General features: G+C 42.5%; 52 protein-coding genes and 1 tRNA gene (1 of these 53 running past the window's edge). 17 read left to right on the top strand and 36 right to left on the bottom strand.

The features are described from left to right. The 3 genes in view from PTT44_RS08760 to coaE are tightly spaced (at most 6 nt apart) and all read left to right on the top strand, a layout consistent with a single transcriptional unit that may run on beyond the window. Positions 1-327, top strand: the 3' portion of a protein-coding gene (locus PTT44_RS08760; RefSeq protein WP_168159360.1) for a type II secretion system F family protein. The gene continues 900 nt to the left of window position 1, outside the view; only the last 327 of its 1,227 coding nucleotides appear in the window; its start codon lies off the left edge, out of view; the stop codon is at positions 325-327. Further along, positions 327-1,187, top strand: a complete 861-nt coding sequence (locus PTT44_RS08755; RefSeq protein WP_168159361.1) for a prepilin peptidase — start codon at positions 327-329, stop codon at positions 1,185-1,187. Before PTT44_RS08760 ends, PTT44_RS08755 begins: the two co-directional genes overlap by 1 nt. Positions 1,188-1,193: 6 nt before the next feature. Continuing rightward, the gene (gene coaE / locus PTT44_RS08750) at positions 1,194-1,793 is read left to right on the top strand and encodes a dephospho-CoA kinase (RefSeq protein ID WP_168159362.1); all 600 of its coding nucleotides are present in this window, start codon (positions 1,194-1,196) and stop codon (positions 1,791-1,793) included. A gap of 14 nt (positions 1,794-1,807) precedes the next feature. On the opposite strand, the gene PTT44_RS08745 is transcribed toward coaE, so the two are convergent. From PTT44_RS08745 to ppnP, 3 genes are all read right to left on the bottom strand, one after another. After that, entirely contained in the window at positions 1,808-2,725 is a 918-nt protein-coding gene (locus PTT44_RS08745; protein ID WP_168159363.1) for a DMT family transporter, read from the bottom strand. Positions 2,726-2,757: 32 nt separating this feature from the next. Further along, positions 2,758-3,507: a 23S rRNA (guanosine(2251)-2'-O)-methyltransferase RlmB gene (gene rlmB, locus PTT44_RS08740; protein WP_168159364.1), complete on the bottom strand. Its 750-nt coding sequence runs from the start codon at positions 3,505-3,507 to the stop codon at positions 2,758-2,760. A gap of 142 nt (positions 3,508-3,649) precedes the next feature. Then, entirely contained in the window at positions 3,650-3,973 is a 324-nt protein-coding gene (gene ppnP / locus PTT44_RS08735; RefSeq protein ID WP_004692718.1) for a pyrimidine/purine nucleoside phosphorylase, read from the bottom strand. Between the two features lie 391 nt (positions 3,974-4,364). On the opposite strand from ppnP, the gene recN reads away from it, so the two are divergent. The 3 genes from recN (at position 4,365) to ruvX (ending at position 7,129) form a co-directional block, all read left to right on the top strand. Further along, complete coding sequence (recN, locus tag PTT44_RS08730) at positions 4,365-6,026, top strand: DNA repair protein RecN (RefSeq protein ID WP_168159365.1); 1,662 nt, start codon at positions 4,365-4,367, stop codon at positions 6,024-6,026. A gap of 112 nt (positions 6,027-6,138) precedes the next feature. Beyond that, complete coding sequence (locus PTT44_RS08725; RefSeq protein ID WP_004692720.1) at positions 6,139-6,693, top strand: YqgE/AlgH family protein; 555 nt, start codon at positions 6,139-6,141, stop codon at positions 6,691-6,693. Further along, positions 6,686-7,129, top strand: coding sequence for a Holliday junction resolvase RuvX (gene ruvX, locus PTT44_RS08720; RefSeq protein WP_273795616.1), 444 nt, complete (start codon positions 6,686-6,688; stop codon positions 7,127-7,129). The genes PTT44_RS08725 and ruvX overlap by 8 nt, the downstream gene beginning before the upstream one ends. Positions 7,130-7,253: 124 nt before the next feature. Here the strand turns inward: ruvX and PTT44_RS08715 are convergent, their stop codons facing one another. The 3 genes from PTT44_RS08715 to PTT44_RS08705 are packed head-to-tail and all read right to left on the bottom strand — an operon-like array spanning position 7,254 to position 10,587. Beyond that, positions 7,254-8,261 (bottom strand): HlyD family secretion protein, encoded by a 1,008-nt coding sequence (locus PTT44_RS08715; RefSeq protein ID WP_168159366.1) that lies wholly within the window; start codon positions 8,259-8,261, stop codon positions 7,254-7,256. Positions 8,262-8,296: 35 nt separating this feature from the next. Further along, positions 8,297-8,503, bottom strand: a complete 207-nt coding sequence (locus PTT44_RS08710; protein WP_005400946.1) for a DUF1656 domain-containing protein — start codon at positions 8,501-8,503, stop codon at positions 8,297-8,299. A 2-nt stretch (positions 8,504-8,505) separates the two neighbouring features. Then, complete coding sequence (locus PTT44_RS08705; protein ID WP_168159420.1) at positions 8,506-10,587, bottom strand: FUSC family protein; 2,082 nt, start codon at positions 10,585-10,587, stop codon at positions 8,506-8,508. 448 nt (positions 10,588-11,035) lie between these two features. On the opposite strand from PTT44_RS08705, the gene PTT44_RS08700 reads away from it, so the two are divergent. Continuing rightward, positions 11,036-11,806 carry an IclR family transcriptional regulator gene (locus tag PTT44_RS08700; protein WP_004692725.1) on the top strand — a complete coding sequence of 257 codons (771 nt, stop codon included), beginning with the start codon at positions 11,036-11,038 and terminating at the stop codon, positions 11,804-11,806. Between the two features lie 6 nt (positions 11,807-11,812). Here PTT44_RS08700 and PTT44_RS08695 read toward each other — a convergent pair whose 3' ends face one another. Further along, on the bottom strand, positions 11,813-12,445 hold the full coding sequence (locus PTT44_RS08695; RefSeq protein WP_168159367.1) for an alpha-ketoglutarate-dependent dioxygenase AlkB family protein: 633 nt from the start codon (positions 12,443-12,445) through the stop codon (positions 11,813-11,815). A 128-nt stretch (positions 12,446-12,573) separates the two neighbouring features. Here PTT44_RS08695 and PTT44_RS08690 point away from each other — a divergent pair, with 128 nt between their 5' ends. Beyond that, positions 12,574-14,376 carry an ABC transporter ATP-binding protein gene (locus PTT44_RS08690; RefSeq protein ID WP_168159368.1) on the top strand — a complete coding sequence of 601 codons (1,803 nt, stop codon included), beginning with the start codon at positions 12,574-12,576 and terminating at the stop codon, positions 14,374-14,376. Positions 14,377-14,430: 54 nt separating this feature from the next. Here PTT44_RS08690 and pgsA read toward each other — a convergent pair whose 3' ends face one another. The 6 genes from pgsA to lpxO form a co-directional block, all read right to left on the bottom strand. Further along, positions 14,431-15,018, bottom strand: a complete 588-nt coding sequence (pgsA, locus tag PTT44_RS08685) for a CDP-diacylglycerol--glycerol-3-phosphate 3-phosphatidyltransferase (protein ID WP_004692729.1) — start codon at positions 15,016-15,018, stop codon at positions 14,431-14,433. A gap of 106 nt (positions 15,019-15,124) precedes the next feature. Then, complete coding sequence (locus tag PTT44_RS08680) at positions 15,125-15,919, bottom strand: thioesterase family protein (protein ID WP_168159369.1); 795 nt, start codon at positions 15,917-15,919, stop codon at positions 15,125-15,127. Between the two features lie 113 nt (positions 15,920-16,032). After that, the gene (gene uvrC, locus PTT44_RS08675) at positions 16,033-17,832 is read right to left on the bottom strand and encodes an excinuclease ABC subunit UvrC (protein ID WP_148826871.1); all 1,800 of its coding nucleotides are present in this window, start codon (positions 17,830-17,832) and stop codon (positions 16,033-16,035) included. A gap of 161 nt (positions 17,833-17,993) precedes the next feature. Further along, the gene (locus PTT44_RS08670) at positions 17,994-18,338 is read right to left on the bottom strand and encodes a DUF2185 domain-containing protein (RefSeq protein WP_168159370.1); all 345 of its coding nucleotides are present in this window, start codon (positions 18,336-18,338) and stop codon (positions 17,994-17,996) included. Between the two features lie 155 nt (positions 18,339-18,493). Continuing rightward, positions 18,494-18,901 (bottom strand): PH domain-containing protein, encoded by a 408-nt coding sequence (locus tag PTT44_RS08665; protein WP_010325754.1) that lies wholly within the window; start codon positions 18,899-18,901, stop codon positions 18,494-18,496. A 218-nt stretch (positions 18,902-19,119) separates the two neighbouring features. Further along, positions 19,120-20,034 carry a lipid A hydroxylase LpxO gene (gene lpxO / locus PTT44_RS08660; RefSeq protein ID WP_168159371.1) on the bottom strand — a complete coding sequence of 305 codons (915 nt, stop codon included), beginning with the start codon at positions 20,032-20,034 and terminating at the stop codon, positions 19,120-19,122. A gap of 479 nt (positions 20,035-20,513) precedes the next feature. On the opposite strand from lpxO, the gene fadB reads away from it, so the two are divergent. After that, complete coding sequence (gene fadB / locus PTT44_RS08655) at positions 20,514-22,667, top strand: fatty acid oxidation complex subunit alpha FadB (RefSeq protein ID WP_148826874.1); 2,154 nt, start codon at positions 20,514-20,516, stop codon at positions 22,665-22,667. Between the two features lie 12 nt (positions 22,668-22,679). Further along, positions 22,680-23,852 carry an acetyl-CoA C-acyltransferase FadA gene (fadA, locus tag PTT44_RS08650; protein WP_168159372.1) on the top strand — a complete coding sequence of 391 codons (1,173 nt, stop codon included), beginning with the start codon at positions 22,680-22,682 and terminating at the stop codon, positions 23,850-23,852. 52 nt (positions 23,853-23,904) lie between these two features. Here fadA and PTT44_RS08645 read toward each other — a convergent pair whose 3' ends face one another. Together PTT44_RS08645 and tehB are read right to left on the bottom strand one after the other, a co-directional pair. Next, positions 23,905-26,817, bottom strand: coding sequence for an HD domain-containing protein (locus PTT44_RS08645; RefSeq protein WP_168159373.1), 2,913 nt, complete (start codon positions 26,815-26,817; stop codon positions 23,905-23,907). 105 nt (positions 26,818-26,922) lie between these two features. Further along, on the bottom strand, positions 26,923-27,786 hold the full coding sequence (gene tehB, locus PTT44_RS08640; protein WP_168159421.1) for an SAM-dependent methyltransferase TehB: 864 nt from the start codon (positions 27,784-27,786) through the stop codon (positions 26,923-26,925). Positions 27,787-28,067: 281 nt separating this feature from the next. Here tehB and PTT44_RS08635 point away from each other — a divergent pair, with 281 nt between their 5' ends. Next, positions 28,068-28,766, top strand: coding sequence for a hypothetical protein (locus PTT44_RS08635; RefSeq protein WP_168159374.1), 699 nt, complete (start codon positions 28,068-28,070; stop codon positions 28,764-28,766). A gap of 57 nt (positions 28,767-28,823) precedes the next feature. Here the strand turns inward: PTT44_RS08635 and PTT44_RS08630 are convergent, their stop codons facing one another. The 3 genes from PTT44_RS08630 to PTT44_RS08620 form a co-directional block, all read right to left on the bottom strand. Beyond that, positions 28,824-29,096, bottom strand: a complete 273-nt coding sequence (locus tag PTT44_RS08630; RefSeq protein ID WP_004978704.1) for a hypothetical protein — start codon at positions 29,094-29,096, stop codon at positions 28,824-28,826. 112 nt (positions 29,097-29,208) lie between these two features. Then, positions 29,209-29,958 carry a hypothetical protein gene (locus PTT44_RS08625; protein WP_168159375.1) on the bottom strand — a complete coding sequence of 250 codons (750 nt, stop codon included), beginning with the start codon at positions 29,956-29,958 and terminating at the stop codon, positions 29,209-29,211. 146 nt (positions 29,959-30,104) lie between these two features. Then, positions 30,105-30,620 (bottom strand): hypothetical protein, encoded by a 516-nt coding sequence (locus PTT44_RS08620; protein ID WP_168159376.1) that lies wholly within the window; start codon positions 30,618-30,620, stop codon positions 30,105-30,107. 235 nt (positions 30,621-30,855) lie between these two features. Between PTT44_RS08620 and PTT44_RS08615 the strand changes: the two genes are divergently transcribed. Next, complete coding sequence (locus PTT44_RS08615) at positions 30,856-31,545, top strand: DsbA family oxidoreductase (protein WP_168159377.1); 690 nt, start codon at positions 30,856-30,858, stop codon at positions 31,543-31,545. 97 nt (positions 31,546-31,642) lie between these two features. On the opposite strand, the gene PTT44_RS08610 is transcribed toward PTT44_RS08615, so the two are convergent. After that, the gene (locus PTT44_RS08610) at positions 31,643-31,843 is read right to left on the bottom strand and encodes a dodecin family protein (RefSeq protein WP_168159378.1); all 201 of its coding nucleotides are present in this window, start codon (positions 31,841-31,843) and stop codon (positions 31,643-31,645) included. A gap of 460 nt (positions 31,844-32,303) precedes the next feature. Here PTT44_RS08610 and PTT44_RS08605 point away from each other — a divergent pair, with 460 nt between their 5' ends. The 4 genes from PTT44_RS08605 to PTT44_RS08590 all read left to right on the top strand — a co-directional run bounded on the left by PTT44_RS08605 (position 32,304) and on the right by PTT44_RS08590 (position 36,247). Continuing rightward, entirely contained in the window at positions 32,304-32,471 is a 168-nt protein-coding gene (locus PTT44_RS08605) for a hypothetical protein (protein WP_168159379.1), read from the top strand. A gap of 275 nt (positions 32,472-32,746) precedes the next feature. After that, complete coding sequence (locus PTT44_RS08600) at positions 32,747-32,926, top strand: hypothetical protein (RefSeq protein WP_168159380.1); 180 nt, start codon at positions 32,747-32,749, stop codon at positions 32,924-32,926. Positions 32,927-32,936: 10 nt separating this feature from the next. Next, a complete protein-coding gene (locus PTT44_RS08595) occupies positions 32,937-35,018 on the top strand; it encodes a hypothetical protein (protein ID WP_273795615.1) in 2,082 nt (693 codons plus the stop codon). Between the two features lie 77 nt (positions 35,019-35,095). Next, the gene (locus tag PTT44_RS08590) at positions 35,096-36,247 is read left to right on the top strand and encodes a hypothetical protein (protein WP_168159382.1); all 1,152 of its coding nucleotides are present in this window, start codon (positions 35,096-35,098) and stop codon (positions 36,245-36,247) included. A 180-nt stretch (positions 36,248-36,427) separates the two neighbouring features. On the opposite strand, the gene htpG is transcribed toward PTT44_RS08590, so the two are convergent. From htpG to PTT44_RS08565, 5 genes are all read right to left on the bottom strand, one after another. Then, on the bottom strand, positions 36,428-38,347 hold the full coding sequence (gene htpG / locus PTT44_RS08585; protein ID WP_168159383.1) for a molecular chaperone HtpG: 1,920 nt from the start codon (positions 38,345-38,347) through the stop codon (positions 36,428-36,430). Positions 38,348-38,446: 99 nt separating this feature from the next. Continuing rightward, complete coding sequence (locus PTT44_RS08580) at positions 38,447-38,791, bottom strand: lysozyme inhibitor LprI family protein (RefSeq protein WP_168159384.1); 345 nt, start codon at positions 38,789-38,791, stop codon at positions 38,447-38,449. Between the two features lie 160 nt (positions 38,792-38,951). Beyond that, positions 38,952-39,554, bottom strand: a complete 603-nt coding sequence (locus PTT44_RS08575) for an OmpW/AlkL family protein (protein WP_004978667.1) — start codon at positions 39,552-39,554, stop codon at positions 38,952-38,954. A gap of 315 nt (positions 39,555-39,869) precedes the next feature. After that, the gene (locus tag PTT44_RS08570) at positions 39,870-41,240 is read right to left on the bottom strand and encodes a Na+/H+ antiporter family protein (RefSeq protein WP_004978663.1); all 1,371 of its coding nucleotides are present in this window, start codon (positions 41,238-41,240) and stop codon (positions 39,870-39,872) included. A 101-nt stretch (positions 41,241-41,341) separates the two neighbouring features. Continuing rightward, a complete protein-coding gene (locus tag PTT44_RS08565; RefSeq protein ID WP_168159385.1) occupies positions 41,342-42,226 on the bottom strand; it encodes an alpha/beta fold hydrolase in 885 nt (294 codons plus the stop codon). 116 nt (positions 42,227-42,342) lie between these two features. Between PTT44_RS08565 and PTT44_RS08560 the strand changes: the two genes are divergently transcribed. Continuing rightward, positions 42,343-42,828 carry a DUF4442 domain-containing protein gene (locus PTT44_RS08560; RefSeq protein WP_273795614.1) on the top strand — a complete coding sequence of 162 codons (486 nt, stop codon included), beginning with the start codon at positions 42,343-42,345 and terminating at the stop codon, positions 42,826-42,828. Between the two features lie 50 nt (positions 42,829-42,878). Here the strand turns inward: PTT44_RS08560 and PTT44_RS08555 are convergent, their stop codons facing one another. The 12 genes from PTT44_RS08555 to tuf all read right to left on the bottom strand — a co-directional run bounded on the left by PTT44_RS08555 (position 42,879) and on the right by tuf (position 57,670). After that, entirely contained in the window at positions 42,879-43,235 is a 357-nt protein-coding gene (locus tag PTT44_RS08555) for a DNA transfer protein p32 (protein WP_168159387.1), read from the bottom strand. A gap of 148 nt (positions 43,236-43,383) precedes the next feature. After that, complete coding sequence (locus tag PTT44_RS08550) at positions 43,384-43,923, bottom strand: hypothetical protein (RefSeq protein WP_168159388.1); 540 nt, start codon at positions 43,921-43,923, stop codon at positions 43,384-43,386. A 168-nt stretch (positions 43,924-44,091) separates the two neighbouring features. Continuing rightward, positions 44,092-48,291 (bottom strand): DNA-directed RNA polymerase subunit beta', encoded by a 4,200-nt coding sequence (gene rpoC / locus PTT44_RS08545; RefSeq protein WP_010325734.1) that lies wholly within the window; start codon positions 48,289-48,291, stop codon positions 44,092-44,094. Positions 48,292-48,438: 147 nt separating this feature from the next. Continuing rightward, positions 48,439-52,527, bottom strand: coding sequence for a DNA-directed RNA polymerase subunit beta (gene rpoB / locus PTT44_RS08540; RefSeq protein ID WP_168159389.1), 4,089 nt, complete (start codon positions 52,525-52,527; stop codon positions 48,439-48,441). A 302-nt stretch (positions 52,528-52,829) separates the two neighbouring features. Beyond that, positions 52,830-53,195, bottom strand: a complete 366-nt coding sequence (gene rplL, locus PTT44_RS08535) for a 50S ribosomal protein L7/L12 (RefSeq protein WP_004692767.1) — start codon at positions 53,193-53,195, stop codon at positions 52,830-52,832. Positions 53,196-53,243: 48 nt separating this feature from the next. Next, on the bottom strand, positions 53,244-53,750 hold the full coding sequence (gene rplJ, locus PTT44_RS08530; protein WP_010325732.1) for a 50S ribosomal protein L10: 507 nt from the start codon (positions 53,748-53,750) through the stop codon (positions 53,244-53,246). A gap of 301 nt (positions 53,751-54,051) precedes the next feature. After that, positions 54,052-54,747, bottom strand: coding sequence for a 50S ribosomal protein L1 (rplA, locus tag PTT44_RS08525; protein ID WP_010325731.1), 696 nt, complete (start codon positions 54,745-54,747; stop codon positions 54,052-54,054). A gap of 3 nt (positions 54,748-54,750) precedes the next feature. After that, the gene (gene rplK, locus PTT44_RS08520; RefSeq protein WP_004668262.1) at positions 54,751-55,179 is read right to left on the bottom strand and encodes a 50S ribosomal protein L11; all 429 of its coding nucleotides are present in this window, start codon (positions 55,177-55,179) and stop codon (positions 54,751-54,753) included. A 118-nt stretch (positions 55,180-55,297) separates the two neighbouring features. Then, positions 55,298-55,831, bottom strand: coding sequence for a transcription termination/antitermination protein NusG (gene nusG / locus PTT44_RS08515; protein WP_004692772.1), 534 nt, complete (start codon positions 55,829-55,831; stop codon positions 55,298-55,300). A 7-nt stretch (positions 55,832-55,838) separates the two neighbouring features. Then, positions 55,839-56,279: a preprotein translocase subunit SecE gene (gene secE, locus PTT44_RS08510; protein ID WP_004692774.1), complete on the bottom strand. Its 441-nt coding sequence runs from the start codon at positions 56,277-56,279 to the stop codon at positions 55,839-55,841. Positions 56,280-56,355: 76 nt separating this feature from the next. Further along, positions 56,356-56,431 (bottom strand) — tRNA-Trp (locus PTT44_RS08505). Between the two features lie 48 nt (positions 56,432-56,479). Beyond that, positions 56,480-57,670, bottom strand: a complete 1,191-nt coding sequence (tuf, locus tag PTT44_RS08500) for an elongation factor Tu (RefSeq protein WP_010325730.1) — start codon at positions 57,668-57,670, stop codon at positions 56,480-56,482. Position 57,671: the final 1 nt, after the last annotated feature.

Genomic DNA, 57,671 nt, shown 5'->3' with positions numbered 1-57,671 from the left:
GGTGCAACCAACAATGTGGTCTATGAAGAAGCTGTGATGAAGATCCGTGAAGATGTCGCAACAGGGCAACAACTTCAATTCGCGATGCGTGCCACCAATAAATTTCCATCAATGGCAGTACAAATGGTAGCGATTGGTGAAGAATCTGGTGCGCTCGATGCTATGCTGGATAAAGTTGCAACCCACTATGAAAATGAAGTCGATAATGCTGTGGATGGCTTAACGGCAATGATGGAACCTCTGATCATGGCGGTCTTGGGTGTACTTGTGGGTGGCCTAGTGATTGCCATGTATCTACCAATCTTCCAAATGGGTTCAGTGGTTTAATGCAAGAAATAATTTCCTATCTTATCAATACTCCAATGGCGCTTTATTTCGCCGTTGGAGTTTTTAGTTTGTGCATCGGTAGTTTTCTAAATGTGGTGATCTATCGCACGCCAAAAATGATGGAACAAGAATGGCGCACCGACTGCCAACTTCTGCTTCATCCTGAACAGCCTATTATTGATGAAACGAAACTCTCGTTGAGCAAGCCTGCTTCGACCTGCCCCAAATGCAAAAGTGCCATACGCTGGTATCAAAATGTCCCTGTGATTAGCTGGTTACTGCTACGAGGAAAGTGTGGCACTTGTCATAACCCGATCAGCATTCGCTACCCTGCGATTGAACTCCTGACCGCCATTTGTGCATTGGTCGTGGTTGCAGTCTTTGGTCCAACAGTCCAAATGCTGTTCGGTCTCGTACTCACTTACATTTTAATCACCTTAACTTTTATTGATTTTGACACTCAACTTTTACCTGATCGCTATACCCTCACCCTTGCAGGTCTGGGTTTAGGGGTCAATAGTTATGCGATTTACACCACACCGACAGCGGCCATTTGGGGTTACATCATTGGTTTCTTATGCTTATGGATTGTCTACTTTCTGTTTAAGCTCATCACAGGCAAGGAAGGTATGGGTTATGGTGACTTTAAGTTACTTGCTGCTTTAGGCGCATGGATGGGTCCTTTGCTACTACCACTGATTGTGCTACTTTCTTCTTTCGTAGGCGCCATTATCGGCATCATCCTGCTCAAAGTCCGTAAAGAAAATCAGCCTTTTGCTTTTGGTCCGTATATTGCCATCGCAGGATGGATTGCCTTTTTGTGGGGTGAGCAAATTATGAAAATATACTTAGGCAATTAAAATAATATGTCATTTATTTTAGGTCTGACAGGCGGGATTGGCAGTGGAAAATCTGCCGCAAGCCACTGGTTTGAACAACAAGGCATACAGGTAGTTGATGCTGACGTGGTTGCTCGAGAGATTGTTGCTGTAGGGCAACCCGCACTTCAGCAAATTCGAAGCAGCTTCGGCGAGTGGGCCTTACTGGACAATGGCGAACTGAATCGACGCGCTTTACGTGAACACATTTTTCAGGACCCGTCTGCCCGTAAGCAATTGGAAAAGATCACCCACCCTGCAATTCGTCAGTCCATCATGCAACAATTAAAAGCTGCGACCAGCCCTTATGCGATTTTGGTTTCACCGCTACTTTTTGAAACCAATCAGCATGAACTAACACAACATACACTTCTGATCGATGCTTCAATTGATATCCAGATTCTTCGTGCTTCGCAGCGCGACCATCAAACCATTGAGCAAATTCAAACCATCATTAAAGCGCAAATGTCCCGTGAACAAAAACAAGCGTTGGCCGATGATATTGTGGTAAATGATGGACACTTGGAACACTTATACGCACAGCTCAGACCTTTGCATTTAAAGTATTTGGCCCATTCAGAAGTCTAAAAAAAAGCAGTCAATTATGACTGCTTTTTTTGTTGTGCGAGTTGGGCTTTCAAACTGTCCTGCCGTATCCAACGCCATGGCTGCAAGGCCCCGATCCCCATTCCCAGAAGACCACATAAAATCGCAACACTCAAAGGCTCATTGAGCAAAGGAACCGCAATAATCGCAGCAATAAAAGGCGCCAAAGTCACAATACTGCCTGTTTTAAATGCCCCCAAACGCTTAATCGCTTCCACATAAGTGAGGGTCGCCACGATGACTACGAACACGCCATGAAATACAACCTGAGCAATCAATTGCACAGGTTGCACATGCGCTAGGGTTTTGGGTAGAAATAAAATATAAATCGGCACAAAAATAATCGCAGCCCAAATCGCAACACCTGCCATGGAGTGCCATGCCGACAGTTTCCATTGTCTCAATAAAACGGTAAATATTCCCCACAGCACAGCACTGAGGAAAAACAAGCCATCACCTAAACTAAAAGCAACACCTGTTTCTTGATACATCAGCCCACTCATGGTCGTCAGTGCGAGCAACATAATACTGAGGCTGAGCCAAGTATGCCGGTCAAACGGTTGTCGAAATAGCAGATAAGCTGCAACAGCTGTACAAAGTGGAATGCAGCCATTAAGAAAGATCGCAGCATGTGCCGCAGGCACATAATGAAAAGCGCTATAAGCGGTGATGCAGTAACACACCCCTCCAATCATCGCCAAAATAAAAGGCTCTTTCTTCCACAAAAAGGCGGTATCTTTTTTATAGATCAAGATTGGCATTAAGATGCAAAACGCCAAGAGAAAACGTAAGGCGGTAATATCCCACGCACCAATACCCCAATTGGCACTGAGCCGCGCAGTTAAGGTAAATCCCCCCCAAATACACATGGTGATGGCAATAAATACATAGCCTTGTTTTTGAGGGGTCATCATTGTGTTTACATTGAATCAGGAATTAAAAAATCTTAGACATTACGTTGACGGCATGCTTCATACAAAGCCATACCCGTTGCTACACTGACATTCAAACTTTGTAGATTTCCTGCCATCGGAATATAAACCGTTTGATCGCATTGAGACTGGGTAATTGGACGCAGACCAGTATCTTCAGCACCCATCACCACACATACAGCCGTTCCAGTAAAATCGAACTGTTGTAGCGGCAAAGCTTTTTCATCCAACATGGTACCGACCACACGCACATTAAACTCATCTTTAATTTGCGCTAAAGTCCGAGCCAAATTGGTCACTTGGATAAATTTAACTTTTTCAGCACCACCTGCCGCGACTTTGCGCGCGGTCGGGGTCAAACTTGCAGAACGATCACGAGGCACGATTACAGCTTCGACACCCATTGCAGCCGCGGTACGGATACATGCGCCTAGGTTATGCGGATCGGTGACTTGATCTAAACCCAGCAATAAACAATTTGGCGATTGTTTCAGTAAGGCTTCTAAATCTTTTTCATTGAAAACTGGATTAGGACGGACCGCAGCCACAACCCCTTGGTGAAATGGCAAGCCCGCCATTTTTTCTAATCGATCACGGCCGGTTTTTTGTACGCTAATACCAAACGGTTCAGCCAACTCAAGTACACGCTTTAAACGCTGGTCGTCGCGCCCTTTTAAGGTAAAAAGCGTCAGTACGCGTTCAGGTTCAAGTTCCAACAATGACTCCACCGAATGAACGCCATAGAAATATTCAGGTTTAGCCATGTAGGACCTCTAAAAGATAAATGACCATCGACACGATGTACCAAAAATAAAAATCCTGTAAAGCTGACTTTACAGGATTGCTGTGCAACAGATAGTTTAACCGATTTCGCTTGAAATTACTTGGCGAGTATCAGTTGAAGGCTTAGCCTTCTAAATGGCACACGTAGTCCAACACTTCGTCAGTTTCAATTTTAAAACGACTATTGCCAGGCACATAAAAAGACTGACCTGCGCGGAACAATTCGCTCTCTTCGCTGTCAGCAATTTGTACACGACATTCGCCTGAAATAATTTCCATACGCTCTGCCACATGTGTTTCAAACGTCAAAGCTTGCTCTGTCGGAAGAATAACCCCTAACGTTTTTTTGGTGCCATCTTCAAATTGCACAGTATGACTGATGCATAAACCGCCAAAATAAACATTGGATTTTTTAATGACAGAGACATGGTCGAACTGAGTTGACATGCGTACACTCCAGATAATGCGCATTTATATTCGTATTGATTCGCTAGTTTAAAGATGTGCGATTAACTAATCAATCGATGTTTTATTCCCCTCAATCAATATTTTGTTAAAGTCCGACCATCGTACAATTGCCTCACTTTCTAGCCTATTTTGGCGTGTTTTTTGCCGATGCGATCCGTTCGCTGAGTCGTACTCTTTCTGTATACACCGCATACCCACATGTTTGTGCTGAGTTTGCTATAACAGTCGGATTTAAAAAATCTGCTAGGTCGACTTTCAGATTCACGCTAAAATAAGCCGACTTTGCACAAAACGAATAGCGTTGCCGTCTTGTCGGCTGAATAAAACTTCACTATCTTAAACTAAAACTTTTCGCAGCTCGGATGCGTTTATGCTGACACATTTAACTTTAATTAATTTTGCTTTAGCCGATCACTTAGCACTTGATATCGATCAAGGTTTTAATGTCCTGACTGGGGAAACAGGTGCAGGCAAATCATTATTGCTAGATGCACTGTCCGCCTGTCTGGGAGAACGTACCGACACCAACTATGTCCGTTTCGGTTCAGACAAAGCTGATGTCACGGCTATTTTCAGCTATCAAGAGCACAGCCCTGAAGCCATATGGCTAAAGGCACATGAGTTAGATGATGAGTCAGGAGAAATTCATCTAAGACGGGTTATTTTTGCCACTGGCCGCAGCAAAGCATGGATTAATGGTCGTCCGAGCAGCTTAGCTGAATTGAAAGAAATCGGGCGTTTGCTGGTCCAGCTGTATAGCCAACACAGTCAGCAACAGCTATTAGAACCGCCTTATCCAAGACGCTGGTTAGACCTCTATCATAACTTCTACCCAGAAGCGCAAGCTGTGCGTGAAGCCTATAGCACATGGCAAAAAGACATTCGTCAGCACCAAGCCGCATTGGATGCTCAAGCCACGCGTAAACAACGTATGGATACTTTGAGTTTACAATTAGAAGAACTCGAAGATGTGGTGCAAATCGACTATAAAGAGATTGAACAAGAGTTCGACCGCCTGTCTCATCATGAAAACATTATGCAGGACTGTAGTTATGCTGTTACGGCCTTAGATGATGCTGAACAAAATATTAATCAAGAAATTTCCAGTATTATTCGCCGCTTAGAATCACATGCAGGACGCAGTGAACAGTTGGCTGAGATTCATACTTCTTTGCTGAATGCACAAAGTGAGCTTGACGATGCCACGGCTAATCTCCGTCAGTTTATTGACCGTCAAAGTTATGACCCAGAACGTATGGAAGAGTTGAACACCCAGCTTGAGATGTTCCACCGTTTTGCCCGTAAGTACCGCACGCAGCCAGAACACTTAAAACAAGCACATGAACAATGGCAATCTGAACTGGCACAGCTCCATTTATTAGAAGATCCAGAAACACTAGCTGAGCAAGTTGAAGTCTCGCATCAGGACCTGTTAAATAAAGCCCAGCACCTTGACCAAATTCGTCGCGATGCAGCCGCACCATTGGCGAAACATTTAACCGAACAGGTCAAACAATTGGCTCTGCCTGAAGCGCACTTTGAGTTTAAGTTTGAACCAATGGAGCAGGTTTCTAGTGAAGGTCTAAGTTTTATCCAATTACTGTTCACCGCCAACAAAGGTATCCCACCGCAACCTTTGGCCAAAGTTGCCTCAGGGGGAGAGTTGTCACGTATCGCATTGGTGATGCAAGTGATGAATGCTGAAAAAACCGAAGCTGAAGTTTTAGTCTTCGATGAAATTGACGTCGGTATTAGTGGTGGCACAGCCGAAATTGTCGGTCGTCTCTTGGCCGACTTGGGTTCGCATGTGCAAATTCTGTGTATTACCCACCAAGCTCAAGTTGCAGCACAGTCTGACCAGCACTTGTTGGTGAAAAAACGTCAGACCGATCCTGCCAGTAGCACCATTTTAAACTTAGAAGAAGATGAGCGTATCGATGAGCTCGCACGCATGACAGGCGGCGTTGAAATCAATGACACTACACTACAACATGCCAAGCAATTACGTCAGTTGAAGTTTCAATCCGCCTAATTTATGTAGACTGGATCACAAAAAAAGATTTGGAGAAAGTGCATTAGTCTAGTAACGTGGTAGATAACAACATTTGACTAGAAGCATTTTAATTTCAAGGAGAAGCCTTTAGGTGAGCAAACAATATCTGACGCATCGCTGTCTCATTGCCCCACCCGATATGGCAGATGAAGTCTTTGCCCATACCGTGATTTATTTGGCCCGACACGATGAGGAAGGTGCTCAAGGCATCATCATCAACCGCCCTTCAGGACTTTCAGTCAAAGAACTGCTCAATGATCTTGAAATTGAAGCCGATCACGTCCGACCACACGATGTTCTCCAAGGTGGGCCTTTGCGTCCAGAAGCTGGCTTTGTCTTACATACGGGCCAGCCGACATGGCACTCTTCCATTGCGGTGGGGGAAAATATCTGTATCACCACGTCTAAAGATATTTTAGATGCGATTGCGCATAATGAAGGTGTAGGTCGCTATCAAATTGCTTTGGGCTATACCAGTTGGACCAAAAACCAATTGGAAGATGAGCTGTCTCGTGGTGATTGGCTAGTCTGCGATGCTGATATGGATTTGATTTTTAATATTCCTTATGACGACCGTTGGGACGCAGCCTATAAAAAACTCGGGCTGGACCGAACCTGGTTGTCTTCTGAGATTGGACATGCCTGATTTAAACACGCCCCAAATGATTATGGCATTTGACTTCGGTACACAAAAAATGGGCATGGCAGTCGGTCAAGCACTGATTGAAAGTGCAACGCCTTTGGCTTTGTTTCCAATGAAAGATGGCATCCCCAATTGGGATGAACTGCATAAAATTATTAAGCAATATCAACCCAATATATTTTTAGTCGGTTTACCACTCAATATGGATGATAGTGAGTCGGAATTATCTGCTCGAGCACGTAAGTTCGCACGTCGTTTACGTCATCAAACCAATATTGAAACATGGATGGTGGATGAACGCTTAAGTACTCGTGCAGCCCGTGATGAGCTGAGCCATTACCATGCGCAAGGTCGAGGCAAAAAACTTTCTGCTGATAGCCTTGCCGCAACCTTGTTTATTGAAAGCTGGTATCGCGATCCTGAAGGGCTTACACCTTAAGTAAGACTTTCTTAAAACAGATGACGTGGGTTTTATGACTGGAGTCGGATCTCAACACATCAAATAGCGTTCAAAAAAAAAGCATCCTCATCGGATGCTTTTTTTGAAATGAACAAAGGCCAATTTAGTGCTGTGACTCGGTAATATGTACCGTTACGGTTCTCCCCGCGACAAAGGCCAATTCATTTTTAGGGATATCATCCAGTGCAATTTTCACAGGAACGCGCTGCGCTAAACGTACCCAACTAAAAGTTGGGTTTACATTGGCCAATAAACCTGTACTTGTAGTTCGTTCACGATCTTCAATGCCTGAAGCAATCCCCTGCACATGCCCTTTTAAGATGTTTGAGTCACCCATCAACTGTACAGTCGCAGGCGCACCGAGATAAATTTTATTTAACTTAGTTTCTTCAAAATAACCGACCACATAAAGCTGCGAGCGATCTAATAATGCCGCTACCGCTTGCCCCACTTTGACATAATTCCCTGCTTTCATCTCAAAATTAGACAGTGTGCCATCGGCTGGTGCCACCACTTCGGAACGGTTCAAGTTTAATTCAGCCAAATGTAAATTACTGGTGGCTACATCGATTAACGCCTGTTGCTGCGCAATATTGGCTTTGGCCTGCTGAATCGCCGCTTGCATTTGTTCATGTTCGGCATGTGATTGATCTCGTACGGCAAACATCTGATCTTGTTCTTGCTTTGATATAGCACCATCCATCAAATTGGCATAGCGTTCTGCATTTTTATCAGCCAAGTGACTATTGGCTTGTGATTTGGTCAAATTGGCTTTGCTTTGAAACAGCTCCGCTTCGGCAGCCGCCAAACTGGCTTTGGCTTTAGCCAAGTCTGATTTGGCTTGTTCCACATCAAGCGCCTGACGCGCCACATCAATTTTAAACAGCACCTGCCCTTGTTTGACGCTTTGATTATCATGCACTAAAACTTCAGTGACTAAGCCTGAAACATCGGAAGATACTTGAATCACATCACCACGAATCCGCCCATCACGTGTCCACGGTTCAGCATTGTAATAATGCCAAAGATGCACGAGCACCGCGATCGCGATACCCGCAATCAGCACTAAAGTGATGGGACGGCTCAGTTTACGCCAATCAAAGGATGCCATTTCTTTTACCTCATTCATTTCAATCAGATGTGCGCTTAGGCAAAGCTCACGATAAAACCCCAATGGACCATGCCAAGCACTGTAATGTAGAGGCATAAATAAAAAATACTGGGTAAAAAAATCCAGCCTTTGTCGACCCAAGGATCGGTCACCCGCATGAGTAACCGTAATACGATGTAGGCCAATACCGCCTGAATGACCAAAACTGGCACATACACACCATAGATATTAAGTTCACCCATCGTTATGCTCCCAACAAACGGACTTGAGACATTTCGTCCCATGTCGCATGACAAAGACTGCTTTGAATATTATTCAGTGAAACTTGCAAACGCCGAGCAATGCTTAGATCTTGCAGCTGTATAAGCTCGGCCTGAATGATCTGAATTTTGTCCAAAATGTGTTGTCTGACCTGTAGGTCGCTATGGTCTAATTCTTTAGCGTGGAAATAAGCATCCATTTGGCTTTGTAGTTCTTGTAGATGCAGTGTGATAGAGGACTGCACAGGCATTTTTTCAATCAGTTCTTGCACCCGAGTTAAATCAATCACCGCACTGGATTCAATCAGGGCCAAATTGATTTTTTGCTTCAAGCGATCGGACTGTACTAACTTGGTATTCAGTACGCCTATCCGATCCAACATACTGCGTAAATGCACTCTAAACTCCACCCCATAAGGTAGATAAAGCGCTTGTCGTATCGCTTTATAATGTAAAGACAGGATTCGCTTGGCGGTAATGTCCGGCGACATCGCACGCACCAAGTGAATCACATAGACAGAAATGATAGGGCCAAGCACCGTCCCAATCGATGCATCAAAAAACATCACTTGGTCAAGGTGATAACGGTTTTGCAGGTTTAAGCCCATGACCACCCCCATTATCAAAGGTAGCGCCAAACCTGTGAGTGGTGGGTGTAAAAACAGCATCAGACAGTACATACAAAAAGGGGCCAACACCACAGCCAACATCCAAAAAGCGCTGATGTGCGGAAAGATGCCATAAGCATAAATAAAGACAATAATCGCCGCATACAGACTGGCACGGATAAAGATTTTTAAGGCAGGAACAGGATTGTCCATACTGGTCAAAATACAGGCACAAATAGCGGCCATCTCTGCCATCATAAAACCCGCTTTCCAACCACTGATAATCCAAAAGCCAGTCGCCACAAGCACCACAATAAAAGCTGAAATTCCGCCACGCACGGCTACGCCATGATCTCGATGTAGGTTGGGATAGTTGGTACTAATTGGGGTCACGATTGCGGGTAAGCTGTCATCCCCCTGTTGGATACGCTGCCAAATCAACTTAATGGCGCGTATATTTTGGGTGAAATGACGCACATCCATTTTTAAACTGGCTAACATGACTTGCTGCTGTGGCAAGGCACTGTCAAACACGGCTTGAAAACTTGACTCAAACTGCTCAGGTAGCTGGTTTAAGTCCTGCTCTAAAATGACCTGATCACTTTGTAAAAATTTTACAATCTGTGCATGCGCCTTTTCTAAAGCTGGACGGTAGCGTGAGTCAATGTGATCTAACTGCTGAATTCGCTCGGCCATGGCCACCAAGTTCGTCACCAACATACTGAGTTGATGCAGCATTTCTTGGAGCGGTTTGGTCATGCCCTGCAAGGTCGATTTTTCATAACGCAAGTGCACGGCCATCACATGAATATCGGCAATATCCCGCGTGATATGACTAAGCGTAGTGCTGTAATTAATGGCCTTAACATCATCTGTCAGGATCTGATCAAAAACCGCTCGGGTGTCTTGAAAAGTCTGTGAAACACGGGTTTTGACTACGGGACCAATATGCATGGGAAACAGTACCGCATTCACCACTGCACTACACAGTACTCCCACCGTGATTTCAATACAGCGACCAATCGCCATATCAAACATGGAGGTGGTTTCAATGTTATAGACAATGTTGTAGCAAATAATGACCGTGGTATAGCCCGCCAACATAAAAATATAGCTACGCGGCGTCCGATCCAACAATGAAAAATATAGACAAAACCCGACCCATGTGGCTAAAAATAATGTGAACAATTCAGGAGTGTTGATCAGGTTTGGCGTGACTGCAATCGAAACAATCGCTCCCAGCAACGTTCCCAACACCCGATAAAGACTTTTTGAGGAGGTCATACCCGCATATGGGTTTGCGATGACGAAAACCGTTCCAATCGCCCAAATGGGATAAGCCAAATCTAAAGAAAATGCGACATAAAGTGAAAGCATGCCTGCCAAAAAGGTTTTCGTCGCAAAAATCCAGTCCAATTTATTTGGACGGAATGCGAGTAACTGTTTGGTGAGGAACATAAATTCATCTCTAAATGCGCTGAATGACAACATTTAAACAATTCTTCCACACAGCATTGCTCAGACAAACAGCATCACTTCGTCCTCACCTCATGCGAAGACGGATGAAAAAATGATTCAAATAAATGAAGTCTTTTACTGACATGGTCAAAGACAGCGCCATGTTGAAAGGAAAGAAAATAGCTCAATAAATAACAAAATCATTATTCATTAAAAGACATTTATAATGATAATTTTTCCAAAAATATAGATTTTTGTCAATTAAAATATCTTAATATGATAATTTACATGTTTTCAAGATCATATTTCACCCCTTTTATTGCGTTACAAATGCTGATAAAAGTCCACGAAAGCCATGCGCTCAGAACGAAAGCCATGTCGAGTCTAGGTTTTTTGTTATATAGTAACTGTCGTTCAAATGGCTTTTATTTTGACTAAGTAGGTTCTTATGGCACTTTCAAGTTTCGGTAAAATTCTCACTGTCTTAGACCTCTTTTCTGTGTCACGCCCGATTATCAATGTCGATATCATCAGTGCCGAACTGGGGCTATCACAGCCCACCAGTTATCGTTATTTAAAGGAATTGGTATCCGCAGGACTTTTACAGCGCTTAAGTGGAACCAGTGGTGACTATACTTTAGGCTCTCAAATTGCTGTTTTGGACTATATCTCTCGAACGACAGACCCACTCTTACAAATCAGCATTCCTTTTATGCAAGACATCGTTGAGCGAACGGAGTTTTGCTGTATCCTCACCCAGCTCAACGCAGAGCACTGTATTGACCTATATGGTGAAGTCTTTAAAGACCTTGAGTTATTTTCTTATGGGCGTGGTTGCCCACGTCCCGTATATTTAGGTTCATCGCCTAAAGTGGTGATTTCACAGCTCAGCAAAGCTAAAATTATTGAATATTATCAAAAATTTTCGGCTCAGCTGGCCGAGGTCAATTTTGCCGCGAGCCAAGATGAATTCTTACAGAAAATGAAAGCCATTAAGAAACAGGGCTATTATTTTTCCAATGGCGAGTTTGACCCCAACCTTGCCAGTCTGTCTGTACCTGTCAAATTTTCACCCAAAGATACACCGTTGGCACTGACCTTATTGGCTTCGAAAAACCGGTTTGAATTTGTGGATCTGAAAAAAATGGTTGAAATATTAAGACATAGCGCCTTACAGATCGAACAGAAATGCCATCTATTGCATAATATTGAAGCTTAATTTTACTTAGCGTTGAAGCATTGGATAGAAATAGCGAAAGGTTAAATTCAGACGCGGCTCAGTGATTTTGCTGGATTTCATCAAAGCATGTTTCCAGTAGCGCTGGGTCTGTCCACGCATCACGATCAATTGCCCGCTGTGCAACATCAGCCCGACTTTTTCCTGTTTAAACTTGTGCTTAAAGCAAAACTTACGGGTTGCGCCAAAACTGAGTGAGGCAATCACCACATTTTCTTGCTGCGGTGAACGTAGTGAAGGCTCATCATCACTATGCCAGCCGACGGCTTGGCTGCCATTTTCATATAAATTAGCTAGGCATGAGTTAAATGGATGTCCCACCAGTTGCTCAATATGGTGTTTTAAACGAAACAAAGCGGGATGCCATAACAGTGCTTGCTTGGCACTACCCGAATAGTGATATTGGTACTCGGCATCGCCATACCACACCACTTTTCGTTCCGTGACATAACGTTTGCCATACAGTACGACCTCGTCAGGTTGCCATGCCAAATGTGCTAAAAAATAATCCAAATATTTCGCACTTTGCTCCGCAGTTAAAATCAAGCCCAAGTCCTGCACCTGCCCATCGAATGGGAGCAAGTTTGCTTGCGGTTCAGGACTAAACAGATCTAAGGTCATGACTTTTCCTCCTCTGCAAACAGTTTAACTGAATTTAGAACGACACAAATCAAAACAAAGTCACAGCTTGTCGCCTAGCCTCCTTATGCATACACTCAACTGAACTTTCACAATAAAAAGAAGCATGTATGAACCTTTGGCAGTTGTTTCAAAAGCTTCGCCCCTTTGTCCGTCCCTATCGGATATTGGTGATTGCGACCTTGATCCTGACGCTCATTGGTTCCTTCACTGCGCAGGTCAATGCTCTGACTTTGCAATATGCCGTCGACAGTATCAACCGTCTGGTCGAACAAGGCCAAGGACTGACCGAAGGCCTACATATTTTGATCACCATTTCTGTGATTTTACTCAGTAAAGAAATCATCAGTGCCTTGGTGCAGTTTGGTCAAAAGTTTTATGGGGAAAAGCTCCGCATTCTGGTATCGCAAGACTTGGCGCAAAGCATTATCGAAAAATTTCTCAGCTACCGTTTGGCCTTTTTTAATGCCGATCAGAACCAAGCAGGTAAGCTACAAACGCGAATTGACCGTGGCATTGGCTCACTCACCCGTCTGGTACAAATCTTTTTTATCGATATTTTGCCACTTTTTAGCAGTGCCATTGTGGCACTGGGGTTGATGTACTATGCCAACTTCTACGTCGGTTTGGTGGCGACCAGTATTATCCCAATTTACTTTTGGCTGACCTTCCAACAAGCTAAGAAACTGGGCGGATGGCGGCGCAACCTGCGTGATGGCCGTGAAAAAAAGAGCCAAGGCATTCTCAGTATTATCCAGTCGATTAGCGTGATTAAGTCCTTTAACCGGGAGTCCATTGAATCGACCAAACAACTAAAACTGCAAAAAGCACTGACCGATAACCAGATGCAAACGCGCCAACTCAGCTTTTTATTTGATGGCTTAAAGACCTTTATTGAACAAATCGGGATTGTGCTGATTATCATCCTCACGGCGTACTTTGTACTCGATGGACAAATGAGCATTGGCATGATCATGTTTCATATTTTGCTGTTTAATAATGTCTCTGCGCCAATTCGTTCATTACACCGTATTTATGATGAAGTCAATGATGCAATGATTTACGCGGAAAGTTTTTTTAAAATTTTAGAAGCAGATGATGAAATCGAGCAAAGTGGTGCGCTCAAACCCACAATTCAGGGAAAATTCAGCCTAAAGAATGTCGATTTTTTCTACCCCAATGGTCATCACGCATTAAAACAAATCAACATGGAAATTCGACCCAACAAAATCACGGCTTTGGTGGGCTTATCTGGTGCCGGAAAATCCACTTTAATTAGCCTATTAGATAAATTTTATCAGCCTGATGCAGGAAAAATTGAGCTCGATGGAATTGATTTACAAGACATCGACACCGCCTATTTACGCGATCACATTGGCCTCGTCTTACAGAAAAATCACATTTTTCAGGGCAGTATTTTAGACAATATTCGCTATGGAAAAATCAATGCCAGTGATGAAGAGGTCTATGCTGCCGCAGAAAAAGCCTCTATTCATGAACAAATTTTGCAGCTCCCCTCAGCTTACCAATCCGATGCACTGATGCTTTCAGGTGGACAACAACAACGCATTGCACTGGCACGTATGTTCCTCAAAAACCCACCGATTATTTTTCTGGATGAACCAACCGCTAGCCTCGATGCGATTGCTAGCGAGCAAATTAAACAGAGCCTCGATGAGATCAAACAAGGGCGAACGGTGATTATTATTTCGCATAGTTTGTCACAAATTATCGATGCCGATTATACCTATGTCATGAAGGAAGGTTGTATTGCTGAACATGGGGAACATGAAGCGCTGTACCGTCAGGATGGAGTCTATAAGGAAATTTTCGATGCCATGGCCAAGAGCCTCAATATTGGAAAAATTGCCAAGACTTTTGAAGATGATACTGAGGAAGAAACGCATAGCTAATGTATCTCAGGTACAAAAAAAAGCTCCCGCAGGAGCTTTTTAAAAATCTAAGAATCAAGGCTGTTTTAAATACGGCCAAGCTGCTTTGAGATAAATAAACATCGACCACAAAGTCAAAATTACTGCGGTATACAACAATGCATAAGCCAACATTTCAAGCGGCTGCCAATTCAGTAAGAACACGGTAATTGCAATCATTTGAAAAGCGGTTTTATATTTCCCAACCGTAGACACGGCTACATTGGTACGTGCACCTAACTCTGCCATCCATTCACGCAGTGCTGACACCGTAATTTCACGGGAAATAATCACAATCGCCGCAAATGCCATCGAAATTTCTGGTTTCCACTGCACCAACACGATCAGTGCTGCTGCCACCATCAATTTATCCGCAACAGGGTCTAAGAAACGCCCAAATGCAGAGGTCTGATTTAAAGTCCTCGCCAAATAACCATCGAACCAATCTGTCACCGCTGCAACGACAAAAATAGACGTCAACAAAATATGACGAGACATACTTACCGCTTGTTCAGCGATACCCATTACAGGGGGCCAATAGGCCACCAACAAAAAGACCGGAATTAAGGCAATACGCGCCAAGGTCAAGATATTAGGAATATTCAGGATGCGACCTGTAGTCATAAACACCGCCAGTTGTTTCCCTCATGTACGATGAAAATGCACACTTTTTTGAGGTTTAATCCATCGTTAATAGCGCCCACTTTATACGAATTGACCTAAGGTGTCACTAGGCAAACACGGTAACTGTTTGACGTGAAATTGCAATTAAACGATTCTGATCATCCCACAAATAGGTGGCTTCGGTGGAATATCCACCCGCAGCATATTGCGTTTCAACGTGGTATTTCATCCAATCGTGTAACTGATTTTTCAACGGATGCACATAGGTCAAATGCCATGTTAGCGAACTGGCGGGTGCCATACTTTTAAACATCGGTAGCACCCCTGGTGGCCAAATGTCCATCGACACCATGAGGTCGGCTACGGTCATGTCTCGATTTTCATGTAAGTCTGGATTAAAGCGATACCAGCCAGAAAAGTCAGGCTTTGGGCTGGCTGTACACGGATACTGCCCTGTGACCCAAACCATATCCAACTGCTTAAAACACTCAGGTGCAAGCGGGTGATGCGGTGCTGTTGTAAGACCATCAACCGATGGAAATGCTGGCGCTACAGGTTCTTGATGCACATGGATACTTGATTCACGCTGTGTCCCAAAGCTTGCCACTAAAATGCTTTGAACTGCATCATCTTGCCATAAACGCACTTCCAAGGTCGTAACCGACTTGCCTTGACGTAGAATCTCGCTGGTTAAACGAACTTTGGCCTGTTGTACTGGGCCAACAAAAGTCACGCTACAACTGAGTAAATGCTTCGTGTCATCGGCAAGAGTCAACAATGCTTTTTGCATCATTAAACCTGCGACCAGTCCACCATAAATCGTGCGTCCTTGTAACCAGCCTGTAGGAATATCAATCCATTCTTGTTCTGCTAAAGCCTGATAACTGTGTTGAAGCGACATGTGGCATCCTTGTTTTAAATTCCGTCTATATCTTTACAACACAATTCAACCAATGTGAATGATCAATGACCCATGGGTCAATAAGCACTTTTGCCATCGTAGTAGATGCGGTTCTACTCATGCAAAACTTTATAAATAGTACGGGCCATCACTTCACCCAAACCGGGGACTAGGGTTAAGTCTTTTTCGGAGGCTTTCAACACCCCTTGAATCCCACCAAAGTGCGTCAATAAATCGCGGCGGCGTTTCGGCCCCAACCCCGGAATCACTTCCAAAATCGATGAACCCCGTTTTTTATCACGTTTAGCCCTGTGTTTAGTAATCGCAAACCGATGTGCCTCATCACGTACCTGTTGTATCAAATGCAACGCTTTATGATCTTCAGGCAACTGAATTTTAGTTCCATCGGTAAAGTGTAGGGTTTCAAGGCCCGGTTTACGCCCTTCACCTTTTGACACCCCGACCATAAAGGCCTCTAAACCCAGCTCTTGCATGACATCCATCGCCATATGCAACTGCCCTTTACCACCATCAATCAGCAATAAATCAGGCAGCATGGCTTTTTTATAACGACGGGTCAGCGCTTGACGCATTGCGGCATAGTCATCACCCGCGGTAATGTCTTGAATTGAAAACTGACGATAATCGCGCTTACGAATGCCGCCACTGTCGAATACCACACAGGAAGCCACAGTTTCTTCGCCCATGGTATGTGAGATGTCAAAACATTCGATCCGATCAATCGGACGTCCCACCACTTGTTCAAGTTGATGGAAACGCTCATTCAGTTCAAAGTGATTGGCCAATTGCCCTTTGATCGCATGCTGCACATTCATCTGTGCCAGCTCTAACCACTCTGCACGTGTCTCACGCACGCTATGTTTAATCTGTACTTTCTTATCAAACTGTTGTTGTAACGCTTGTTCCAGTTCTTTTCGATCGGGCAATTCGACATTTACAATCACCTCACTGGGTACTTCATCTGCCACTTGGAAATAAAAGTTCGCTATGAAGTCAGCCAGCATTTGCCCCAAACCCTCTCCGAGCATATCTGGAAAATAACTTTTACCTCCGAGCATTTTCCCGTTGCGCACATGCATAATCTGCACACAGGTCACCCCCGCCTGATAGGCAATCGCTAAAATATCGGCTTCACCTTTGAGCTTATAAATAGCTTGTTGAGACTGGACATCCCGTAACAGTGCCATACGGTCACGGTAAAACACCGCTTTTTCAAATTCTAAGGCTTCGGCCGCTTGCTCCATTTTCGCAATCAGTTCTTGATTCAGCTCTTTGGTGTCCCCTTGTAAAAAACGAATCGAGTTATCGACATCATTTTTATACTCTTCAGGGCTAATAAGTCCTACACACGGTGCTGAACAACGCTTGATTTGATACTGCAAACAAGGACGCTTACGCTGTGAAAAATAGCTATTTTCACACTGGCGAACATTAAACAGTTTTTGCAAAACCAACAAAGTATCCCGTGCATTATAAGCACTCGGATACGGTCCAAAAAACTTCCCAACTTGGTGTTTGCCTTTGCCCCGACCTGATGCAATCCGTGGATAAGGTTTGTCGGCAGAGACAAAGATATACACATAGGATTTATCGTCCCTGAGCATGATGTTATAGGGTGGACGGTGCAGCTTAATCAGGTTTTGTTCAAGCAGCAGCGCTTCAGTTTCGGAACGAACGACTAAGGTTTCGATATCATAAATACGCGCCACCAAAGCCTGCGTCTTCGGGTGCTCAATGGTTTTGACAAAATAACTAGAAACACGATTTTTTAAATTTTTCGCTTTGCCCACATACAGCAGTTCACCGTCTTTGCCGAGCATGCGATAAACGCCCGGCAGTGTGGTCATATTGGCTAAAATTTTTTCGATATGTTCTCGTGCGTTTTCGTTCACAGGGTTCCCTAATTTTCTCGGCTCGCCGTCAACTGTTCTGTGCAGGCTTAGCCTTTGATCTGTCTTTTAGATTGGGCAGGTCTGACGCATTTCAAGCTCATTGCTAGTGCGTTTCACAACCAGTCTGGCTGGCAAAAGACATTGATACTGAGATTGAAGGCTTATTCCAGATCCATCTCTTCAAAATCGATCCGTTCAAACACACCTTGTTCATTGCGGGCAAAGTGACTTCCCGCAGGCGCATTTAAGTGAGCAATGATGTCCGCATCATAGTTGGCAATCACATTGACCTCATAAAGGCCTAAATTTTCAGGGTCTTCAATATAGTCATCCCCTTCTTCACCCGATAAAAACACCCAACCACTTTCCTCACTAGATTGTGCTTCTTCACGGTACATGTAGGCCACTTTTAGGCCTTGCACCGTAATCATATCTGAAGCGATACAACTTCCCATATGCGGCACTAAAGTTTGAATTTGTGTCGGACTCAATTGATACGACTTCATAAGAATATCCTTCAACGGCAAGTAGACGTTTTGCATGTGGAGGTTTGTGGGATGAACAGAACTCAAGTTTATTTTACTTTAGTCTTCACGGCATATTTGAGCAAGGCTTTCACTCGCTTAGCCCCGTAAAGCATACAACGTGCCTAAGACTGTATTTATGACAATTTTAACGCAGCTTTAAACGCTACTTTATCTTTTGGTGACACCAAAATGGTTTTGGTTTGGCCCTCTTTTAAGTATTCAATCTTTAGACGATCTAAGGACAAGGCTGGTGAACTGATGGAATTATCTGTTTCAGAAACAGACTGTATCGCAGTCAAGGGAATGATCCATTTAAAACAGAGACTGCGAATTGTCAGTTGCTCCTGATCAACCACATAGCGGGTACTCCACAGCGGCCACCACAGTAAAACAATAGTCAAAGCATAGACCACAACGAACAAAAGATTTTGCATCAAAATGCCTTTGCCATAGGTGGTCAAAATCAATTGGGCTAACAGGCCTGACATCGCAATAATAAACCCCAAAAACCACCAGTCCATCTTAGAACGAAACTTTTGCACCTTGAAACCTCATGCTTGATCTAAGTTATAAGTTGCGATCTTAAAAATGACACAGATACGCGCTCATGTTGTTTTTAGTTTTAACTGGATAAAGCATAAAGCCATGCGTGGTTCGAATCCACTGTAAGCCTTGAAATAAATAGAAAAATCAAAAGGGCAGATAGGCTTCCCCTTTTCTGCCCAAATAAAAAAACGCCACTCAGGGCGTTTAATGTACTTTAAAACACATAAGGTCGAACAAAGATCAGGAAGAAAATTCCGAGCATCAGGAACCACTTTAAGAAGTAGTACAGTTGACGGTTGGTTTTCTTCAAAGCTTTGGCTTTGATCCGCACTTGATAGACATAACCAAAGACTTTATTCAGTCCACCCGTTTGGTCCCCTGCTTCATTTGGAGAGCTAGCAGCGGTCATCACTTTTTTACCAAACCAGTGATTGAAACGCTCCATAAATCGTGTCTTTAATGGACGCTCGACATCGGCAAAGAAAATAATGCGGTTTTGATCGGTCTTATTTTCTGCATAGTGAATATAAGTTTCATCAAAGACCACACTTTCACCATCACGCCATGAATAGCGCTGACCATCCACATCAATAAAGCAGCGGTCATCGTTCGGTGTGATCAGCCCCAAGTGATAACGCAATGAACCCGCATAAGGGTCACGGTGACGAACCAAACGGCTGTCTGGTGCCAGTTCAGTAAACATCGCGGCTTTAATGGTCGGCAAGGTTTTCAGCAAGGCTGTGGTTTTTGGACAAAGCTCAGCAGCTGACGGATGCGCAGAGTCATACCATTTCAGATAAAAACGCTTCCATCCTGTTTTGAAAAAGGAGTTAAACCCCAAGTCATCATAACTGCTCGATGCTTTAATTCCGCCTTTTTCATATAAAGCTTTTGCTTCATCACGAATCATTTCCCAGTTTTCATCCAACACTTTTAAGTCTTGAAAATGCTGAGTGTCGATATAGGGCTGATTCGGCACCTTTGAAAACATGTACATGAGATAGTTAATCGGTGCAAGAATCGTTGAATGATCGAAAAATTGACGATAAAACGAGTGACGAACCTTCCCACGTTGCTGAATATAAAGTGCAGAAAGAATAAAAATCGCCAGAATGATCCACTTAATCATATGAAAACCTGGAAACCAAAGAAAACGAAATAAAAGAAAAAGACCGGTATTCGGTCTAGACTGCGAATTGTAACATAGGCTGCAAAGTACGTCCTATTTCCAGCTTTTCATCACAAGTTTTCATTCTGTTTGAGTTTACCTGCAAGTGCAGCATTGACTAAATTGCCAAAATCGGCACAAAGATTGACTTGAAATATAAGGACGCCGTCTAATCATTTTTTGAACACTCATCCATAAAAAATCTTAAATGAAACAAAAACTTCACTCTATTTAGGCCGCATCATTCAAAAATACATCACGCAAGCACACGAAATAATTGAATAAAAATAGATGACCCTTGCGTCACGGCTTGATACAACTTGTTATGTTCTTTTTCGATATAGTTATCGTAAGATTGGCGGAGCATAGATGTACGTAGGAATGACGTACTCGCTTCACAACATCAACTTAGAAGTCCTCCAAAATAAAGGAGATCAGGCATGATCCACGCTGGCAATGCCATTACCGTCCAAATGCTTTCGGACGGAATTGCAGAATTCCGCTTTGACTTACAAGGTGAGTCGGTCAACAAATTTAACCGTGCAACGATTGAAGATTTTAAAGCTGCAATTGACGCTGTTAAAGCAAACGGTGACATCAAAGGCTTAATCGTTACTTCGGCTAAATCTACATTTATCGTTGGCGCAGATATTACTGAATTTGGTGCAAACTTCGCTCAAGGCGAACAAGCGATTGTGGATTGGGCATTGCCTGTTCACGACATCTTCAACGCATTTGAAGATTTAGAGATTCCTAAAGTTGCAGCGATCAATGGCATGGCATTGGGCGGTGGCTTTGAAATGTGTCTCGTGTGTGACTATCGTGTGATGTCAGACGCGGCTCAAGTCGGTCTTCCTGAAATCAAACTGGGCATCTTCCCTGGTTTCGGTGGTACGGTTCGTTTAAGCCGTCTAATTGGTATCGACAATGCAGTTGAATGGATGGCCATGGCTAATCCTAAAAAACCTGCTGCGGCACTGAAAGATGGTGCAGTTGATGCAGTTGTTGCTGCTGACAAACTACAAGACGCTGCAATTGACTTGGTTAAACAAGCCCTTGCTGGCCGTGTAGACTGGAAAGCAAAACGCCAAGAAAAACTTGACCCAGTTAAATTGAACCCAATCGAACAAATGATGGCGTTCAACTCGGCGAAAGGTGCAGTTCTTGCAAAAGCAAATCCTGCGCAATACCCTGCGCCTAAACTTCTTCTTGACTCATTACAAGCAGGTGCAAGCCTTCCACGTAATGAAGCACTTCAAGCTGAAGCGGCTGGTTTTGCAAAAGCAGCGATTACACCACAAGCAAATGCATTAATTGGTCTATTCATCAATGACCAAGTGGTGAAGAAAACTTCGAAGAAATATGAAAAAGGTGCACACCCTGTCAACCAAGCGGCTGTATTGGGCGCGGGTATCATGGGTGGCGGTATTGCTTACCAAGCGGCAAGCAAAGGCACACCAATCATCATGAAAGACATTGGTAACCCGCAACTTGCTTTGGGTATGAAAGAAGCCAATGGCTTACTGACCAAACAAGTTGAACGTAAGAAGATGAAACCTGCTCAAATGGGTGAAACGCTTGCGCGCATCCGTCCGACTTTAAGCTATGACGAGTTTAAAGAAGTGGACATCGTGATTGAAGCAGTAACTGAAAATCCAAAAGTAAAAGGCATTGTACTGGCTGAAACTGAGAAAAATGTTCGTGATAACACGATCATTGCTTCAAATACTTCAACCATTTCAATCACACGTTTGGCTGAAAACCTACAACGCCCTGAAAACTTTGTCGGTATGCACTTCTTTAACCCAGTACACATGATGCCATTGGTAGAAGTGATCCGTGGTGAGAAGACTTCGGCTGAAGCGATTGCGACCACTGTAGTTCTTGCTCAGAAAATGGGTAAAACACCAATCGTTGTGAACGACTGCCCTGGTTTCCTTGTAAACCGTGTATTGTTCCCTTACTTCGGTGCATTTGACCTTCTATTGAAAGACGGCGCTGACTTCCAACAAGTCGACAAAGTCATGGAAAAATTCGGCTGGCCTATGGGTCCTGCTTACCTAATCGACGTTGTTGGTATCGACACGGGCGTTCACGGTGCAGAAGTGATGGCTGAAGGTTTCCCTGACCGTATGAAGCCAGATTTCAAAGGTTCAATCGAAATCATGTACGAAAACAAACGTTTGGGTCAAAAGAACGACGTTGGTTTCTACAAATACGAACTTGACCGTAAAGGCAAAAAAGCCAAAGTGGTTGATCCAACTGCGTATGAACTTGTGGCTACTGTGGCAACTGCAGAAAAACGCGAGTTTGATGCTCAAGAAATCATTGACCGTATGATGCTGGCTTTCTGTAACGAAACTGTTCGTTGCCTAGAAGACAACATCGTTGCGACTGCTTCTGAAGCAGACATGGCGATGATTATGGGTGTAGGTTTCCCTCCATTCCGTGGTGGTCCATGCCGTTACATCGACCAAACAGGTGTTGCTGAATACGTTGCACTTTGCGACAAATACGCACACTTAGGTAAGGCTTATGAAGCGCCACAAATGTTGCGTGACATGGCTGCTAACAACAAAAAATTCTACGGTTAAGGAGCAACGTGAATGGCTACTTTAAATCCACGTGACGTTGTCATCGTTGATGGCGTACGTTCAGCAATGGGTAAAACCAAAAACGGTATGTTCCGCAATGTACGTGCTGACAGCTTATCGGCTGAATTGGTTCGTGCTTTAGTTGCTCGTAACCAGTTTGACACCAATGAAGTTGAAGACCTGATCTGGGGCTGTGTAAACCAGACTTTAGAACAAGGTATGAACATTAGTCGTAACATTGGCTTATTGGCTGACCTTCCAAAAACTGTGGCAGGTCAAACGGTTAACCGTCTTTGTGGTTCATCTATGCAAGCGCTTCACACCGCTGCTGCACAGATTGCAACCAATCAAGGTGATATCTTCATCATCGGTGGTGTAGAACACATGGGTCACGTCGGCATGATGCACGGCATCGACCTGAACCCAGAAGCATCTAAACACTATGCAAAAGCGTCTAACATGATGGGCTTAACGGCTGAAATGTTAGGTCGTATGAACGGCATTACGCGTGAAGAACAAGATGCGTTCGGTGTGGAATCTCACCGCCGCGCTTGGGCTGCAACGCAAGAAGGTCGTTTCAAAAACGAAATCGTGGGTGTTGAAGGTCATGATGCAAATGGCTTCAAAATCCTTTGCGACATCGACGAAGTGATTCGTCCAGATGCAAACCTTGAAGCATTCAAAGGTTTACGTCCTGTATTTGACCCGAAAGGCGGTACAGTAACAGCTGCGACTTCTTCAGCTTTGTCTGATGGTGCATCTGCAATGCTACTCATGTCTGCTGAACGCGCTCAAGCTTTAGGTCTTAAGCCTCGTGCTGTGATTCGCTCTATGGCGGTTGCAGGCTGTGATGCTGCGATCATGGGTTATGGTCCTGTACCTGCAACTCAAAAAGCGCTTAAACGTGCTGGCTTAAGCATGGCGGATATCCAAACCATCGAGTTAAATGAAGCGTTTGCTGCTCAAGGCTTATCAGTAATGAAAGGCTTAGGCGTGTATGAGAAGCAAGACATCATTAACTTAAATGGTGGTGCGATTGCATTGGGTCACCCATTGGGCTGTTCTGGTTCGCGTATCACAACCACGTTGTTAAACGTGATGGAACAACAAGATACGCAAATTGGTCTTGCGACTATGTGTATCGGTCTTGGTCAAGGTATCGCAACGATTATCGAACGTGTTTAATGTTTAATTAAATACTGAGATAAAAAGAACCCCGCTTATTGCGGGGTTTTCTCTATTTATACTTATCAATTTCTAAAACTAATTTTCTATATGTATCCTTATATTTTTCTAAATTTGTTAAATCACCCTTTCTATTGGCGACATATATACTTAAACTATCTAAGTCTAAAAGCTCTATCATTCCATTTACATTTTGATAAGGTGAAAGAATTTCCTTTTCCCTCCAAGGCTCATCATCATGATGAATAAAAAGAATTTCAAACACATCTAAAAGACCAGTCCTATTAAAACTTTTACTTATATATTCAATACCATAATACCCAATTTCATCTGATTTAGATAAAGATCTCCATAGGAGACTAAACTCATTTTCTTCTTTAGTTTCACTAAAATACATAGATTGATTTTTGTCCCAATATAAATTCTCAATTACTATTTCAGGATGGCTATTATTTTTAGTATAGAAACTTACACCAACAAGTTCAGGATATTGTATGTTTGACTCTTTATTTCTCAAGTCATATATATCATAAGAATGAATTTGACAAAATTTATTCAAAGCTTCGATAAGAATATCCTCAGAATCATCTTGAGACTCAATAATTATATGATCAGAGAAAAGTTTTCGAAGGTACTTCTTCTTCTCTTCATAGTTTTTTTCATGCGACCTTACATTCAAAATATAAAAATTATCATTTCCTAATATGTCTTTTATTTTATATTCACCAATAGAATAACCTACCCATTCATTTGTAGTAAATTCCTCAAACCTGTGACCTTCGCCATAAATCAATCTCAACAAATCATTTTCTCTTCCAGTTTTACAGCGTATAAATTTTTCATATAATTCTGTTAAAAACTCACCATGCGTATATTCAAAATTAATATTCCAAAAATCTCTACTGATATTTAATATTTTTTTTGCACTAATACCATATATATCAACCATGTAATCATAATTATGACTATGTGAAAGTGGGTAACCCCTATAATCATTAATTCCTACTGTTTGACCTTTAAATAAAAACTCACTCCTCAATAAATCAATTTTAATATTAGGCTTCAAATAAAATGCAACTTGCTTTTCTTTATCCCATATTACATCTGTAATTAATTCTTTGGTAAAACCATAAGTACAAATTGGTGCATATTTTAAGACTCTCTCATATATTTTATTTTTTTGAAATTGAATCCATTTTTTTTCAAAAGTATCAACATTATTCAGTAAACTAAGCTTTTGATTGTCGTAGATTTTTTCCAAATCAAAATTAACTTTTATATAAAACTTTGTAGTAGTACCAATTTTTCTTCTATCACCAACATTTTTAGTTATAAAGCAATAACCTTGCTTTCCACCTAGAGGGGAGGACATTTCAATATCTAAACTATCGTGAGAAAAATAGCTGCATGTATCAAATTTAATATTCTGATACTGAATCGGTAAGTCTTTTGTTAATAGAAATGCGCTATGTAATCCTATACCAAATTCACCTGAGGGCCTCATCCATTGCGGCATTTCATTTATAATTTTCTTTTTATGAATATTTTTGCTCGATCCTGCCATAGTCTGCATATAGCCAAGATCAACCATACTCATTCCAATGCCTTGGTCGATAATTTGAAATTCCCAAATACTATCTAAAGAACCTTCAATATTTTTAACTTTATTGACTTCCAAACGAAGTGGATATTTTTCGAGAATTTTTAGAAAATCTTCATGATAGGGATGTAATTCTTTAAGTTTTTCTTGATCTTCTTCAAGCCAAATTCTTAACATTGTGGCATCAATTGAATTCTGAATCAGTTCACGATATATACTATATTCATCACTATACAAGTTTGCTCCTTGTAATAGCTCCATAGCATTTTTTTCATCTAACTTAAATTTCATTGGCTTATTATTTAGAAGTAGTTTTTCTTTCTTAACCCCATTTTCATATTTCACCTCCATTTTTACATCTAATTGTTCGATAGTTGGTAGTGAACCAAATTTTAAATCAGGTACAATTAAGTTCCATTGTGACATCTGATTCTGAAATTCTTCTCGAATCCATCCAAACCAATTTTGCGTTTCTACATAAGACATTTCATCAGGACATTCAGCAACTAGCTTTACTGTTCGTTTATCAAGCTGAAACTCGCGTAACGATAAATGTTTGTCATGATGATGTTTACTCACAGAAGGCATATTACTGACATGCTTTGCCATAACTGGGCAAAAACGATTGTCATCTAAGTCAAACAAATCCCCCAAACGGAGTAAACACCCTATAAAACGTGGATGGCAATCTTCTGTTCCCAATCCAGTTTGTTTATAAGGGATTGTTTCCATCAAAGTATCGAAATTCATACCATGAGAAACACAAATTTGTCCTAAATAACGATAAATTCGGTTTGGTAAAAGTTCAGTTCTAGGTGAAGTTATTCCTAAATCTTTAAAAGGATCTTCAACAATTTTACCAACCCTCTTGTCATGTCCACGTCTAAACCACTCAGCAACTAATTGACGATATTGCTCAATACCATCGAAAGGATGATCTACAGTACCAATTGCTGATAACCAATTTTTTTCGACATAGGCTTGGCAGAATTTTTGAAGATCATGTTCTTTTTCATTTGCAATAGTTTGAATCATGAAATTAAAGTCAGGATTGGAATGTACTTCCTTTGCATTTTTAGCATCAACTAACATTCCAACATCATGCCAATAAGCAGCTTCTAAAATTAGCCACGTATCTATGGCTGTTAGTAATTCAATATCATCACCCAATAGCCGTTCGATATTGACCAAAATTTGCTGTGAATGTGATGCATTATGATTACTAAAATGTGGATAAAAACCACCAATATTTTCTAAAGCTTTTCCTACTAACTTTTGGTCAAACTCCCACTGTGCAAATAGAATTGCTACGTTTCCATCTTCTTCGCATTTCTTTTTCAAATGGGCTATTAATTTAGTACTCATAATGAATTCATTTATTTAGTTGTTAAGCCCATCCTAAACAATATTTACTTATTTTTTAAGTTCTTGTAGCCAAAAGAATTACAATCATCTTAATAATTTTTGCATTTATACCCGCTGCGCCAATAACGTCGCAAAATGCTGTTTAATCCGTTTACCATCGGCATCAACCCGATGTAACTCACCTACATTTTCATTGTATTTCACAATATTCCAACCCTCGTATAGCGCCCTTAACTCTCCAGCTTTAAATGCAAAAGGAAAGTCAGCCTGCGCAGGAATATCATCGGTATCCATGGCACACACAATCAAATTCAACCCATTTACATTTGTGGCTTGCTGCATCTGCGCAATTAATGGTTTCACCGTTGGCGCTTGCAAGAACATCATCACCACCGTACAGCAAATAAAGTCGTATGTACCTGTAATGCTTGGGTCAGTATTTAAATCCCGCTGTTTCACATGAATATTTTGAATACCTTCGGCATCTATAATCTGCTGTAATTTTTGCAAACTTTGCGGATTCACATCCCAAGCATCCACCTCAAAGCCCTGCTGATTTAAATACAGACTGTTACGCCCTTGTCCACAGCCCACATCCAAAGCCCGAACACCGTGTAAATACGGGGTAGCCGCCAAAATTTCTGAGTGTGTAGGTGAAAGCTGATATTTCTTATTAAAATAATCCTGCGGAGTACAGTAAAATTGCAACTGGCACTCTATGTCGTCACTGGTCGAAACAATTTTGTGCCATGCTTGAGGCTGAATAAACGGTGGCTGTTGCTCAGCTGTAAACAGATGTTCAGATTGCACTTGACCTGCCTCATCTAGAAAAGCAAAACTCAGCTCACCTTGATAAATCTTTAGCTTGGCCCACGTGCCCGCTTTGGTATTGTGTTGATTTTTAAACCCTTGCGGAATGGCCTGCGCAGTCCACACAGGCAGTTCTTTATAACAAATCAAGTCTTGCATCAGCCGATTCCCACCCTTGTTATGACGTATTCGCCAGTCCATACTTTTAATCAGGCGCATGCATGATCATATCCAGTTCAGACTCAAATGAACATTCATTCAGTGACTAGAAACAGCAGATGGATAAGAAATAAAATCTGTTGCCACGGCATTGAGCGGCTCATAGAACTTTCATGACTTTAAACTTTTGAGCTTTGACGCCTTTTTGAACATTTTAATGATAGGCTTAAAGACAATAAAAATTCAGCTTAACTATATTTCAAATGATTCGGAGTCTATCGATGTTTGCATCACCTTTAAAAACCATCATTTGCTTAGGCGTCATGGGGACATTGTTCACAGGCTGTGCCACCAAAACCCTGATGACCAAAGACAATAAAACCTATACCCGTACCAACAAAGTCACCTTGATTGAAGACCAAGTGGTGGCTTTTGGCAAACCTGCTCAGCCTCTACCGAGTTTACCTGCGCATAGTTTAGTGATTGCGGGGCAACAAAAAAGTTATGTATTGACCCAAGGCGGGCCCCAATTTGTCAGCTTGATTGGGAAACTGGAGCCGAAAAATATTCAAGTCACCCGAGAACTAAGTTTCTATTCAGAAAAGAATGATGGTCATTTCACAGGGACACTACCACTGTCTTATGTGAAACTCAAAGAAGACATCAGTAAGAAAGATCTGGAATTTTTTATTGAAAATGGCGCGAAGGAATGTTCAAGTTCCAGTGATGAACGCATGTTTGCACAGCGTTTCTGTTTCGAGATCAAACTGGCAGGTGTGGTTTACCCTGCGGCGAACAATTTAGCGTCTTTAAAAGCCTTGAGTAAGCCTTATCAGGTGAGCATTTATACCCATCAAGAGGAAAGTTATAAATCGAAGTCAGGCATGAATCCTTTTGAAAAATTAGTGCTGCTGCCTTTTGCCGTCGCAATTGATGTGGTCAGTCTACCGTTCCAAGCAGCCGATAAAATTTTTGATTAAAACAATACAAGCACAGCGCCTAGAACGAATCAGGCTCAGTGCTTTTTTGTGAGGGATTTAAATTAAGAGTTCGCCCATCAACCAAGCCATATACTTTTCTTTGTCCATAAAGTCAGGCGCGTTGCCCGTATCTAGACTGAAATACTGTTGGTTAAACTGAATCACGATTTGTTCGGTGTGGTGCCAGTCTTCAATCATTTTGAAATATTGGTTGAAGAAAAATCGATTCTTCCCCCAGTTGCTTAAACGTTCTAATTTTGGATAGTTTTTATTTTCTACAAACTCACTATACACATGCTGAATATCATCAAAAACGTGTATGGTTTTCATGACTCACCTGCCTGCACTGAAAAGTCGTCATCGTTGTGATGCTTTTACTCTAGCAGCCAATTTTGAACAACAGATGACAGTCCGCTTACAAGACTGTCATCTTTGTACGGTGTTATAACTTCTGTTCTACCTCTTTTTGGGTCTGTTTTTCGACCTGCTGCATCTGGCTATTCAGTGCCAAAATCTCTTTATACAGCGCATTAAACTGCTGTAGTGGTGCATCTTCATAAAACATAAAGGTGTTGTTTTTCTTTTCCCATTGATTATTTTTCAGCACCAAGAAAATTTGATCCGCTTTGGCTAAATTCTGCTGTTCAAGACTAAACAAGCGGGTGGCTTCATGGCTTTTTTCACTGGCTTTCATGCTGTCGGTCAGTTGATGGCGGAACCGCGAAGATATTGCTAAATCTTTGGCCTGAGCAATGGCCTCTTTTTGACGTTGTTCAACCTGCTGTGCATAGCTCTCAACAACGGCATGTACGTCTTTCAGCATTTGCTCCGTTTCAGCATAATTGTTCTTTTTGTCTTTGCTTAATCGGTCAATATTTAGAAACTGATCCCAATTTAAGGCTTTTAAATCTCGTAGATATTGATTACGCGCTTCGGCATTTTGCAGCATATGACTGAGCACAAACTCCGCCATAATTTGATAGTCACCTGTCAGACGTGGGTCTTTTACATCGACTTGAATTGGTGTGGTCCAATCTTGAGCTTGTTTGTAAATTTGTTCGGTCTTTTCATACAGCACCGTTTCATAGCGTTGTAGCTGCTGCTGCTCTTTTTGTTGTTGAGAATACTGATAAAACATCCAACCAAAAACGGCACTGGTCGCAAGAACTAAAATCAACACGATACGTCGCATGTTCAGCTTCCTCTTCATTTCTTTTCATCATAGCAAATAAAGGCACATGATCAATATTTCAACATGTTATCGATCTTTGAGGATGCTAAGCCCGTACCTTCCCCAAGTGGATGAGGAAGTACTGGCGATAAACAAATAAAGACGTGTTACTTCGCTGGAGCTATTCTTGGTTGCTGACTATTCTGTTGAATCCCTTGTATAAAATTCCGATCAATCTGCCCAATCGAAATTTGTTCACGGGCAATTTGTACATTGGTCGCATTATGGTCAATGCCAAACGGCTGCAACATGATATACAAACCTTCAGTTGGATTAGACGACTGCAAACCAGCGGCGATGTTCAAGACATGCTCACGTAATAAAGGTGGCACAGAATTTAGATCTGCGGTGACTGCAGGTGGCAAGATATCTACATTTTGAGTGATGGTCGGATCGACCACAAAAGACTGTGCATCATCCTGTAACTGAACGATACGGTGCTGCAAGGCTTTACGAATATTTTCATCCTGTTGATAAGGAATCACACCCGTTTCAGCACGTAGCTCTGATTCCGCCATGGTTTTAAAAGTCGGTAGACTCACGATCTCACCATTGGCTTGCAGCAAAGTCGGCATAAAAAGAAGAACACAACAAAAAACTGGAAGAGAATTTAAAAATTTCATAAAACAATCCCAAACAATAAGAGATATAAAAGACATGCTCAAACTGAGCGTCTTCACCCTATTGTATATTTTTCGATCTTTGTGTTGCGTAGTTGTCAGATAAGCGGTCAAGCCCAGAAGATTCAACTGATTGAATCCATAGCGAAACCGCTTTTTTTAATGGGCCTGCTTTAAATTTTATAACTCATCCCCATCATTTCCTTAATTGCTCTTTTTACTATTTTTGAGAAATCGCATGCGTGTAGATATTTGGTCAGATGTTGTTTGTCCTTTTTGTTATATTGGCAAAAAACGTTTAGAAGCGGCGGCTGAACAAGCTGGTGTGGAATTGGAAGTGCACTGGCACAGTTTTGAACTGGATCCAGATGCACCAGTACGCCAAGAAATTTCGAACTCAGAACGTCTCGCACTAAAATATGGCCGCACAGTGGCTGAAGTTGAAGAGATGCAACGTAATATTGCCAAAATGGCTGCGGAAGAAGGCATTGAATTTAACTGGGAAAATGCCAACTCAGGCAACAGTTTCAATGCACATCGTATTATCCACCTTGCTCAAAGCCACGGTTTAGGCAATGAAGCTAAAGAAGCCTTTTTCTTTAGTTATATGACGCAAGGCTTACCGATTGGTGAACGTGAAACCATTGAAGATGTGGCCTCTCGTATTGGTTTAAACCCAGTTGAAGTAGATGATGTGCTGGATTCTGACGAATACGCAGATTTCGTGAAGTTTGACCAAGAAGTGGCACGTGAACAACTGAAAGTAACAGGCGTGCCTTTCTTTGTTTTCGATCAACGTGTGGCTTTAGCGGGTGCGCAGCCGCGTGAAGTATTCTTACAAGTCCTTGAAAAAGCACAAATGCCAGCAGAAGAAAATAATGCGGCACAGTGTTCCGATGAGTCTTGTGAAACACCAAAACAATCATAAGGATACTGGATTCAGAGCTTAACTGAGCCCTATCCATAGATAAGAAAATCCCCGATCTGCGGGGATTTTTTATAGGTTATAAAAAATGGACTTGTGTTTAATCGACCAAGAAACTAATTTTAAGATTGACCCGATATTCTACAATTTGGTTGTCCTTAATCACCACTTTTTGTTCATTGCTCCAAGCACCTTGAACATTCTTCACCGTCTCGGTGACTTTTGCGATGCCTGTCTGAATCGCATCTTCAAAACTTTTCGCACTGCTTGAATTGACTTCTACCACTTTTGCAATGGCCATCTGTTTGTCCTCAGCTATTATTGTTTTTTCCTGTTCATCTTAGGTGAATTTTCAATCAAAAATAGATGACTTAAACATTCCTCAGCAAAAACTTACACAGTGTGCACAATCAAAAGACTTTAAACATGATGAATATTTAACCAATTAGTCATGTAACTCCACGTCCTTTTTCAAGTCTCATTTCAGACAAAAAAGTCCTACTTTCAAGCTTCATTTTAAACTTGAAAATCTAAATTTTCACTTTAAATTTAAACAGCTTAGCACTGGAGTAAAAACTCTATATCAAACTAGAGCATTTATTCTAATTTATTGTTTTTTAACAATAAATGAACTCACCATTCATCTTTTAATGGCCTAAACCAGCGCTTAAATCGATCATTTTTTGATATTATTCATGCGAAATTTATCTTTTTAAAACTCCCAGTCTCCTTAGTGAGACCTCCTTTTTAGAGGAAATATCATGAACGCTGTTAAATATGCTTTGGCTGTCGCTGTAATGGCTCTTTCTGCAACTGTTTCTGCACAAGTTGTTTTTGTTCCAGATTTTCCTGTAAAAAAACCAGCAGACACTCAAACGGCAACGGCAACGGCTGATGCTCCTGCGGCTGCACCACATCAAGAAGCGTAATTTGCGCTGACTTGGTCAAAAATAGGCAATATTGATTGCCTATTTTTTTGCCCAAAATTGCAAAGAACTGACAAAAAATTTCAGCTATGAACCCTCTAGGGCAAAAATATTTAATTCAATCTGTGCTGAAATCGAAATTATCTACATTTTTCACCACCCTTTTCTCGTATCAAGAGCAGAATAATTTTTGCCTATTTATTCTTTTCTAATTATGATCAAACAAGAAGACTGAACTCCAAAACCAATAAATTAAATGCACTCAATAGCACATGCCTATGCAAAATTTACAAGCCCTTATCCAAGGTCGTATTACACCCCAAGCCATTGACCTTGATCAATTGATTGCTTGCGCACAGCAGTATACGCAGCCGACTTCAGCCGAATATAAATTACTTGAACTGGCCATCAATATGGTTTTGGCAAGCTACTTGGAACAAGCACAAAAACAACTTTAGAGTTCAGCGCATGAAAGCAATCGAAAAAGCACTGCTGATCAAAGAACTGCATCAATTGATTGATGGTTTGGAACATCAACCTCTGTCTTTTTTTGAAATTGCGCGCTCGAAAAAACGCATCCGTGAAATTTTTGCACTCTGTGATGAACCCATTTTTCAAAAACAACTCGAAGCGTATAAGGCGCTGACTCAGCCTCAAGCTGCAGCTGAACGCTGGATACAACAAAGTCCCTACCAGCATGCCTATATTGGACTATTTCAATATGAGTCTGCTTTAACCGATGCCTTAAAACAGCAGGCGGCTTTCGCATGGGGTGTTTTATATAAATCAGGTTTAGGTTGGCAAATTGCTTTTCAAAGCACCCCACCTACACTGTATAGCAGCCCATGGCACTTAAAGTTTGAACACGCTTACCAATGGTTTTTGAGCCATGTACAAAGCGCTCAACAGCCCGAGAACGTACCTTTTATTACAACACCAGAAATATCCGAAGAAGTTGCAGAAGTTGCAGAAGTTGCAGAAGTTGCAGAAGTTGCAGAAGTTGCAGAAGTTGCAGAAGTTGCAGAAGTTGCAGAAGTTGCAGAAGTTGCAGAAGTTGCAGAAGTTGCAGAAGTTGCAGAAGTTGCAGAAAATCAGTTTATCATCCCTGTTGCAACAATATTGGATGAAAAAACTGCCATCGGGCAGGCACAGGACAATGTGGTTAGCAATGCTTTTGTTCTCACGGGTATTGAGCTTTTAAACATTGCTATAGGTGATGATACATTGGCTAAACAGCCCCAAGATTCTGAGTCATTGCTCACCGAGGTCAGCCCAGATTCTGGTCTGGCTTTATCTGAGTCTAAAGCAGCGCTTCATTTTAAGATGGAAATACAACCTACATTTGACAGCAGCCCAAATGCAACTCAAATTGAAGAAAAGGAACTCAGCTCTTTTAAACAAAGCACTGTAGAAGAAGTGATCTCTATTACTGCTATTGAGCCAAGCATCAAACGAGATAAGGAACCTAAAAATCAGGTCGATATTGTACAAACAGATTTAGATCTTCAACCCGAAGTGTTACTAAAAAATTATTCGATTCTCAGCAATCTACCTCTTTTAAGTGATGAGCTATATCCACCTCAGGAAGAGCCTATAATCGATGCCGTTGCACCCATTCGATTTGACCTTAAGCCAAGTGCATCTATTTCAACACTTGCCATTCAGGACTTTATCCAAAGGCGATCGATCTTGGCTGAATCACCAGATACAGACATTTCATCTGAATCTCATCAGCAAAATCCCTTTGAATGCGAAGCGACAGCACCATGCCCTGCTATGCAGAATAGCCATACAGACAACTCGGAAACAATGGCACTTGCTGCGCCGCAACCCATACTGCCCACACAGATTCATTTGGGGCAATATCAAGCGCAATTGCACACGTTGCATCAACCAAATTTAGACCCTAAGCTGTATGGCCTCGACATTTCAGGGCACATTGAGATCAATCAAAATATCGAGTTTCTGATCCACAGCGACCAACTCGATCACTGCTTGGACTATCCCATCTATTTGGCAGAACAGACTAATCAGCACGGAAGGTTTATTAGATATCTGGCTCTATTCGGTGCTGAGAGTCCTACGGAAGCCATTCGGCTGAGCCAACAATTTGCCCAGAGTGGTCAGCATCAACTCGCAGCCCTCCGCGAAATTGAATGGAACCAGCTACAGGATCACATGCAGGATCTGTTTTCGATTTTTCAGTTGTATACCCAACAAGCCAAACTGGTATGGCATATTGAGGACTATCACCCCTTTATTCTGGCCGATCTACTCAATAGCCGTAAATTCATCCAGTTTGAAGAAAGCTCCGCAGACGTAAATACCCCCATTTTAGTGTTAAAAGAGCGACAAAAAATTCGAGTGATTCATGGCCAAAAGCGGGTTGAACTCTCACGTACTGAGATCGCCTATCCATGCTTGGTCTTAGACCGACAGCACGGCGTCAGCTGGCAGCTGATTCAAAATACCATTTCTACTTTGCCTGAACCTATTACTGTGTTTCAATTATTTGATTCTATTCAAAAACAACTGAGTAGCGAGTTGTAGAGTTTTGTATTTTCTACTTGTGTTCTTATGTGAAATTTACAACACTAAAACATCGAAGAACAATAAAGTACGAAAGCATGCTAAGAACTCAACATGTGGGATCTATCTCTTTATTTTTCTGCCTAAGTTTAGGTGCATACGTCAACGTGGCTTGGGCGGAAAGCAATACCAACAGCACACAACATTTTGTGCCACCTCACGACGTGGCTGAAATTGACAAAATCGCATCGCCCCCCAAAGGTAATGGACTTTTATACCAAATTCCGCAGTGGATCGACTCACTTCCAACCGTTCTACCTGAAGAATCGAACGAGCTGATTGTGCCCACGACAGACCTCACTGAAGAACGCACGTGGGTCGACCGCCAGCAAAAAGAAGTTCGAAACTGGGCAGACCGAACAGCCGCCAAAATGGATAATTGGTTTGGTGAAACCGATCCTAAAAAACCGGCCACAGCCACCTTACGGGTCTTGGTCGATAACCGTTGGAATAAACATGATGAATACGATGTAAAACCGCGGATTCGGGGTCGGGTTAAGCTTCCAACCCTAGAACATAAACTCAGCGTGGTGTTTGGGGATGACTCTTTAGATAACGAGCTGCAAAACAATGTTGCGATTAGCAATGAAAATCCACCCAGTGTGAATAACGATAAATCATTTGACCGTCGTCAAACGCGTGATGCCAATAGCTCACTGGCCTTAAGATGGTCACAACTGTCAGATCGCCTGCCATTTGAAACAGATTTCGACTTGGGGGTACGTTCAGGGGATGATATCTATGCACGTATCGAGTTATCGAAAGAATGGAAACTCGACAATGATTTCCGCGCTTATGCTGAACAGATTTATCGTTATGGTATCGACAGTGAAAATTATTTACGTACCAACCTAGAGCTGACGCATGCGCGACCCAATCAAGCCTTTTTATCCAATCAGTTCAGTCTGACCTATGCAGACGAACAAGATGATGATCTGCTCTGGGATAACTATAGCTTTAGACAACACCAATTCTTTCATGGCAATCGTTTTAACTACGGCATTTACACTGGCGGTTTCTACAACAACGATGACCTGCGCTTGAACCGTTGGGGGCCTTTTGTCTCGTGGCGTCAACCCTTCTTACGCGAGTGGTTTTATATCCAAGGCGATTTAAATTATTTTAACGATCACCGTGAAGACCGCAGCCATTACGTCAGTGCCTTGGTCCGTTTTGAAGCTTTATTTTAATGGCATGGCGGATATTTAGCCTGAACTGTGGATAAGTTCTCACTTATCCACGGATATCCACATCAGCTTCTTTTCCGCCAATTAAATCGATGCGTTTAACAGATATTAAGGTGCTTGACCCAATGGGTTGACATAAAAAAGCCTATCTTGGCGATAGGCTTTTTTTAAACATTTAATAGCTTATTGAAGCAATAAGCTGTTAATCCGTTTGATATATTCGGCAGGATCATCAGGTAAGCCGCCTTCAGCAATCACCGCTTGGTCAAAAATTACATTGGCCAAGTCATCAAACTGTGCCGAATTTTCTAATTTTCTCACCAATGGATGCTCTGGGTTAATTTCCAAAATTGGCTTGCTTTCAGGTACAGCCTGACCCGCTTGTTGCAGCATACGAATCAATTGTGGTGAAAGCTCTCCCTCACCTGTCACCAAGCATGCAGGTGAATCCACCAAACGTGTGGTCACACGTACTTCTTTGGTCTTGGCTTTCAATGAGTCAGACAGTTTTTCAACCACAGGTTTAAACTGCTCTGCGGCTGCTTCAAGTGCTTTCTTCTCTTCGGCATCTTGTAAATCACCTAAGTCGACTGCACCTTTGGCCACGTTTTGCATTGGTGTGCCATCAAACTCATGTACAAATTCCATTGCCCATTCATCGACACGGTCTGCCATGAGTAAGACTTCAATTCCTTTTTTCTTAAACAGCTCAAGTTGTGGCGAGTTCTTCGCAGCATTGAGACTGTCTGCAGTCACATAGTAAATCGCTTTTTGCCCCTCAGGCATACGCGCTTTATAGTCCTGCAAAGAAGTGCTCACCGCATCATTGTTTGAAGTTGGGAAGCGTAAAAGTTTTAAAATACGCTCACGGTTACCAAAGTCTTCGCCCAAACCTTCTTTCAATACTGAACCAAATTCACGGTAGAAGGTTGTGAACTTCTCTTGATCTTTTTCATCTTCCGATTTAGCTAAAGCATCCAGCATGGTCAATACACGGCGTGCATTCCCTTCACGAATAGTTTTCACATCACGGCTTTCTTGTAACAACTCACGACTAACGTTCAGTGGCAAATCGGCACTATCGACCACCCCTTGGACAAAGCGTAAATAGTTTGGAATCAAGTTATCCGCATCATCCATAATGAAAACACGTTTTACATAGAGCTTAATCCCTGCTTTGGCTTCACGGGTAAAGATATTCGCAGCAGCTTTACTCGGTACATACAACAACTGCGTATATTCGGTACTACCTTCAACGCGGTTATGCGCCCATGCCAGTGGGGCTTCAAAGTCATGGCTGAGATTCTTATAAAACTCGATGTACTGCTCTTCAGTCACTTCATTTTTATTACGTGTCCACAGCGCGCTGGCTGAGTTAATCGCTTCCCACTCACCCGTTTTCACATACTGACCCGGTTTTGGCTCTTCACCTTCAACCGCTTCTTCTTGCTGCCAAACCTCTTTTTGCATCTCAATCGGCAGGCTAATGTGATCCGAGTATTTATTAATAATTTGCTTCACTTTATGCGATTGTAAATAGCCCAACGCATCTTCACGTAAATGTAAAATAATATCGGTACCACGGCTGTCTTTGTGGATCTGCTCGACTTCGAACTCACCCGTGCCCGCACTGACCCAACGTACCGCCTGATCAGCATCCACACCTGCACGGCGTGATTCTACGGTAATTTTGTCAGCCACAATAAAGCCTGAGTAAAAACCGACACCAAACTGACCAATCAGTTGTGCATCTGATTTCTGGTCACCTGTGAGCTTAGACATAAAGTCCTTGGTTCCAGACTTAGCAATCGTCCCTAAGTGATCAATCGCTTCTTGTTCAGTTAAACCAATCCCATTATCTGAAATAGTCAGTGTTTGATTGGCTTCATCAAAGCTGACGCGCACATGTAAGTCTGGGTCATTTTCATAATATTCAGGATGATTAATGCCTTCAAAACGCAGTTTATCGCAGGCATCGGATGCATTTGAGATCAATTCACGTAGGAAAATGTCAGGATTCGAATACAGTGAATGCGTCACTAAATGTAATAGCTGAGCCACTTCAGCTTGGAAACTATGTTTATGTGCGTTTTGCTCGCTCATCAATCGCTCCTTAATGTATTAAGTCTTATAGAGAATGCTTAATGAATTGGAGTGAGCGATACGTTTTTCAATAGCAATCACAAGTTTTTTTGCTTTTTTTTAAAATGGGCCCTGACGGTAAATACGATCTAAATTCAGCTCTAACTGCTGCTGGCGCATTTTATACACATCCATGAGGCAACTTTGTGAAGCACCACAACGGTCACGGAGACTCAACCATTTCACTTGCTCATCCTGAATCATGCCACGCGTCCCCATCGGAACAAGGCGTTTTAAAATGGTATAAGTGGTGGCCATTTTCACATCGGCGTCATTGATTTGCCGGTGCTCACAGATCGCGTGCTCCGTCGTCGTTTTTGCTTTATCACAATTAAAACTGGCTGCTTGAGCATGTATGCTCCAAGCCAAAGCACAAACTAAACCGATCCCGAGCATAGATTTCATTTTTATAACTCTCTTATTCTGTTTCTATCCATTCTATAGATGATTTTCTTTTAATACTGAATCATCGTGATTTATTTCAACGTTGACCACTATTCAACTTTAGTCTTTGCATAAAAAAACCCCATCATCGATGAGGTTCTTAAAAAGCTACTTTTGATTATTAAAATTTGTAGCTATAACCGAGGGTATAAATCACTGGATCGATATCTAATTTGAAGTTTTCAACCACAGTTTCAACTTTTGGGTTTAAGTCCGCATAACGAACATCAACAAACACACCCCAGTTTTTTGCATCAGCAGGTTGGTAATTAAAACCAAGTTGAGCAGCATAGCCGTAGTCATCTTTGACTTTAACTTTAGTTCCTGAGAGTACACCTGAAGTTTCTTCATCCCAAGCAATAAATGCTGTTGCACCGACACCAATATAAGGCGTGAAACCTGTTGAATTTTTAAAGTTGTATTTTGCAGTCACTGTTGGCGGCAAATGCTTCAGTTTTACAGCATTGCTACCATTTACTGTCACGTCATGGCTAATTGGTGTCGCCAATAGCAGCTCTGCAGAAATATTGTCATTAAAGAAATATTCAACCGATGGCGTAAACGCGAGTTCGCTATCTGCTTCAACCGTTAATGTACCATTCGCAATTTTCGTGTCCTGCGTTGGCGCAATTGCAGATCCACCGACTTTGACTTGCCATTGACCTGCCATTGCAGCAGATGCAGAAAGACCCATTAATGTAATTAGAGCAATTTGCTTCAACATTTCAAACAACCTCTGTTTGTAAAATAATTAATATAAAAATTAACATTAACTCATCATAAACAAGAGTGTAATTAATATGCAATTATAATAATAATGTATTTTAAATACCATTTTTAAGTTATTGTTTTTAGTTAATTTAAATATTAAATATACCATTTTAGTTGGTTTTAAATTAATAACGAAAAATCAAAATAAATATATTTTAATTCCAACCTTTTTAATCCGAATTAACATTATAAACCCGATTATTTTAATCTGAATAAATAATAAAAAAGGCGATTTAAAATCGCCTTTTTATAATAATTGGAGGGTAAATTACAACACCATGGCCGCAATCCAACCAAAAATCATGAGTGGAATATTAAAGTGAATAAAAGTCGGGATCACACTGTCTTTCATGTGATCATGCTGACCATCCATATTCAAACCCGAAGTCGGTCCCAAAGTGGAGTCAGAAGCCGGAGAACCCGCATCACCGAGTGCCGCAGCCGTACCAATAATCGCAATGGTTGCCGCTGGACTGAAACCAAACTGGATACACAAAGGCACATAAATAATTGCTAAAATTGGAATGGTAGAGAACGAAGAACCGATTCCTAAAGTAATCAGTAAGCCAATCAATAGCATCCAAAATGCAGCGAGTCCTTGGCTAGAACCAATCCACTGCACTGATGCTTCTACCAATGCTGGCACTTGATTGGTCGCAGAAATAACAGATGCAAAACCTTGTGCTGCAATCATAATGAAACCAACTAATGCCATCATTCGCATACCGCTAATAATCACATCATCTGCTTCTTTCCATTTAAAAATGCCTGCACAGCTCAAAATCGCAACACCAACCAAACCAGCTAAAATCATGGAGTCTGATGCAATTTGCACCCAAAGCGTAGCAACTACCGCAATGAGAGCCATAGATAACGTAAACTTTGAAATTTCGGGCTTAGACTTCTCACCCGTGATATCAAGTTCAGAAGAAATACTTTGCTGCACTGGTTCCACATGTACTTCTTCGTATACACGTTTCTTACGGTAACTAAAGAATACAGCAACCAATAAACCGACAAACATGCCAAAAACAGGAATGGCCATTGCTGAAGGGATATCGGCATAATTGATTTTAAAGCCGTAGGGTTGCCCGAAAGTATTAATATTTTGACCTAAGATGTCATTCAGGAAAATCGCACCAAATCCAAATGGTACCAACATATAAGTGGCAACCAAACCAAAGGTTAGAACACAAGCAATTAGTCGACGATCTAACTGAAGATGGTTAAACACACTTAATAAAGGAGGAATCAGGACTGGAATAAACGCAATATGTACAGGAATGACGTTTTGTGAACAAATGGCTGCTAACGCGACGGTTATAAAAATCAGATATTTAACCCGATTTTGTGCCTTTTCATTGCTCGAACCTTTCAATGTTTTAATAAGCTTATAGGCCAATAAGTCAGGTAAACCTGAGCGTGCCAAAGCCAAAGCAAATGCACCTAAGACCCCGTAAGCCAACGCAATTTTTGCGCCGCCCCCAAGTCCATTGTTAAATGCTTCGAGGGTACCGTGTAGCCCTAAACCAGCCAATAAACCGCCTGTGACAGCACCAATAATTAATGCAAATACTACAGGCACACGAGCTAATGAAAGTCCAAACATGACCCCAATAGCGGCAAGAATTGCGAACATAGTGAAAAGAGTGACTTGGAAGAAAGGCGCATTTTATCAGAAAATAACCAAAAAATTCTGCCCTTACAGGTCGCTAGCGCCTTTCTCTTTCACAGATCATTTCAGCTGGCTTCAACACAACGCCAGTTTTGAACAAACCTTTTGATTTCTTTAGCAATTACCTCAGGCTGGCTCAAGATTGCCCAGTGGTTGGCATTTACATTCACCCGTTGAAAATCCTCGACCCACTTCGGCATTTCATCGATTAACGCTGGACTCACAAACTGATCTTGCTCCAACACAATTGCTAGTACGGGACAAATTGCAAAGCGTTCCCGAGGTTTCGTCAGACGTGGGATAAAGTTCGCGCGGTAGAGCGCAACCCCGTGCTTACCATCGGCAGCAATGTGATGATTCAGCGGTAAGTCTGAACGTCCTTCTAAACGCGATAAAACTTTGCCCCAATGCTTAGGACTAAAAAACTGCCATACGGTCGGTGCTAAAAAAGGCAACTGAAAGGCAGCAATATACCAAGACTTCGTTAACTGCTTAAAAAATTGAGGCTTATGTTGTGCGAACTGTTCACGTATCCAAAATGCAGCATGGTCTAAGCATGGGCCTGAAATGGTGGTAAATGACAGCATACGCTCTCTAAATTTTGGCTCAGTCGCGGACTCCCATGACTGAATCGAACCCCAGTCATGCGCAACTAAATGAAAGCTACGCTGTGGGATCACACTATTCACTACACTTTCCAAATCTAGCGATAGCTGAGGCAAGGCATAGGCTCTTATATGACGCGGTATACTCGACATACCTGCACCGCGAACGTCATAGGTCACAATATAATAATCTTGCACCAGATGCCCAATCACAGGCTCCCAGACCTCTTGATTATCTGGATAGCCATGCACCAAGACCAGCACAGGATTGTTCGCATTGCCCCATGTTTTCACATAAAGTCTTTGCTGATCTGTAGTTTGTACCCAGTAACTTTGCTGCTCCATATTCAGCTCCTTATTGTTATTGACTGTTTTTTATACTTTACTGGCAAAACGATCAATGCCAATTGATTTGATCTTCTCTAGTATGGATAGAAGTTCATCAGATACCATTGACCGAAATGAGCATTTTAAAAAAACTTGTGACACAGCCAATTGTCGCGAAATACTTTCTCAATCATTTTGCCCCCTTTAAAGGTGCAGGGATTCAAATTGAAAAGTTTGACCTTAAACACTACCATATTCGCGTCAAAATGCCCCTCACTCGACAAAACCGAAACATTGTCGGCGTACATTTTGGCGGGAGCTTATATGCGATGGTCGACCCGTTTTACATGACCCTGCTGATGCACCACCTAGGCAACAAGTATATTGTTTGGGACAAAGCAGCCTCTATCCAATTTCTCAGCCCAGGGCGCAGTACAGTCTATGCAGACTTTCACCTTGATGCCCAAGAAATCGCGACCGTGAAACAACTGGCCGACAACTATGCCCCCGTACATCGTATGTATACCTTAAATATTTATGATGAAGCTGGCATTCGAATTGCAGAAGTGGAAAAAACTTTATATATCCGTCGTAAAAAACCTAAACCCGCACAGCTATAAAAAAAGCACTTCCATGAAGTGCTTTTTTTTGAAAATTTGAACTTAAAACATTATTTACGTTCTTCAATAGCCGCACCTGCACCGCCACCGATAGCACCACCAATGGCAGCACCAGTGTTACCACCAAACACACTTTTACCCACTGCTGAACCAATCGCGCCGCCAACACCACTATAGGTTGCATTACGGTTTGAGCCACCTTGAGCTTTACTGCCCACGGCCGCACCAGCACCACCACCAATGGCTGCGCCTACACCGCCACCGAGGCTATTCCCCGCAGCACCACCCACAGCACCGCCTAAAGCCGCTGTCCCAATACGTTGCTCTGAAGCACTCATATTCTCACAACCTGCCAACAACATCGTCGAAAGAGATGCCACTGCAATAATGCTCATATACTTTTTCATGAGATTTGTCCTTATTGGCTATTTCTTACAGCATAAAAGATCAGTATGAACTTAAAACCCGTGAAATGTTACGGTTACAGGTGCTATTGCTGAAAATTTGTAAGCAAGAAGCCCTCCTTAGAGGGCCTCATCCGCATTCAACTCAAGCTTATTCAGGCTCTTTCACCACTACCACATCTTTGGTGGTGGTACCATTTTCTTGGAGCACCGCACGCGTCACACTTTCTTTACTGTTCGGATCTTTCACTTGATCCAGTTTCAGCTCCTTACGTACAGGTTCCTGTCCTTTCTTAAACTCAACTCCGTGTGCATCGACTTGCGTACCTTCTGCAAGAACTACACCACCTTGACTCAAGGTCGATTTCACTTCAACTTTAGATGTCGGGACAATTACACTACCCTTTTGCACCATTGGTGCAGACATTTTTTTATCTGAAAATTGGCTGGCATTTTCTTCGAGAACCACTTCACGCGCCACGATATCTTTACCACCATTTTTCACTTCAAAAATAGTCGCTTCGGTCGTTCGCACAGGCTCTTGACCCGCGACACTGCGAATAATCTGTGTTTTGACAATCGGTACAACCGCCTTATCCTCCACGGTGATGGTATTCGGCATCGGTGCTGCCATCGTTTGGCTCACAAATGCGAAGATGCTTAAGCCCAATAGTTTTGATGTCAATTTCATGTGTAACCACCTCTATTTTTTAATCGTTAATGAAGTAAGGAGATTTGTGTACTTATATTTTTACTATAGGAAAAATGTGAAATTTATAAAAGCTTAAAACCGCTTCTGTAACAAAAGGACAAAAAAAAGCCACCCGAAGGTGGCTTTTTCATGCATTTAAAGGGCTAATTACAGACCGTTAAACTCATCGCTAAATGCTTGGCTTAATGCTTGATCCACATCAGAGAAGTCATTTACAAGCTCATGCTCTGCAGCTTCAGCTTCTTGACGACGACGCTCTAAATGATACGCAAGACCAGTACCTGCAGGAATCAAACGACCTACAACTACGTTCTCTTTCAAGCCACGTAAATCATCTTCTTTACCTGTTACAGCCGCTTCAGTCAACACACGAGTGGTTTCCTGGAACGATGCAGCAGAGATGAACGAGTCAGTAGAAAGCGACGCTTTGGTAATACCCATCAATTGACGTTCAAACTTCGCTGGGAACTTGTTTTGCGCAAGAACAGCTTGGTTCTCTTGCATCACGCGGATGTAATCCACTTGCTCGCCTTTGATGAAGCTTGTATCACCGCCATCAGTGATATCAACTTTACGCAACATTTGACGTACGATCACTTCAATGTGCTTGTCGTTGATTTTTACACCTTGCAGACGGTATACGTCTTGAACTTCGTTCACGATGTAGTTGGTCAGCGCAACTTCGCCTTTCAAGCGTAAGATGTCATGTGGGTTCTGTGGACCGTCAGAAACAGTCTCACCACGGTTCACATGTTCGCCTTCGAACACGTTCATGGTACGCCATTTTGGAATCAGTTCTTCGTAAATCTCAGAACCATCATCTGGAGTAATTACTAAACGGTTCTTACCTTTAGTCTCTTTACCAAAGCTCACAACACCTGAAATTTCAGCAAGAATTGCATGCTCTTTCGGTTTACGTGCTTCGAACAAGTCAGCTACACGCGGTAGACCACCGGTAATGTCACGCGTACGTGAAGTTTCCTGAGGTACACGACCAATAACGTCACCCACACCAATTGTTTCACCATCACGGACAGAAAGAATCGTGTTTTGTGGTAGGAAGTAGAACTGCTCACCACCATCCGTCGTATCAAGAACAACCGCAGGACGTAAATCTTTACCAGACGCAGGACGTGCAGTCACAGGTAAGATTTCAATCGTCGTCATACCTGTTGCATCATCAGTTTTCGAGGTAACAGTGACGCCATCAGCGATTTGGCTGAAACGTACTTTACCTGCAACTTCTGTTACAAGTGGGTGGGTGTGCGGATCCCAAGTCGCCACGATACCGCCAGCTTCTACAGCTTCGCCATCTTTCAACAAGATAGACGCACCATATGGCAGTTTATAACGCTCACGCTCACGACCTAAATCATCCGCAATACCGATTTCGCCTGAACGAGAAGTCGATACCAAGTGACCTTTGGCATGTTGTACTGTTTTCACATTGTGGAAACGTACAGTACCTTTGTTACGTACTTGTACGCTGTTTGCAGCAGAAGTTCGGCTTGCAGCACCACCTACGTGGAAGGTACGCATTGTTAACTGTGTACCTGGCTCACCAATCGATTGTGCAGCCATAACACCCACAGACTCACCAGGGTTCACCTGATGACCACGTGCAAGGTCACGACCATAACATTTCGCACATACACCGAATGTAGATTCACACGCAACCACTGAACGTACTTTAACTTCATCGACACCTTGCTCTTCTAGGAAGTTTGCAAGTTTCTCATCAATCAAAGTGTTACGAGGCAGGATAACGTCGTCAGAACCTGCTTTCTTCACATCTTCAGCAACAACACGGCCAAGTACTCGAGTACCTAAGTTCTCGATCACGTCACCGCCTTGAATGAACGGAGTCATTACAAGACCGCCCAAAGTACCACAGTCAGGCTCAGTAATTACCAAGTCTTGCGCTACGTCTACAAGACGACGTGTCAAGTAACCAGAGTTTGCTGTTTTCAGTGCTGTATCGGCCAAACCTTTACGTGCACCGTGTGTTGAAATGAAGTACTGAAGTACTGTCAAACCTTCACGGAAGTTCGCTTTAATTGGGGTTTCAATGATCGAACCATCTGGTTTCGCCATCAAACCACGCATACCCGCTAACTGACGAATCTGAGCTGCCGAACCACGGGCACCTGAGTCAGACATCATATAGATCGAGTTGAATGATTTTTGCTTCTCATCTTCACCCTGTTTGTTTTTAACAGTGGTAAAAGACAAGTTGTCCATCATCGCTTTCGCTACTTGGTCATTGGTACGTGCCCAAATATCGACAACTTTGTTGTAACGTTCGCCAGCAGTTACGAAACCTTGTTCGAACTGTTGCTCAATTTCACGAACTTCAACTTCTGCTTTTTCAATAATTGAGTACTTCGCAGGTGGAATCACCATGTCTTCCATACCTACCGATACGCCTGAACGTGTCGCTTGACGGAAACCTAAGTACATCAATTGGTCAGCAAAGATCACGGTATCTTTAAGACCTAATTTACGGTAGCAAGAGTTAATCAATTTAGAGATGTTTTTCTTGGTCATCTCAACGTTGATTTGTTGGAAATCCATACCTTCTGGCACAACTTCCCAAAGTAAGCAGCGACCTGGTGTTGTATCCACAACAATGGTTTGCTGTTCACGGTTACCATTTTCATCAATCACAGTCTGGTGTACACGTGCTTTTACGCGAGCGTGTAAATTTACCTGACCTGTTGCAAGTGCACGGTTAACTTCGTGAGTATCTGCAAACACCATGCCTTCACCTTTGGCATTGATCGCATCACGAGTGATGTAGTACAAGCCTAAGACAACGTCCTGAGACGGTACGATGATTGGTTCACCGTTCGCTGGAGACAAGATGTTGTTGGTCGACATCATTAACGCACGCGCTTCTAACTGCGCTTCAAGTGTTAATGGTACGTGTACCGCCATTTGGTCACCGTCGAAGTCGGCGTTAAACGCAGCACAAACGAGTGGGTGAAGACGGATCGCTTTACCTTCAATCAGGATCGGTTCAAATGCTTGAAGACCCAAACGGTGAAGTGTAGGCGCACGGTTCAACATCACTGGGTGTTGACGAATCACGTGAGCAAGAACGTCCCAAACTTCTGGCGTTTCGCGCTCAACCATTTTCTTCGCAGCTTTAATGGTTGTTGCTTGGCCAGATGCTTGTAGTTTCGCGAAAATGAATGGCTTGAATAATTCAAGTGCCATTTTCTTCGGAAGACCACATTGGTGCAAACGTAAAGTAGGACCTACAGTAATTACCGAACGACCTGAATAGTCAACACGCTTACCAAGTAAGTTTTGACGGAAACGACCTTGTTTACCTTTGATCATGTCAGCCAAAGATTTCAATGGACGCTTGTTCGAACCCGTGATTGCACGACCACGACGACCGTTGTCTAACAATGCATCTACAGACTCTTGTAACATACGTTTTTCGTTACGTACGATAATGTCTGGTGCTGCAAGGTCAAGAAGACGCTTCAAACGGTTGTTACGGTTGATCACACGACGGTAAAGGTCGTTCAAATCAGAAGTCGCGAAACGACCACCTTCAAGTGGTACTAACGGACGAAGATCTGGTGGAAGTACTGGAAGTACATTCATCACCATCCATTCTGGCTTGTTGTTTGACTCTTTAAACGCTTCCATCAACTTCAAACGCTTAGACGCTTTTTTAAGCTTCGTCTCAGACGTTGTGTTTGGAATTTCTTCACGTAAACGTGAAATTTCGTTTTCAAGATCGATGTCTTTTAACAAGTCTTGAACAGCTTCTGCACCCATTTTCGCAGTGAATTCATCACCGTGTTCTTCTAAAGCGTTGAAGTATTCTTCATCGTTTAAAAGTTGGTATTTCTCAAATGGAGTCATACCTGGGTCAGTTACTACGTAAGATTCGAAATACAATACACGTTCGATATCACGTAAAGTCATGTCTAATAATAGACCGATACGGCTCGGAAGTGATTTTAAGAACCAAATATGTGCAACTGGAGACGCTAGCTCGATGTGACCCATACGCTCACGACGAACTTTCGCAGTTGTTACTTCAACGCCACATTTTTCACAAATGACGCCTTTGTATTTCATACGCTTGTATTTACCACACAAGCATTCGTAATCTTTAACTGGACCAAAAATTTTGGCACAGAATAAACCATCACGTTCTGGTTTGAACGTACGATAGTTAATGGTTTCAGGCTTTTTAACTTCACCATGAGACCATGACTTAATCATTTCTGGTGACGCAAGACCAATACGGATGCGATCAAACTCAACTGGAGCATGACCGTCTGAATCCGTCTTTTTGCGCATGATATCGAGCAAGTCTTTCAATTTTTTTCTCCGTGTGTTGTGGAGACTTTCACTACACAACTGGGTCACAAATATTGTTTCTTAACTGATTAATCCCCCTACTCCCCCTTGTAAGGGGGAAAGTCCCTCTTTCTCAAAGAGGGATTTAGGGAGATTTAATGGAACTAATTAGTCACCATTTTTCAGTTCAATGTTGATACCTAAAGAACGGATCTCTTTGGTCAATACGTTGAACGATTCAGGCATACCTGGGTCCATATAATGGTTACCATCTACAATGTTCTTATAGATACGGGTACGACCTTCAACGTCATCCGACTTAACAGTAAGCATTTCTTGAAGCGTGTAAGCTGCGCCATATGCTTCAAGCGCCCAGACTTCCATCTCACCGAAACGCTGACCACCGAATTGTGCTTTACCACCAAGCGGCTGTTGAGTTACTAATGAGTAAGAACCAGTAGAACGCGCGTGCATCTTGTCGTCTACCAAGTGGTTCAGTTTCAACATGTACATGTAACCTACAGTTACAGGACGGTCAAACTGCTCACCTGTACGACCATCATACAATACTGTTTGACCAGTACGTGAAATGTTCGCAAGCTCTAACAAGTCTTTAATTTGTGATTCTTCAGCACCATCGAATACCGGTGTTGCAAGTGGAACACCCGCACGTAAGTTACCCGAAAGCACCAAAATTTCATCATCAGTTAAGCTATCAAGATCTTCTTGCTCGCCACCAACTTTGTTATAAATCTTGTCTAAGAATCCACGAAGCTCAAGTACAGTACGTTGTGCTTTTAACATCTTGTCGATTTCTTCGCCAAGACCTTTCGCCGCCATACCTAAGTGAGTCTCTAGAATCTGACCCACGTTCATACGTGACGGTACACCCAGTGGGTTCAATACGATGTCGACAGGAACACCATTAGCATCGTGCGGCATGTCTTCAACAGGTAAGATGTTAGAAACAACACCCTTGTTACCGTGACGACCCGCCATCTTATCACCCGGTTGGATGCGACGTTTAACAGCCAAGTAAACCTTAACAACTTTCAATACACCTGTTGTTAATTCATCACCTGTAGAAAGTTTGCGTTTTTTCTCTGCAAATTTCTCATCAATTTCAAAGCTCTTCTCTTTCAAGAACACTTGAATTTGAGTTAAACGCTCTGCAATAGCTTCATCTGTTGGTTGGATTTCAAGTAAATCAACCAACTCTAAACCAGACAATACCTCTGCAGAAAGCTTATCGCCACGCTTTGTTGTACCACCACCGTTAGACTCTTGACCTGTCAACAAACGAACAATACGTTCACGTGCTGCTTCTTCGAAGATTTTGTATTCTTCTTTCAAGTCTTTACGGTATGAATCAAGCTGAGCTTTTTCAATTGCTTGCGCACGTTCGTCTTTTTCAAGACCATCGCGTGTAAACACTTGAACGTCAATGACTGTACCTTTCGTGCCTGATGGAACACGTAAAGATGAATCTTTTACGTCAGCTGCTTTTTCACCGAAAATTGCACGAAGCAATTTTTCTTCTGGTGTTAACTGCGTTTCACCTTTAGGCGTTACTTTACCTACAAGAATATCGCCCGCAGTCACTTCAGCACCGATATATACGATACCTGATTCATCAAGCTTAGACAGTGCAGCTTCACCCACATTCGGGATATCCGCTGTGATCTCTTCCGCACCCAATTTAGTATCACGTGCAACACACGACAATTCTTGAATGTGAATCGAGGTTAAACGGTCTTCTTGAAGTACGCGCTCTGAAAGTAAGATCGAGTCTTCATAGTTGTAACCATTCCACGTCATGAACGCAACGCGCATGTTTTGACCGAGTGCAAGCTCACCGCCATCTGTTGATGGACCGTCAGCCAATACATCACCACGACCGACTTTATCACCAAGTTTCACAAGAACTTTTTGGTTAATACAAGTGTTTTGGTTCGAACGTGTATATTTGATCAGGTTATAGATATCTACACCTGCCTCACCTGCAACCATTTCGTCTTCGTTGACACGAATCACGACACGTGAAGCATCGACAAACTCGATACGACCACCACGACCCGCAATCACACACACACCAGAGTCATGCGCTACATTTGCTTCCATGCCTGTACCTACAAGCGGTTTGTCAGCAATCAATGTAGGCACAGCTTGACGCTGCATGTTTGAACCCATCAATGCACGGTTGGCGTCATCGTGTTCAAGGAATGGAATCAGTGATGCAGCAACAGAAACAACCTGCTGTGCAGAAACGTCCATATGCGTCACTTTTTCAGGCGGCATACGTACGAAATCACCTTGGTGACGTACAGAAACAAATTCTTCTGTTAAGTTACCGTCTTTATCTACGCCAGAATCGGCCTGTGCAATCACAGTACCTACTTCTTCAATTGCAGATAAATACTCAACTTCATCCGTTACACGACCATCCACAACTTTACGGTATGGTGTTTCTAAGAAACCAAAATTGTTACATTTCGCATAAACAGAAAGCGAGTTGATCAAACCAATGTTTGGACCTTCCGGCGTTTCAATTGGACATACACGACCGTAGTGAGTTTGGTGTACGTCACGTACTTCAAAGCCCGCACGTTCACGTGTCAAACCACCAGGACCAAGCGCTGATACACGACGTTTGTGCGTAATCTCAGACAATGGGTTGTTTTGGTCCATGAACTGAGATAACTGGCTTGAACCAAAGAATTCTTTGATTGCAGCAGCCACTGGTTTCGCATTGATCAAATCTTGCGGAGACAAGTTATCTGTTTCAGCTTGGCTTAAACGTTCTTTAACAGCACGTTCTACACGAACTAAACCAACACGGAATTGGTTTTCAGTCATTTCACCTACTGAACGCACGCGACGGTTACCCAAGTGGTCGATATCGTCGACTTCACCTTTACCGTTACGGATTTCAACCAATGTTTTGAGTACATCAGTGATATCTTCGTTCGACAAAATGCCTTCAACTTCACGAGACTTCTGATCCGTACCCACTTCGTAAGGACGACCCAAACGACGGTTGAACTTCATACGACCCACTGGAGAGAGGTCATAACGTTCAGAAGAGAAGAACAAGTTGTTGAATAAGTTTTCAGCCGCTTCTTTCGTTGGTGGCTCGCCTGGACGCATTACTTTGTAGATTTCTACCAATGCTTCTTCACGACCTGTCGTGGTGTCTGCACGTAAAGTATCTGCAACGAATGAACCACGGTCGATGTCATTGGTGAATAGAATGTTAAATTGTTTAACACCACCTTCAGCCAATTTCACCATCACTTCATGGCTTAACAAGGTATTTGCTGCAATCACATCACCATCTTTAAGTGGGATGTCTTCTGCAGTAATACGCTCGTACAAGTACTCATCAGGCACAGAAAGTTTTTCTAGGCCAGCAGCTTCCATTTGACGCACATGACGCGCGTTGATACGCTTGCCTTGCTCAACAATGGTTTTGCCATCATTATCTACGATGTCAAATTGTGCCATTTCGCCACGTAAGCGTTCTGGAACAAGGTCAATCTGGTAGCTACCCATGTCTAGGTATACAGGCACTTTTTCATAGAACAAGTCTAAGATTTGCGCATTGTTATAACCCAAAGCACGAAGAACCACAGTCGCAAGTAATTTACGACGACGGTCAATACGCACAAATACAAGGTCTTTTGCGTCAAATTCAAAGTCTAACCATGAACCACGGTAAGGAATAATACGCGCAGAATAAAGCACTTTACCACTAGAGTGGGTTTTGCCTTTATCGTGGTCAAAGAATACGCCCGGTGAACGGTGTAATTGAGATACGATTACACGCTCAGTACCATTAATAACGAATGTACCGTTATCGGTCATGAGTGGCATTTCACCCATGTACACTTCTTGCTCGCGCACGTCTTTAATTGATTTAGTTTCGCGATCTTTTAAGATCAAACGAATTTTTACGCGCATTGGTGCTGCATAAGTTGAGCCACGAAGAATACATTCGCGTACATCAAACTCAGGCTTACCAAGACTATACTCAACAAATTCTAAAGCAGCATTGCCAGAATAACTTTCTATAGGAAAAACTGAACGAAACGCGGCTTGCAGACCGATATCTTCGCGGTTTTTTGGTGATTTGCCATCTTGTAAAAATGTTCTGTACGAGTCGACTTGAATCGCGAGCAAGTACGGAGCATCCATAACACTAGGCAATTTACCAAAATTCTTACGGATCCGTTTCTTTTCGGTATATGAGTATGCCATCTGGAGTCCTCGGAAAGTAAACCGAGCCCGCCTGCAGAACGGGCTCAGAAGGAATTACGCAGGCCGATATGGCCACCACTTTTTACAAATGCTGCAATTTTCAGTGGTATTGAAACGCTTACCAATATTTTTAAATTTGAAAAATATTGGTAAGCGTTTGATTCTTTTCTTTATTTTAATTTGATGGATTTTCCACCAAGCAAACAAAAATCGAGCCGATTATTGTAACGCAAAAAGGCTGATGACCCAAGAGCCATCAGCCAATTTTTGGGGTGAAATTAATATTCCCCCCCCTGGTAACATTACTTAATAGTAATAGTAGCACCAGTTTCTTCAAGTTTTTTCTTAAGTTCTTCAGCTTCTTCTTTAGAAACTGCTTCTTTAAGAACTGAAGGAGCGCCTTCAACCATGTCTTTAGCTTCTTTCAAGCCAAGACCAGTGATTTCACGAACTGCTTTAATCACAGCTACTTTGTTCGCGCCGAAAGAAGTCAACTCAACGTTGAATTCTGATTGCTCTTCAGCAGCAGCAGCAGCAGGACCTGCAGCTACAGCTACAGCAGCAGCAGATACGTTGAATTTTTCTTCGAAAGCAGAAATAAGTTCAACAAGTTCAAGAACAGTTTTTTCAGCAACTGCGTTTAAGATTTCTTCGTTTGTTAAAGCCATGAGAGTAACTCCAAATGGGTATTGAATGATGTGTGTTTAAGTTTGAGCTTATGCAGCTTCTGACTCGTTTTTCTCTTGAAGCGCTGTAAGTAAGCGACCCAATTTCGAAATAGGAGCTTGAAGAACATTTGCAAGCATAGTAAGCGCTTTCTCTTGGTTTGGAAGATTCGCGATAACGCTAACTTCTGCGCCTTGATAAAGTTTGCCTTCAAATGCAGCAGCTTTAAGTTCAAATGCTTTGTTAGTTTTCGCAAATTCTTCGAATAAGCGTGCCGCAGCACCCATATCATCTGCAGAAGTTGAGAAAGCTAAAATTGTTGGGCCAACAAGGTTGTCGTTCAAGATATTGAATGGAGTATCTTGAAGAGCGCGTTTAGCCAAAGTATTACGTACAACACGTGTAGCAACACCTAACTTACGAGCTTCAACACGAAGAGCAGTTAATTGCTCAACAGTTAAACCTTGGTAGTCAGCAACAACAGCAGCAAACGCAGTAGAAGCAACTTCAGTTACTTCAGCAACGATCTGTTTTTTGCCTTCGATAAGAAGAGCCATTGTAAAACCTCCTAACGGTGATTTATGTACTTACGCGAAGTACACTCCCAATTCGCAAGTTCATCACTGAACTTACACGCGGAGGATGAACAAATCACACCACCGCGTCTACTCAGGCTGGGAAATTAAGAAAGTAATCAAAATTACTCTCGCCTGAGGTCTTTGACGCTGATAAATCTACATTTACCAATTCAAAGTTTGCCTAAGTTTGCAAGTAGTCCGAAACCGGTTTCTCTTGCGTAATATTTGAAGCAGTGCTTCAAATATTACTCAGGGCTTTAAAATTCTGTCTAAGTTAAACTTAGTTAGAAACGTTGTTTACATCAACAACAAGACCTGGACCCATAGTTGAGCTCAAAGTGATCTTTTTGATGTATACACCTTTAGATGTCGCAGGCTTTAACTTTTTCAAGTCTGCAATCAAAGTTTCAACGTTTTGACGAACAGCTTCAGCAGAGAAATCTACTTGACCGATCGCAGCGTGGATAATACCCGCTTTGTCTACACGGTAACGTGCTTGACCAGCTTTTGCATTTTTAACTGCACCAGCTACGTCAGGAGTTACAGTACCCACTTTAGGGTTTGGCATTAAGCCACGTGGACCAAGAATCGTACCCAACTTACCCACAACGCGCATTGCATCAGGAGCAGCAATCACTACATCAAAGTCAAGGTTACCCGCTTGGATGCTTTCAGCAAGGTCATCAAAACCAACCACGTCCGCGCCTTCAGCTTTAGCAGCTTCAGCAGCAGCGCCTTGAGCAAACACAGCTACACGTACAGTTTTACCAGTACCTGCAGGAAGTGTAGTCGCGCCACGAACAACTTGGTCAGATTTACGAGGGTCAACACCTAGGTTTACCGCAACATCCAAAGATTCTTTGAATTTCGCAGCAGGAAGACCAGCAAGAACAGCTACGGCTTCTTCTAAAGTGTAAACTTTGTTTGCTTCAATAGCAGCAGCAATGGCTTTTTGACGTTTAGTTAACTTTGCCATGTCTTATAGCTCCACTTCCAAGCCCATAGAACGTGCAGAACCAGCGATGGTACGAACACGTGCGTCTAAATCAGCACCAGTTAAATCTGGTTCTTTAGTAGTCGCGATTTCTTCCAATTGAGCACGAGTCAACTTACCAACTTTAGTTTTGTTAGGTACAGCAGAACCCTTTTGGATACCAGCAGCTTTCTTAAGAAGAATAGATGCAGGAGGAGTTTTCATGATGAATGTGAACGACTTGTCGTTGTACACAGTGATCACGACTGGAATTGGTAAACCAACTTCAAGTTTTTGTGTCGCAGCATTGAATTCTTTACAGAATGCCATGATGTTAACACCACGTTGACCCAATGCAGGACCAATCGGTGGAGATGGATTCGCTTTACCAGCTGGAACTTGCAGCTTGATATAGCCGTCAATCTTCTTAGCCATTTCAAATTACCTCTGGGTACAAACGCCGATGAAGGCTCCCCAATTTCTAAGTAACGATACCGTTACAACAACAATGCCTGACTTATCAATAAGCCAGGCGTTTTTCAACCACATCCAATTAAACTGATTTTTCGACTTGGCGAAATTCCAGCTCAACCTGAGTTGGTCGATTAAATACATTAATGGTCAACGTTAAACGTGACTTTTCGTATAGAACTTCTTCCACCACACCTTTAAAGTCTGTGAATGGACCGTCAATTACGAGTAATTCTTCGCCTGGTTCAAACATCGTCTTCGGACGTGGTGCTTCACCAGTATTGCGTACACGAGCAAGAATCGCATCTGCTTCACGTTGGGTAATTGGCGCCGGTTTCTCAGCCGTACCACCAATAAAACCTAAAACTTTTGGACATTCTTTAACAATGTGCCAAGTTTCATCATTCATTTCCATTTCGACCAATACATAGCCTGGAAAGAACTTACGTTCAGATTTACGTTTCTTACCATCCTTCATTTCCACTACTTCTTCAGTAGGAACAAGGACTTCACCAAAGCTATCGGCTACAGCGCTACGCTGGATTCGATCATTAAGTGAACGCATCACTTGTTTTTCATAACCTGAATAGGCATGAATAATGTACCAACGTTTCATAGCTCTCTTACCCGATAATAAACTTCATTAACCAGCCCAAAATGTAGTCAAAACACCATAATAAAATGGATGCAACAACTACAACCGCAAGCACCTGCCAAGATGTGGTCATGGTCTCTTGCTTAGTTGGCCAAGTCACTCGACGCAGCTCAATTCGTGAGTCTTTCAACAAACGAGCAAAGCCTTTGCCTTGATGGGTGGCGTATAATAAACCGAATGCCACGATGATACAAGCCAAAATTACCCCAACGCGCACCCAGATATCGTTGGCTGGTGCCCAATACGCTGGTAGGTGTTGATTCACCATGGTCGCACCAATTAATAAAATCAATGCGATAATCCATAAGACGACGTCTAGGGGAGAACCAGATTTAACTACTTCAGCAGAATTATTTCTTTGAGGGATTGCCGCGTCGCTTTGTGCGTCGCGTAATTTTTCATTCGACATTTTTGTACTCGTCGTAGGTTTCGCGACTTATTATATGACCAGTTTTGCCGACATCAAGCGTCTTTTATAAAAAAGTTGGCAGGCCAGGAGGGACTCGAACCCCCAACATTCGGTTTTGGAGACCGACGCTCTACCAATTGAACTACTGACCTGCAAAACAAATTGGAGTCGAAACCCCAATTTGTAATTTTATTTTATAATTATGCAGTTACTTTAGCAACTACACCAGCACCAACTGTACGGCCACCTTCACGGATCGCAAAACGTAGACCTGGGTCCATTGCGATTGGGTGGATTAATTCTACTGACATTTCTACGTTGTCACCAGGCATAACCATTTCAACGCCATCTTGCAATTTGATCGCGCCAGTTACGTCAGTTGTACGGAAGTAGAACTGTGGACGGTAACCGTTAAGGAATGGAGTGTGACGACCACCTTCTTCTTTAGAAAGTACGTATACTTCTGCATCGAATTTAGTGTGCGGCTTGATTGCACCTGGTTTAGCAAGTACTTGACCACGTTGTACGTCTTCACGTTTAGTACCACGTAGAAGAACACCACAGTTCTCGCCCGCACGACCTTCGTCTAGAAGTTTACGGAACATTTCTACGCCAGTTACAGTTGTTTTAACTGTATCTTTGATACCAACGATTTCAACTTCTTCGCCTACTTTCACAATACCAGTTTCTACACGGCCAGTTACTACTGTACCACGACCAGAAATAGAGAATACGTCTTCGATTGGCATTAAGAATGCTTGGTCGATTGCACGTACTGGCTCTGGAATGTAAGTATCAAGTGCGTCAACAAGCGCAACAACTGCTTCTTCGCCATACTGACCAGCGTCACCGTTAAGTGCAAGAAGAGCTGAACCACGGATAACTGGAGTGTCATCACCTGGGAAGTCATAAGTAGAAAGAAGTTCACGAACTTCCATTTCTACTAATTCAAGAAGTTCTTCATCATCAACAAGGTCACACTTGTTAAGGAATACAAGAATGTAAGGTACACCAACCTGACGAGAAAGAAGGATGTGTTCACGAGTCTGTGGCATTGGACCATCAGTCGCTGCACATACAAGGATCGCGCCGTCCATCTGAGCAGCACCAGTAATCATGTTTTTAACATAATCGGCGTGGCCCGGGCAGTCTACGTGTGCGTAGTGACGAGTTGGAGAATCGTATTCTACGTGTGAAGTATTAATTGTAATACCACGTGCTTTTTCTTCTGGTGCAGAGTCAATTGCAGCGTAGTCTTTCGCTTCGCCACCGAATTTCTTCGCACATACAGTTGCAATTGCAGCTGTTAAAGTTGTTTTACCATGGTCAACGTGACCGATTGTGCCCACGTTAACGTGTGGCTTATTACGTTCAAACTTAGCCTTAGCCATG

Origin of the sequence: Acinetobacter sp. Gutcm_16, from assembly GCF_028649355.1 — a bacterium.
GTDB classification, from domain to species: Bacteria; Pseudomonadota; Gammaproteobacteria; order Pseudomonadales; family Moraxellaceae; genus Acinetobacter; species Acinetobacter johnsonii.
This window is presented reverse-complemented; position numbering and strand designations above follow the sequence as displayed.

Bases quoted from the DNA above. Each gene is read 5' to 3' on its own strand.
- PTT44_RS08580 (WP_168159384.1), bottom strand. From the start codon at position 38,791: ATGAAATCTATGCTCGGGATCGGTTTAGTTTGTGCTTTGGCTTGGAGC.
- ruvX (WP_273795616.1), top strand. From the start codon at position 6,686: ATGCCTGATTTAAACACGCCCCAAATGATTATGGCATTTGACTTCGGT.
- PTT44_RS08680 (WP_168159369.1), bottom strand. From the start codon at position 15,919: ATGTCGCTTCAACACAGTTATCAGGCTTTAGCAGAACAAGAATGGATT.
- PTT44_RS08555 (WP_168159387.1), bottom strand. From the start codon at position 43,235: ATGAAAAAGTATATGAGCATTATTGCAGTGGCATCTCTTTCGACGATG.
- PTT44_RS08595 (WP_273795615.1), top strand. From the start codon at position 32,937: ATGAAAGCAATCGAAAAAGCACTGCTGATCAAAGAACTGCATCAATTG.
- PTT44_RS08630 (WP_004978704.1), bottom strand. From the start codon at position 29,096: ATGAAAACCATACACGTTTTTGATGATATTCAGCATGTGTATAGTGAG.
- PTT44_RS08575 (WP_004978667.1), bottom strand. From the start codon at position 39,554: ATGTTGAAGCAAATTGCTCTAATTACATTAATGGGTCTTTCTGCATCT.
- PTT44_RS08745 (WP_168159363.1), bottom strand. From the start codon at position 2,725: ATGATGACCCCTCAAAAACAAGGCTATGTATTTATTGCCATCACCATG.
- PTT44_RS08615 (WP_168159377.1), top strand. From the start codon at position 30,856: ATGCGTGTAGATATTTGGTCAGATGTTGTTTGTCCTTTTTGTTATATT.
- htpG (WP_168159383.1), bottom strand. From the start codon at position 38,347: ATGAGCGAGCAAAACGCACATAAACATAGTTTCCAAGCTGAAGTGGCT.
- PTT44_RS08560 (WP_273795614.1), top strand. From the start codon at position 42,343: ATGAGCATTTTAAAAAAACTTGTGACACAGCCAATTGTCGCGAAATAC.
- rpoB (WP_168159389.1), bottom strand. From the start codon at position 52,527: ATGGCATACTCATATACCGAAAAGAAACGGATCCGTAAGAATTTTGGT.
- tuf (WP_010325730.1), bottom strand. From the start codon at position 57,670: ATGGCTAAGGCTAAGTTTGAACGTAATAAGCCACACGTTAACGTGGGC.
- PTT44_RS08620 (WP_168159376.1), bottom strand. From the start codon at position 30,620: ATGAAATTTTTAAATTCTCTTCCAGTTTTTTGTTGTGTTCTTCTTTTT.
- PTT44_RS08605 (WP_168159379.1), top strand. From the start codon at position 32,304: ATGAACGCTGTTAAATATGCTTTGGCTGTCGCTGTAATGGCTCTTTCT.
- PTT44_RS08690 (WP_168159368.1), top strand. From the start codon at position 12,574: ATGAACCTTTGGCAGTTGTTTCAAAAGCTTCGCCCCTTTGTCCGTCCC.
- pgsA (WP_004692729.1), bottom strand. From the start codon at position 15,018: ATGACTACAGGTCGCATCCTGAATATTCCTAATATCTTGACCTTGGCG.
- secE (WP_004692774.1), bottom strand. From the start codon at position 56,279: ATGTCGAATGAAAAATTACGCGACGCACAAAGCGACGCGGCAATCCCT.
- PTT44_RS08710 (WP_005400946.1), bottom strand. From the start codon at position 8,503: ATGGGTGAACTTAATATCTATGGTGTGTATGTGCCAGTTTTGGTCATT.
- PTT44_RS08645 (WP_168159373.1), bottom strand. From the start codon at position 26,817: ATGAGTACTAAATTAATAGCCCATTTGAAAAAGAAATGCGAAGAAGAT.
- PTT44_RS08670 (WP_168159370.1), bottom strand. From the start codon at position 18,338: ATGAAGTCGTATCAATTGAGTCCGACACAAATTCAAACTTTAGTGCCG.
- PTT44_RS08755 (WP_168159361.1), top strand. From the start codon at position 327: ATGCAAGAAATAATTTCCTATCTTATCAATACTCCAATGGCGCTTTAT.
- rplK (WP_004668262.1), bottom strand. From the start codon at position 55,179: ATGGCTAAGAAGATTGACGGCTATATCAAGCTGCAAGTTCCAGCTGGT.
- PTT44_RS08610 (WP_168159378.1), bottom strand. From the start codon at position 31,843: ATGGCCATTGCAAAAGTGGTAGAAGTCAATTCAAGCAGTGCGAAAAGT.
- tehB (WP_168159421.1), bottom strand. From the start codon at position 27,786: ATGCAAGACTTGATTTGTTATAAAGAACTGCCTGTGTGGACTGCGCAG.
- PTT44_RS08700 (WP_004692725.1), top strand. From the start codon at position 11,036: ATGGCACTTTCAAGTTTCGGTAAAATTCTCACTGTCTTAGACCTCTTT.
- lpxO (WP_168159371.1), bottom strand. From the start codon at position 20,034: ATGATTAAGTGGATCATTCTGGCGATTTTTATTCTTTCTGCACTTTAT.
- recN (WP_168159365.1), top strand. From the start codon at position 4,365: ATGCTGACACATTTAACTTTAATTAATTTTGCTTTAGCCGATCACTTA.
- PTT44_RS08695 (WP_168159367.1), bottom strand. From the start codon at position 12,445: ATGACCTTAGATCTGTTTAGTCCTGAACCGCAAGCAAACTTGCTCCCA.
- rplA (WP_010325731.1), bottom strand. From the start codon at position 54,747: ATGGCAAAGTTAACTAAACGTCAAAAAGCCATTGCTGCTGCTATTGAA.
- rplJ (WP_010325732.1), bottom strand. From the start codon at position 53,750: ATGGCTCTTCTTATCGAAGGCAAAAAACAGATCGTTGCTGAAGTAACT.
- nusG (WP_004692772.1), bottom strand. From the start codon at position 55,831: ATGAAACGTTGGTACATTATTCATGCCTATTCAGGTTATGAAAAACAA.
- PTT44_RS08635 (WP_168159374.1), top strand. From the start codon at position 28,068: ATGTTTGCATCACCTTTAAAAACCATCATTTGCTTAGGCGTCATGGGG.
- coaE (WP_168159362.1), top strand. From the start codon at position 1,194: ATGTCATTTATTTTAGGTCTGACAGGCGGGATTGGCAGTGGAAAATCT.
- PTT44_RS08550 (WP_168159388.1), bottom strand. From the start codon at position 43,923: ATGAAATTGACATCAAAACTATTGGGCTTAAGCATCTTCGCATTTGTG.
- PTT44_RS08715 (WP_168159366.1), bottom strand. From the start codon at position 8,261: ATGGCATCCTTTGATTGGCGTAAACTGAGCCGTCCCATCACTTTAGTG.
- PTT44_RS08600 (WP_168159380.1), top strand. From the start codon at position 32,747: ATGCAAAATTTACAAGCCCTTATCCAAGGTCGTATTACACCCCAAGCC.
- PTT44_RS08625 (WP_168159375.1), bottom strand. From the start codon at position 29,958: ATGCGACGTATCGTGTTGATTTTAGTTCTTGCGACCAGTGCCGTTTTT.
- PTT44_RS08565 (WP_168159385.1), bottom strand. From the start codon at position 42,226: ATGGAGCAGCAAAGTTACTGGGTACAAACTACAGATCAGCAAAGACTT.
- PTT44_RS08590 (WP_168159382.1), top strand. From the start codon at position 35,096: ATGCTAAGAACTCAACATGTGGGATCTATCTCTTTATTTTTCTGCCTA.
- rlmB (WP_168159364.1), bottom strand. From the start codon at position 3,507: ATGGCTAAACCTGAATATTTCTATGGCGTTCATTCGGTGGAGTCATTG.
- fadB (WP_148826874.1), top strand. From the start codon at position 20,514: ATGATCCACGCTGGCAATGCCATTACCGTCCAAATGCTTTCGGACGGA.
- PTT44_RS08570 (WP_004978663.1), bottom strand. From the start codon at position 41,240: ATGTTCGCAATTCTTGCCGCTATTGGGGTCATGTTTGGACTTTCATTA.
- rplL (WP_004692767.1), bottom strand. From the start codon at position 53,195: ATGGCTTTAACAAACGAAGAAATCTTAAACGCAGTTGCTGAAAAAACT.
- ppnP (WP_004692718.1), bottom strand. From the start codon at position 3,973: ATGTCAACTCAGTTCGACCATGTCTCTGTCATTAAAAAATCCAATGTT.
- PTT44_RS08705 (WP_168159420.1), bottom strand. From the start codon at position 10,587: ATGTTCCTCACCAAACAGTTACTCGCATTCCGTCCAAATAAATTGGAC.
- fadA (WP_168159372.1), top strand. From the start codon at position 22,680: ATGGCTACTTTAAATCCACGTGACGTTGTCATCGTTGATGGCGTACGT.